Below are 54,511 nucleotides of genomic sequence, written 5' to 3'. Positions count from 1 at the left end.
TGGTCGGTGACTGGAACATCGCGCCCACCGACGACGACGTCTTCGACATCGCCCAGTTCGCGACCAGCACCCACGTGACCCCGCGCGAGCGCGCGGCGTTCAACGGCTTCCTCGACGACGGGTACGTCGACGTCGTACGACCCCACACACCCGAGCCGGACAGCTACACCTACTGGGACTACTACCGGCAGCGCTTCGAGCGCAACCGCGGGATGCGCATCGACTTCGTGCTCGGGTCACCTCCGTTGGCAGCCCGCGTGACCGGCGCTTTCGTCGACCGCGACGAGCGCGCGGGCAAGGGCGCCTCCGACCACGCCCCCGTCGTGGTCGACCTGGTCGACGTGGCCACCGACGGATCGACATGAAGGGCCGCCGGCGACGACGGCAGAAACAGCCCATCACCTACCTGATGGCCGACGGGCCGCGCCGCGAGCCGGAGCCCGAGGAGGCACCACCACCCGAACCCCCCGCCGTCGAGGAGCCCCCGGTGCCGGCGGCGACCGCGCCTGAGGTCACGCCGGAGCGCGAGCTCATCGACGTGCTGGCCGACGCCGCGATCGAGATGCCCTGGCCTGAGGACGCGATCGAGCAGCTCCTGGTCGAGTGGTGCTCCCACGCCGTCGACGCGACGATCTCGGTCGAGATCGTGCCGGCGCCACCGCCCGATGCGAGCTTCGTCTTCGGGGACGGTCGCTACCTGGTCGCCCGTCGTCCCTTCGGGAGCGCCATCTTCAGCAGTCTCGACCACCGCGTACTGACCGCCCTCGCCACCATGGCGACCGCTTCGAAGCACGCCGCACGCCGCGACGAGCACCTGCGCCGACGCGCCCTGACCGACGACCTGACCGGGCTGTGGCAGCACGGGTTCTTCCGCGAGCTCGTCGAGGACGTGATGATCGAGCGTCACTCCGAGTACCTCGGTGTCCTCTTCCTCGACATCGACCGGTTCAAGGAGCTCAACGAGCAGTTCGGCCACCTCGAGGCCGACGAGGTGCTGCGCGAGGTGGGTGCCCGGCTGCGCTACGGCCCGTTCCCCGAAGGGTCGATCGCCGCACGGATGGGCGGCGACGAGTTCGCGGTCGTGCTGCGCAAGGTCGAGGGCCAGGAGCACCTCGACGGGATCGTCGAGGAGCTGACCCGGCTGCTGCGGGCGCCCATCCCGGTCGGCGACCTGATGCTGTCGATCGACGTCAGCATCGGCGCTCAGCTGTCGATCTCGGCCGCCGACGACCCCGAGCTGCTGTTGCGCTCCGCCGAGCGCCGGATGCGCGACAACAAGCGCTCGCGTCCCGGCCAGCGCCCCCCTCGGTGGTACGACGAGAGCACGCTGCTCCGCGAGATGCTGGACGAGGGTCGGGTCCGGGTGGCCTTCCAGCCGATCGTCGACCTGCGCTCCGGAGCGATCCACGGCTACGAGGCCCTGGTCCGCGGGCAGCACCTCGAGGTCGGTCAGGTCTCGCCGTTGCTCCTGGTCGGCTCGGCCTCCAAGCTCCGCATGCTCGACGAGCTCACCGAGGTGGTCCTCGACAGCGCGCTGGCCACGATGCGCGCGGTCGAGCGGCTCGCGAGCGCTCCGGTGGCGTTGAGCATCAACCTGGAGTTCGAGCAGCTCCGCAGCGGCAGCTACCTCCTCGAGACGCTGCCGCAGCGCCTCGAGGGCACCGACGTGCACCTGGTGCTGGAGATCTCCGAGCGACACGTCGCCCGCTGGACGCCGTCGCAGCGCATCCTCGCCACCGAGCTCGCCGACGCCGGCATCGGCTTCGCCGTCGACGACTTCGGGGTCGGCTACTCCGCACTCGGACTGCTGAACAGCTGGCCCTGGGAATGGGTCAAGCTCGATCGCAGCCTGGTCGCGGAGGGCGGCGGTGAGGCGGGCCGGACCCTGCTCGGCCACGTCTCGCACATGCTCGACGACCTGTCCCTGACGCCCGTCGCGGAAGGGATCGAGACCGCCCAGGAGCTCGGGTACGCCCGCTCCATCGGGGTCGGCCTGGGTCAGGGGACCCTGCTCGCACCGCCCGCACCCGCAGCCGACGTCCTCGCCGCGGTCACCGAGCACGGGCTGTGCCTGCCCCACCTCGAGCCGCACCCCGACCACGAGGGCTGACACCCCGCTCGCCGGCCCCGGGTACGTCGGGTCCCCGGCGTTGTCGGTGCCCACCGCCATGCTGACCCCATGGAGATCTCGATCCCGGCCCTGCTGCTCCTCGGGTGCGCCGCCCTGGCGCTCGGCGGCACGATCGGTGGCGCCCTGGGGTATGCCGCCGGCGTCCTTCGCCCGCGCCCCGACTCCCCCGACCAGAGCCGCCTGGCACGCGCCCTGGACCACCGAGTCGCCGAGGAGGCCGTCGTCCGCGAGAGCCTGGAGCGGCTTCACGACCAGATGCGCGACCTGGAGCACACCCGCGTGGCCTGGCAGAGCCAGCTGCACGAGCAGGTCTCCGACATGCGCTTGTCCACCGAGACCCTGCGGCGCGAGACGCAGAGCCTGTCGACGGCTCTGCGTCGGCCGCAGGTCCGTGGACGCTGGGGAGAGCTGCACCTGCGCCGGGCCGTCGAGCTGGCCGGCCTCGTCGAGCGTTGCGACTTCCACGAGCAGGTCCAGCTCGACGACGGAGCCCTGCGCCCCGACCTGGTCGTGCACCTCTCCGGGGGCCGTCAGGTCGTGCTCGACGCCAAGGTCCCGTTGGACGCCTACCTCGACGCCACCGGCACCGACGACGAGGAGGAGCGCGAGCACCACCTCGACCGCCACGCCCGGCAGCTGCGCACGCACGTCGACGCTCTCGGGTCGAAGGCCTACTGGCGCTCGCTGAGCGAGACCCCGGAGTTCGTGGTGCTCTTCGTGCCGGCGGAGTCGTTCCTCTCGGCCGCGCTGGAGGCCGACCCGACCCTGATCGAGCACGCCGCGGCGCGTCAGGTGGTCCTGGCGACGCCGACGACCCTGATCGCCCTGCTCCGCACGGTCGCCCACGGCTGGAGCCACGAGACGCTGACCCTCCAGGCCGCGGAGATCCACCGGCTCGGCCGCGACCTGCACCACCGCCTCGGCACGTTCAGCACTCACCTCGACCAGGTCGGGCGCTCCCTGAACGCCGCGGTCGGCCACTTCAACTCGGCGGTCGGGTCGCTGGAGTCGCGGGTCCTCGTGGGAGCGCGGCGCTTCTCCGACCTCGGCGTCACCGACGACACCCTCGACTCGCCGCGTCCCGTCGAGCTCCGCGCGGTCGACCGGCGCGGCGACACCGACGAGCCACCGAGCGCCCGTACGGTGGTCCGGTGAGCCTGCCCGCCTCCCGCACGGTGTGGGAAGAAGGTCACGAGTCCGGTCGCGAGATGGCCGCGCTCGGAGTGGCGCTCGCCCTCACGGCAGCAGCCCTCGACCTGGTCCTCGGTGGTCAGATCGGTCTGCTCTTCGACCTGGCGTTCGTCCTGCTCTGCCTGGCCCTGGCGCTGGCCGTGCATCCCCGCGACTTCTTCACCGTCGGGGTGCTCCCACCGATCCTGATGCTGGCGACCTTCACCCTCCTGGCGATGACGCGCTCCGAGTCGATCGCCCGTGCCGAGGACGGTCTGGTCCAGGCCATCGTCTCGGGCCTGTCCCACCACAGCCTCGCCCTGGTGATCGGCTACCTGCTCGCCCTGGCCGTGCTCGTCGTTCGGGTCCGGGTCCGAGTCCAGCGCGAGTCGCTCACTCGAAGCGGTCCGGGTCGCCGGCTCCGCGCCTGAGCACCTCCGGCACCCCGGTGGAGAAGTCGACCACGGTCGTCGGCTCCGCGGTGGTCTCCCCGGCCTCCACGACGATGTCCAGGTCGTGGTCGAGCTCCTCCTTGATCTCCCAGCCCACCGTGCGAGGCTCGGTCTCACCCGGCATGATCAGTGAGCTGCTCAACAGCGGCTCGCCGAGCTCCTCGAGGAGCGCGCGCACGAACGGGTGCTCGGGGATCCGCACCCCGACCGTCTTCTTCTTCGGGTGCAGCAGCCGCTTGGGCACCTCGGGCATCGCCGTCAGGATGAACGTGTACGGCCCGGGCGTCGCCGCGCGGATGGCCCGGAACGCGGCGTTGTCCACGTGCACGAGCGACCCGAGCTGGGCGAAGTCCTTGCAGACCAGGGTGAAGTGGTGCCGATCGTCGAGACCACGGATCCGCAGGATCCGGTCACGCCCCTCCCGGTTGCCCACGCGCGAACCCAGCGCGTAGCCGGAGTCGGTCGGATAGGCGATCAGGGCGTCGTCCCGCAGGGCCTCGACGATCTGCTGGACCCGGCGGGGCTGAGGATTCTCTGAATGTACGTCGACGAAGCGTGCAGGCATGGCATGATCTTCGCACTGCACGCTCAACTCCCCCGGATGTGCCCGGCACCACAGTGCCAGGGCGACGTTTGTCGCGCCCGCACTTGCACGGCCGTGCTCGCTCCCTCATGCTGGTACCTCAAGCCACGACACTGGGGGGTGTTCGCGTGCGAACGAGGCCTGCGATCCATCACGCATCACGACGACCGGCCGCGCTGTTCCTGCTGGCGGCGGTGATCGGGGCCCTGCTCGTGCCGGCGCTCGCGACCCCCGCCCGGGCCGACGACATCGACGCAGCCGGCTCGCTGACGACTCGGGCGCAGAGCAGCGTCACGCTGGACGTCCCGGTGCCGATCGGCGCCACGCCCGTCGGCGTGCGCGGTCGACTCGAGGTGGCGCCCGGTGTCACCGGTCGCCTCCAGTTCGCCGTCGGCAACCGGGTGGTGCGCGACGTCGCCGCCACCTCTTCGCCGGCCTTCCTGGTCCCCGTGCGCGCCGGCGACCTCGACGCCAACAACAGCCTCACGATCCGGCTGACCTACACCGAGACGGGTCGCTGCCCCGACCCCGATGCCGGGGCCGACGTGGTCTTCAGCGACCTGCGGCTGCGGTACTCCGGCACGCCGACCGCTCCGGGTTCGTTGGCGGCCTTCTTCCCCGCTGCGTCCTCACGCGTCGACGTCGTCGTGCCCAGCGGCGCCTCCGACGAGTTCCTGGCTGCGGGCCTGACGGCGGTGGCAGCGCTCAGCGCCAAGTACGACGACACCACACCGGTCGCCCTCAACCCGGCCTCCGCGGTGCTGCCGCGCACCGACGTCACCCAGCGCGTGGTGCGCATCGTGCCGGGGTCGGGACCGGTCGCGACGAAGATCGTCAACCGCTTCGGGCTCACGACCCTCATCCTCACCGGCTCGGGCTCCGAGCTGGCCGGCGCGGCCCAGGCCCTCGGCTCCGAGCAGCTCGAGCTCGCCACCGGTGGGACCAGCACCGGGCTGGCCGAGACGCTCAAGGTTCGCGACGCCACGATGCGACAGACCTTGGCCGACCTCGGGTCGTCGACGATCAGGCTCACCGGCCCAGGCACCACCACGCAGTACGTCGGCGTGCGCCAGGACGCCTTCGGCGGTCCGGTGGACTCGCTCGACATCCACGTCACCGGCACCCACACCGCCCTGCCCGAGGGCACCAAGGCCCAGCTCAACACCTACCTCAACGGCTACCTGCTCGACTCCCAGGTGCTGAGCGGCGGACCGGAGCTGACCATCGACGCCACCGCGGACGCCAGCCTGATCAACTCCGACAACGGGCTCGAGTTCACCCTGACCACCGCCCGGTCCGAGACCTGCTCGGGTCCCGAGACCCTGCCGATCGAGGTCTACTTCGACGCGGAGAAGTCGTCGGTCACCGCGACCCGCGGCACCGGGCTGGTCAGCGGCTTCCAGACCTTCCCCCAGGTCCTCGGTGGCGAGCTGCCCGTGGCGCTGCGTCCCGGCGGGCCCGACCGGGTCACCGCGGCGGTCGACGCCGCCTACCTCGTCTCGGCCCTGCAGCGGGCTGCGTCGGCTCCCCTCGACGTCACCCTCGTCGATGCCGACGAGTTCCTCGACAGCAACCTGAGCGGGCTCCTCGTGGGCGCCTCCGAGAGCGACGCCACCGATCTGAAGGCCCCGCTGCGCCTCGACGGCATGCGCCTGGTCGACTACGCCGAGGCCAGCTTCCGGGTCGGCACCGACCAGCCCTACGCCGCCTTCCAGGCGATCAGCGGCAGCGGGCGCGACGTCCTGATGCTCGGCTCGTGGGGCCCCACCGGCGCCGACCTCAGCACCGCGCGCCGCTCGGCCGCGACGTACGTCGCCACGCGCGGCTGGAACCGGCTGACCGACGACCTCCTGGTCTCGGCGGGACAGCGCCGGCCCTTCACCATCAGCTCGAACGCCGTGGTGCCTCAGGAGGAGGTGATCGACGAGCGTCGGCCCTTCATCTGGTGGCTGGTCGGCGGCTTCGTCGTCCTGGCCCTGCTCCTCGGCTACCAGGTGTGGCGGACCAACCGACGTGACCGCGAGGTCCGTCAGCTGGTCGACGCCCAGGTCCGCGCCGACGCTCCGCCCAGGGCGTTCGACGACTACGACGACGAGGGCGACATGGACGACCTGGGCGACGACCGCACCACCTGATGGCCGTCGACCTCGCAGCACCACGCACCTCGGGGTCGGACCACCCCCGGGTCCCCGGACGTGGCGACCGGCCACGAGCAGGCAGGGCCGGGCGGGCGAGTCGCGCGTGGACGGCCTTCGGTGAGGCGCCCCGAGGTCGCCGCGTGCCCGGGAGCCTCACCGTCTTCGTGGTCAGCTGCGTCGTCGGCACCGTCGCGTCGGTCTACACCGTCCGGACCGGGTCCAACCTCGACTACGGCGACGCCATGGCGCACCTCACGATCTCCGGGAGGATCCTGGACAGCAAGGCACCGGGACTCCAGCAGCTCGGCACCGTGTGGCTGCCACTGCCCCACCTCCTGCTGCTCCCGCTCGTGCAGAACCTCTACCTCTTCCGCACCGGGGTGGCCGCGTGCATCCTCGGGACGCTGTGCCTCGGCATCGCCGCGACAGCCCTGTTCCGCACGATGGCGCGCCTCGGCTTCGGGGGTCCTGCCCGGCTCGTCGGGCTGGCCGTCCTGCTGGCGAACCCCAGCCTGCTCTACGCCTTCACCACCGCCCTGACCGAGCCGGTGCTCGTCGCGGCCATCCTGGCGTGCCTGGCCGGCCTGGCCGGCTGGGCGTTCAGCTCCCGCAAGCTCAGCGGTGGCGAGCTCGCGGTCTTCGCCGGGATCCCGGCCGGCGCCGGCGTCCTGACCCGCTACGAGGCCTGGGCCCTGGTGATCAGCGGCAGCATCTTCGTCGCCATCGTCGTCGTACGCCGTGGCGAGACGCTGCGGCGTGCGCTGGTGTGCGTGCTGTCCTTCGCGGCCGTGCCGTTCGCATCGATCTGCTGGTGGCTGGCCTACAACGCGGCCTGGTACGGCAACCCGCTAGAGTTCCTCACCGGCAACTACTCCGCCGCCGCGTTCACCGAGGTGTTCATCCAGCAGGGCCAGCTCACCACCAAGGGCAACCCGGGGCTGTCCTTCGAGATCTTCGGGTGGGCGCTGCTCGAGACGGCCGGGCTCGTGCCCCTCGTCCTGGCCGGTGTCGGCCTGATCGTGACGACGGCGCGGTGGGGCCTGTCCGACCGCGCCCTGCTCATCTGGCTGGCCGGCACGTCGAGCGCGTTCCTGCTCTTCAGCCTCACCTCCGGCCAGCACATCATGGTCAACGACGTCTCGCTCCCCACCGGCGCCTACAACAACCGCTACGTGCTCTCCGCCGTCCCGTGGGTCGCCCTGCTGGTCGCCGCGCTCGTGCACGAGGTGCGCGGGCTCGCCCGCGGGATCGCCGTGTGGCCGACGGTCCTGGCGGTGGCGGCCCTGCTCGTGGGTCAGAACCTCTGGTGGGCGGGCGACCCGGGTGAGCGGATGACCGTCATCGAGGAGGCCCACAGCGGCCGGGTCGCCTTCGCGCCCGTCAAGGAGATGGCCACCTGGTTGCACGCCAACTACGACGGCGGCGGCATCTTGATGGACGAGAGCGCCGACAAGCTCGCCGTCGCCCCGGTCATCGGGGTCCCCATCGGGGAGTACTACAACCGCGCGACCGGCGACCTCTTCGACGACGCCCTGGCCGATCCTCAGGAGTACGCTCGCTGGGTGGTCATGCACCGCGTCCAGGTGACCAACTACGCGACTCGCTCGGCGTTGGACATGGTGACCGAGGAGATGGCCGAGGACCCGCAGTTCGCCACCGACTACCGGCTCGTCTACGCGATCTCCGACCTCGGCGTCTACCGGCGGATCTCCGACCCGGAGGACCCGCCGTTCGTGGAGAAGAGCGGGAGCACGTCGTGAGGGCACCGCTCGAGATCGGCCAGAGCCTGCTGTCGTCCGGGTTGATCACCGAGGACCAGCTCGAGGCCGCCCTGTTGCGCCAACGCGCCGAGGGAGGCCATCTCGGCCACCAGCTGGTGCTCGGTGGGGCGATCGGACGGCGTGAGCTCTTCGACGCCCTGGCCGAGCAGTGGGGAGCCCCCCGCGTCGACCTGATCGCCGAGCCCCCCGACCACGACCTCGTCCAGGCCGTCAGCTATCCCGTTGCCCTGCGAGAGGGCTGGGTGCCCTGGAAGCGCGATGGCGACCAGCTCATCGTCGCCACCACCGTGGCACCGACCCGCGCGGTCGAGGAGCGGGTCCTGGAGCTCTGCGGGCCCGCCGAGCTGAGCTTCCGGGTCACCACGTCCTGGGACCTGTGGCGCGCGATCGAGGCCGCACACCGGCACACGCTGCTCTTCGAGTCGCAGGACCGACTCGCCACCGAGCGGCCACTGTCGTCCGCGTTGGAGGGCCTCACCCGGTGGCAGCGCTGGAGCCCCGTGGTCGCCGTGCTCCTCGTGCTGGTCGGCATCGTCCTGTCCCCACGGACCGGCTTCGTGCTCGTCCTCGCCGGGGCCAACATCGTCTTCTCGGCGGCGATCCTCTTCAAGACGCTCGCTGCCGTGCTCGTGCCGTGGCGACGCGCTCACCAGTCCCGGCTGCGGCACGCCGAGGTGCGTGAGCGGCAACGCCGGGGGCTACCCCCCATCTGGCGTCAGCGACGCGCAGACGCCGACCTGCCGACGTACACGATCCTGATCCCGGTCTACAACGAGGCCAACGTCGTCGCCAAGGTCGTCGAGAACATCGGCTCCCTCGACTACCCCAAGTCCAAGCTCGACGTGATGCTGCTGCTCGAGGCCGACGACGAGGAGACCATCGCGGTCGCTCGGGCGATGAGGCCACCGGAGTACGTCCGGCTCGTCGTCGTACCCCCCGGCAAGCCGCAGACCAAGCCTCGCGCGTGCAACTACGGCCTCGCGCTGGCGCGAGGCGAGTTCGCGGTCATCTTCGACGCCGAGGACCGCCCCGACAGCGACCAGCTGCGTCAGGCCGTCGCGGCCTTCGACCGCGACGACCTCGAGCGCGCGGAGGGACTGAGCACCAAGAACCCGCTCGCCGTCGTCCAGGCCTCGCTCTACTACTACAACGCCGACTACAACGTGCTGACCCGGATGTTCGCGATCGAGTACGCGCACTGGTTCGAGGCGATGCTCCCCGGCATGGACGCGGCGGGCCTGCCGCTCCCCCTGGGCGGCACCTCCAACCACTTCCGTGTCTCCGCACTGCAGTCGATGGGCGCCTGGGACCCCTACAACGTCACCGAGGACGCGGACGCCGGGCTGCGCGCCTCCGTGCAGGGCTTTCGCGTCGCGGTCATCGAGTCGGGCACCGGCGAGGAGGCCTGCTCCCAGACCACTGCCTGGATCCGTCAGCGGACCCGGTGGATCAAGGGCTACCTCGTCACCTCAGCGGTCAACACGCGCCACCCGTTGCGCTTCGCGCGCCAGGTGGGTGTCCGCGGCGTCGTCGGGATGGTCGGCCTGATCATGGCCACGCCCCTGGCGTTCCTCGCCTACCCACTGGCGCTCGGGTTCACCGCGGCCACCTACGTCGGCGTCCAGTTCATCGGCCTCGACCTCCCGGCGTGGGTGGTCGGCACGAGCATCACGACGTTCCTGTTCGGCAATGCGATGATGATCGTCTCCGCAGCGATCGCCGCCACGTGGCGCTACAACTGGCGCATCGGCGCCTTCGCGATCTTCACACCCGTCTACTGGCTGCTGCACAGCGTCGCTGCCTGGAGGGCCCTGTACCAATTGGTCAGGGACCCACACCGGTGGGAGAAGACGCCGCACGGGCTGACGGAGGACTACGAGAGCGATGCACATGTCTGAGACCGACGAGACCACCGCGCCCCGTCGCACGATCGGCTACGTCCTCCCGGTCTACAACGAGGAGGAGAACATCGGCGCCTTCCACGCGGCGCTGATCGAGGCGACGTCGCAGCGCCCCGACTACGACTTCGAGTTCGTCTACGTCGACGACGGCAGCCGGGACGACTCGCTGGCTCGTCTGCTCGAGCTCCGGGCCGAGGACGACCGCGTTACGGTCCTCAGCTTCTCGCGCAACTTCGGTCACCAGATCGCCGTCACCGCCGGGCTCGATGCCAGTGGACAGTCGGCCGCCGTGATCGTGATGGACACCGATCTCCAGGATCCGCCGCGGGTCAGCCTGGAGATGGTCGACCTGTGGGAGGGCGGTGTCGACGTCGTCTTCGCCCAGCGCCGCAGCCGTCGGGACTCGGCGTTCAAGCGCGCCAGCGCCTACGGGTTCTACTGGGTGCTCGACCGGATGGCCTCCATCGAGATCCCGCGCAACGTCGGCGACTTCCGGCTGATGGACGCCAAGGTCGTCCAGGAGGTCTCGCGCTACCGCGAGCACGATCGCTTCCTGCGGGGCATCGTCGCGCACGTCGGCTTCCGGCAGGAGGCGCTCCTCTTCGACCGGGACGAGCGGTTCGCCGGAGAGAGCGGCTACCCGCTGCGCAAGATGATCTCCTTCGCCGCCAGCGGCATCGTCGGATTCTCGACCGCTCCCCTGCGCTGGATCTCGCGCCTGGGCTTCGTGATCTCCGCGCTGTCCATCCTGCTGGCCCTCTACGTCGCGGGCGTGCGGATCTTCTCGCCCGAGCAGTCCGTGCCCGGCTGGGCGTTCCTGGGCGTCGGCATGTTCCTGCTCAGCGGCCTGCAGCTGATCATGATGGGCGTGATCGGGTCCTACCTCGGCCGGGTCTACGTCGAGACCCAGGACCGGCCGCTGTACTCCATCGCGCTCGCTGCCCGAGGCTCCCGGGACGGTGCCTCCTGAGCGGCAGCACGCCGCCGAGCCGCCGTACGACCGTCGGCCGCTTCGCCGCAGTGGGAGTCGTCAACACCCTGCTGGACCTGGGCCTCTTCCTGCTCCTGCACGGCCACCTCGGCATCATCGCGGCCAACTTCGTCTCCACCAGCGCTGGGATGACGTTCAGCTTCGTCGTCAACGGGCTGTTCACCTTCAAGGCGGGACGACTGACCCTGCGCCACGCAGCCCTCTTCCTCGCCACCACGGGCGCGGTGATGTGGCTGCTGCAGCCGTTGGTGATCCACCTCCTGCTGGCGGCCGGGGACAGGGCCGGCCTCGACCCGGACTCGACCCTGGTCCTGCTGGGCGTGAAGGTGGTCTCGATCGGCGTCAGCTTCGTGGCCAACTTCGCCGCCTACCGCTACGTCGTGTGGCCGAGCACCACCCGGACGGCGAGGGCCCGCGCCTGACCGAGGCTCACCCTGGGTCCAGGCTCAGACGCCGGCCTCGTCGCGCTCGTTGTCGCGCTTGTCCTTGGCCAGGCTGGCCACGGCGGTGATCACCAGGGTCAGCACGATCACGCCCAGGCTGACCAGGGAGCTGATCTCGGGCACGGCGGTGATGTGCTCGCCCCCGTTGAGGAACGGCAGCTCGTTCTCGTGCAGCGCGTGCAGGACGAGCTTGACACCGATGAAGGCCAGGATGAAGGAGAGCCCCAGCGACAGGTAGACCAGTCGCTGCAGGAGGCCGCCGAGCAGGAAGTAGAGCTGACGCAGGCCCATCAAGGCGAACACGTTGGCGGTGAAGACCAGGTAGGGCTCCTGGGTGATGCCGAAGATCGCCGGGATCGAGTCGAGCGCGAAGAGGATGTCGGTCGTGCCGAGAGCGATGATCACGATCAGCATCGGCGAGACGAAGCGGATGCCCTCGAGGCGGTACCAGAGCTTGAGCCCCTGGAACTCCTCACCCACGTTGAGCCGACGCCGTGCGAACAGGACGACGGCGTTCTCCTCGGGGTGCTCCTCGTCGTCGTGGTCGCGGTAGCTCTTCACCAGCGTGTAGGCGGTGTAGACGAGGAAGGCGCCGAAGATGTAGAAGACCCAGCTGAAGTTCTCGATCAGCGTGTAGCCGGCGGCGATGAAGACCGCCCGGAAGATCAGCGCCAGGATGATGCCGACCATCAACGCCTCCTGCTGGAGGTGGCGGGGCACGGCGAGGGCGTTCATCAAGATGATGAAGACGAAGAGGTTGTCGATCGAGAGGCTGTATTCGGTCAGCCAGCCCGCGAAGAACTCGACGCCGAAGTTGTGGCCGTCCGCGGATCCGTGGAAGAGGAAGATCCAGCACCCGAAGGCGATCGCCGCACCGACGTAGATCGAGAGCGCCACGGCGCACTCCCTCATCGACGGCTCGTGCGGGTTGCGCGCGATCACCACGACGTCGAAGAGCAGGACGCCCACCGTGACGGCGATCGTGATGGTCCATTCGAGAAGGGAGACGTCCACGGGGTGGGAGTCTGCCACGCGGCCTCGCGCCCGCCGCATCGACGTGGTCGCACCCCGGGCGCGGTCCCAGCCGTCGGTCTCAGTCGCCGCCGTACGGCACGCCGAGTACGGCGAGCGCGGCCTTGCCGCCGTCCAGCGCCGTGAGCACCCAGGAACCCTCGTCGGTCAGCGTGAACGTGTGCTCGCTGTGGGCCGCCCAGGACCCGTCGCTCGTCACCACGGTCCAGTCATCCTCGAGGATGTCGGTCTCGGGGCTGCCGAGCGTCACCATCGGTTCCACGGCCAGGGCCAGGCCCGGGACCAGGCGCGGGCCACGTCCGGCCCTGCCGTAGTTGGGCACGTCCGGCGGCTGGTGCATCTCGGTGCCGATGCTGTGACCGGTGTAGTCCTCGAGGATCCCGTAGGGGCCCTGCGCCCGGACGTGCTGCTCGACGGCGAAGGAGATGTCGCTGACCCGCCCCGCGATCCTGGCAGCCGCGATCCCACGCCACATGGCCTCCTCGGTGACTCGCATCAGCGCTCGTACGTCGTCACCCACCTCGCCCAGGGCGATCGTGGTGGCCGCGTCGCCGTGCCAGCCGTCAACGATGGCGCCGCAGTCGATCGAGACGACGTCGCCCTCGGCCAGCACTCGGGCCCCGGGGACCCCGTGGACCACCTGGTCGTTGACCGAGACGCAGATCGACCCGGCGAACCCGTGGTAGCCCAGGAACGACGGGGTCGCTCCGAGCTGGCGGATGTGGGTCTCCGCCGCCTCGTCGAGCGCCCCGGTGCTCAGGCCCGGGCGCGCGACGTCGCGCAGCATCTCCAGGGTGCGACCGACCACGAGGCCGGCAACGCGCATGCCCGCGATCTGCTCGGGTGTCTTGATCTGGATGCCGCGGTCACGCCATCCCATCAGGCCACCCCATCAAGACTGCGGGAGGTCGTCCAGGGCAGCGAAGATGCGGGCGGTGACCTCGTCGACCTCGCCCATGCCGTCGACCTCGACGAGCACGCCGCGGGAGCGGTAGACGTCGATCAGGGGCTCGGTCTGCTCGGCGTACACCTCTTGGCGGCGTCGGATGACGTCCTCGGTGTCGTCGGTCCGGCCGTCCTTCTCGGCGCGCTGCAGAAGTCGCTGCACGAGCTCCTCGGCGTTGACCGTGAGGACCACCGCTGCGTCGAGCCGGTGCCCGGTGAACGAGATCATCCCGTCCAGCTCGGCGACCTGGGCCGTGGTGCGCGGGTAGCCGTCGAGCAGGAAGCCCGGCTCGGCGTCCGGCTCGTCGATCCGGTTGCGCACCATCTTGTTGGTGACCTCGTCGGGGACGTACTCCCCGGCGTCCATGTACTTCTGCGCCTCCCGGCCCAGGGGCGTGCCCTGACCGACGTTGGCGCGGAAGATGTCACCGGTCGAGATGGCGGGGATACCGAAGTGCTGGGCGACGAACGTCGCCTGGGTGCCCTTACCAGCTCCGGGCGGACCCATCAGAATCAGACGCATATCAGCGCAGGAACCCTTCGTAGTTGCGCTGCTGGAGCTGGCTCTCGATCTGCTTGACCGTGTCCAGGGCGACGCCGACCATGATGAGGATCGAGGTGCCGCCGAAGGGGAAGTTCTGGTTGGCGTCGATGAGAACCAGAGCGATCAGCGGGATCAGGGCGATGAGGCCCAGATAGAGAGCGCCGGGCAGCGTGATGCGGGACAGGACGTAGGACAGGTAGTCCTCGGTCGGCTTGCCCGCCCGGATCCCGGGGATGAAGCCGCCGTACTTCTTCATGTTGTCCGCCACCTCGTTCGGGTTGAACGTGATGGAGACGTAGAAGTAGGTGAAGAAGACGATGAGGCCGAAGTAGACGGCCATGTAGAGCGGGTGGTCGCCCCCGACGAGGTAGCTGTTGAGGAAGTCGATCACCGGGTTGGTGCTGGTCTGGTTGAACTGCACCGCCATCGCCGGGAGGTAGAGCAGCGACGAGGCGAAAATGACCGGGATGATGCCGGCCTGGTTGACCTTCAACGGGATGTACGTCGAGCTGCCGCCGAACATCTTGCGTCCCACCATCCGGCGGGCGTACTGCACCGGGATCCGACGCTGGGACTGCTCGATGAAGATGACCGCGGCCACGATGACCAGGCCGACGGCCAGGACGACGCCGAAGACCCACCAGCCCTGCTGGCGACCGACGGACCACAGGCCCGAGGGGAACGTCGCGACGACCTGGGTGAAGATCAGGATCGACATGCCGTTGCCGACGCCGCGGTCGGTGATCAGCTCGCCGAGCCACATGATCACGGCGGTGCCGGCGGTCATCGTGATGACCATCGTCAGGAACGTCGAGAGGTTGTCGCTGTGCAGCAGGTCCTGCGGGCAGTTCTGTAGCAGGTTCCCCGAGCGGGCCAGGGCGACGATGCCGGTGGCCTGGAGCAGCGCGAGGCCCAGCGTCAGGTAGCGCGTGTACTGGGTGATCTTGGTCTGTCCCGCCTGACCTTCCTTCTTCAGCGCCTCGAGCCGCGGGATGACCACGACGAGCAGCTGCAGGATGATGCTGGCGGTGATGTACGGCATGATCCCCAGCGCGAAGACGGTGAGCTGGAGCAGCGCACCGCCGGAGAACAGGTTGATCAGGTTGTAGACGCCGTCGTTGTTGGCCGCGTCACCCAGACACTCCTGGACGTTGGCGACGTTGACCCCCGGGGCGGGGATCTGGGAACCGGCCCGGAAGATGACGATGATCATCAGGACGAACAGCAGCTTGCGCCGCAGGTCCGGGGTTCGGAAGGCGTTGACGAACGCGCTGAGCACGATTCCTCTTTCTGCAGCTGATGGGGTCCCCGCGCAGGTACGACCCGTCGAGACGGTGACGGGTCGCAGGGACCTGGGAAGCCTAACAGGAGCCTGAGCACGTCACAGGCGCCCCGGACCGACGCTGAGGCATCGCATGCGATGCCGGCCGGTCAAGGGCGCCCGTGGACGTTCAGAGCTCGGTCACGATCAGGTCACGAGACGGTGACGGAACCGCCCGCGGCCTCGATCTTGTCCTTCGCGGAGGCGGAGAAGGCGTCGGCGGTGACCGACACCTTCACGCCGAGGTCGCCCTGGCCGAGAACCTTGACCGGGTGACCCTTGCGGACCGCACCGCGCTCGACGAGCGAGGCGACGTCGACGTCGCCGCCCTCGGGGAAGAGCTCGGTGATCCGGTCCAGGTTGACCACCTGGAACTCGACCTTGAAGGGGTTCTTGAAGCCCTTGAGCTTCGGGAGCCGCATGTGGATGGGCATCTGCCCACCCTCGAAGGCGGCGGGGACCTGGTAGCGGGCCTTGGTGCCCTTGGTACCGCGACCGGCGGTCTTTCCCTTGGATGCCTCACCGCGACCCACGCGGGTCTTGGTGGTCTTGGCGCCCGGCGCGGGGCGCAGCTGGTGGAGCTTGAGCGTCATGTCAGTTGACCTCCTCGACCGTCACGAGGTGACGAACGGTGTGGACCATGCCCCGGATCTCGGGGCGGTCCTCCTTGACGACCACGTCACCGATCCGCTTGAGCCCCAGCGAGCGAACGGTGTCGCGCTGGTTGGGCTTGCACCCGATCGTGGAGCGGTGCTGCTGGATCTTGAGCTGCGCCATCAGGAGGACACCCCCGTGGCGGCCGCAGCGGCCTTCTCGCCCTCGGCCTGGGCTCGCAGGAGCGCCGCCGGGGCGACGTCCTCGACCGGCAGGCCACGACGCGAGGCGACGGCCTCGGGACGCTCGAGCATCCGCAGCGCCTCGACGGTCGCGTGCACGATGTTGATCTGGTTGGACGACCCCAGCGACTTGCTGAGGACGTCATGGATGCCGGCGCACTCCAGGACCGCGCGCACCGGACCACCGGCGATGACACCGGTACCGGGCGAGGCGGGCCGCAGGAACACGACACCGGCTGCCTTCTCACCCTGGACCGGGTGCGGGATGGTGCCCTGGATGCGAGGGACGCGGAAGAATGCCTTCTTCGCCTCCTCGACGCCCTTGGCGATCGCCGCGGGCACCTCCTTGGCCTTGCCGTAGCCGACACCGACCATGCCGTCACCGTCACCGACGACCACCAGGGCGGTGAAGCTGAAGCGACGACCACCCTTGACGACCTTGGCGACACGGTTGATGGCTACGACGCGCTCGAGGTACTGGCTCTTCTCAGCACCCTGTCCGCGACCTCCGTCGCGTCCACGGCCCTGACGATCGCCGCCCCCACGCTGTCCGCGCTGAGCTCCGCTCATGAGTCTCTATCTCCCTAGTTCTCTACTGGCTCAGAACGACAGCCCGCCGGAGCGGGCCCCGTCGGCCAGGGCCGCGATGCGACCGTGGTACTTGTTGCCGGCGCGGTCGAAGACGACCGACTCGACACCCTGGGCCTTGGCGCGCTCGGCGACGAGCTCACCGACGCGCGTGGCCTTGGCGGTCTTGTCGCCGTCGTGGGACCGAAGGTCCGACTCCATCGTGGAGGCCGAGACCAGGGTCTTGCCGACCAGGTCGTCGACGACCTGCACGGTGATGTGCTTGGTGGAGCGCGTGACCACGAGACGGGGGCGCTCGGCGCTGCCGTGGATGCGCTTGCGACCACGCACCTGGCGCTTGAGCCGCGACTGCAGGCGCTTGGACGCGTGCTTCTGCTGCTTGAGCTTGATAGCCATGGACTACTTACCAGCCTTTCCGACCTTGCGGCGGATGTGCTCGCCGGCGTACCGAACGCCCTTGCCCTTGTAGGGCTCGGGCTTGCGCAGCTTGCGGATCTTCGCGGCGGTCTCGCCGACGAGCTGCTTGTCGATGCCGACGACACCGAGCTTGGTGGGGCCCTCGACCGTGAAGGTGATGCCCTCGGGTGCGTCGAAGATGATCGAGTGGCTGTAGCCGAGCTGGAACTCCAGCTGGGTCGGGCCCTTCGACAGGACGCGGTAACCGACGCCCACGATCTCGAGCTTCTTCTCGTAGCCGTCGGTCACGCCGACGACCATGTTGCTGACCAGCGTGCGGGTCAGGCCGTGCAGGGACTTGCTGATGCGCTCGTCGTCGGGACGCTTGACGTCCAGGACGCCCTCGCCCTGCTCGACCACGATCGGCGCGGCGACGGAGTGGCTCAGGGTCCCCTTGGGGCCCTTGACCGTCACCAGCGCGCCGTCGATCGCCACGTCGACACCCGACGGGACCGCAACAGGCAGCTTGCCAATTCGCGACATGTGCTTCTGTCTCCTATCTGGGTCTCGGATTACCAGACGTAGGCGAGGACTTCTCCGCCCACGCCCTTCTGGTTGGCTTGGCGGTCGGTGAGCAGACCCTGGCTGGTCGAGATGATCGCCACCCCGAGTCCGCCGAGGACCTTGGGCAGGCCGGTGTGCTTGGCGTAGACGCGCAGACCGGGCTTGCTGATCCGGCGTACGCCGGCGATCGAGCGCTCGCGGTTGCGGCCGAACTTGAGGGTGATCGTCAGCGTCTGGCCGACGCCCTCGTTGTCGGCGACGTCGAAGGAGGTGATGTACCCCTCCTGCTTCAGGATCTCGGCCACGCCCTGCTTCAGCTTGCTGTAGGGCATCGCGACCTGGTCGTGGTACGCCTGGTTGGCGTTGCGCAGACGCGTGAGCATGTCTGCGATCGGGTCAGTCATCGTCATGAGTCGGGTGTTCTCTCTCTTCTGTGGTTTCCCGCGAACGGGACCTTCAGCGGTTGTGGAAGGTGTCGGTCACCAGGAGGACTTGGTCACGCCGGGCAGCTCGCCCCGGTGAGCCATCTCGCGCAGGCAGATCCGGCAGAGGCCGAACTTGCGGTAGACGGCCTTCGGCCGACCACAGCGCTGGCAACGCGTGTAGCCGCGCACCGCGAACTTGGGCTTGCGTGCCGCCTTGACCTTCAGTGCAGTCTTCGCCATGACTTCCTCAGTTCTCCTTGAACGGGAAGCCGAGCTGCTTGAGCAGCGCGCGACCCTGGTCGTTGGTGGTGGCGGTCGTGACGACCGTGATGTCCATGCCACGCGAACGGTCGATCTTGTCCTGGTCGATCTCGTGGAACATGACCTGCTCGGTGAGACCGAACGTGTAGTTGCCGTTGCCGTCGAACTGGCCCGGGTTGAGCCCACGGAAGTCGCGGATGCGGGGCAGCGCGAGCGACAGCAGCCGGTCGAGGAACTCCCACATGCGGTCACCGCGAAGCGTGACGTGGCAACCGATCGGCATGCCCTCGCGCAGCTTGAACTGCGCGATGGACTTGCGGGCCTTGGTCACGGCCGGCTTCTGGCCGGTGATCGCGGTCAGGTCGCGGATGGCGCCGTCGATCAGCTTGGAGTCGCGCGCAGCCTCGCCGACACCCATGTTGACCACGATCTTGGTCAGACCGGGCACCTGCATGACGTTGGCGATCTCGAACTCGGACTTGAGCGCGGGAAGGATCTCCTCGCGGTAGCGCGTCTTGAGGCGCGGGGTGACCTGCTCGATCACAGCACCCTCAGTGGTCTCGCTCATCAGATCTCCTTCCCGGACTTGCGCGAGATGCGCACGGAGCGCGTCGCGGCGTAGGTGGAGCCGTCGGGGCGACGCTTGGTCACCTCGTCGCGGCGGAAGCCGATGCGGGTGACGCCGTCACCCTCGACCAGCATCACGTTGGACACGTGGATCGGGGCCTCGGTGGTGATGATCCCGCCGGTGGTACCGGCGCGACCGCCCTGGTTGACGACCTTGGTGTGCCGCTTGATCCGGTTGACACCCTCGACGATCACGCGCTGCTCCTCGCGGAGCACCTTGATGACCTTGCCCTCGGCGCCCTTGTCCTTGCCTGCGATCACCTTGACGGTGTCGCCCTTCTTGAGGTTCACGGTGGGAACTTTCTGGGCCTTCTTCTGCTGCCTGTTCTGGGCCATCGTCAGAGCACCTCCGGCGCCAGCGAGATGATCTTCATGAAGCGCTTCTCGCGCAGCTCGCGACCCACGGGGCCGAAGATGCGCGTGCCGCGCGGCTCGCCGTCGGCCTTGAGGATCACTGCGGCGTTCTCGTCGAAACGGATGTAGGAACCGTCCGCGCGACGACGCTCCTTGACGGTGCGGACGATGACGGCCTTGACGACCTCACCCTTCTTCACACCGCCACCGGGGATTGCGTCCTTGACGGTGGCCACGATCGTGTCGCCGATGCCGGCGTAGCGCCGACCCGAGCCCCCGAGAACACGGATGCAGAGGATCTCCTTGGCACCCGTGTTGTCGGCGACCTTGAGCCGCGACTCCTGCTGAATCATTACTTCTCCTTGTCACCACGGTTCTCGCGCCGGGCGCGAGCCTGTGAGAACCCAGTCATCTTGTCCGGCCGGGGCCGGGCTGTCTTGAACTACTTGGCCTTCTCGAGGACCTGCACGACGCGCCAGCGCTTGGTGGCCGACAGCGGGCGGGTCTCCATGATCAGGACCCGGTCGCCGATGCCGCACTCGTTGGGCTCGTCGTGGGCCTTGAGCTTGCTGGTGCGCCGCATGACCTTGCCGTAGAGCGCGTGCTTGACGCGGTCCTCGACCTCGACCACGACGGTCTTGTCCATCTTGTCGCTGACGACCAGGCCCTCGCGGGTCTTGCGCGCGTTGCGCTCGATCGTTGTGTTGGTCTCACTCATGCGCTCGCCTCATCGGTGCCATCAGTATCGGTGCCCGGCTCGCTGCGGATGCCGAGCTCGCGCTCACGCACCACGGTGTAGATCCGGGCGATGTCCTTCTTGACCGTGCGGAGCCGGCCGTGGCTCTCCAGCTGGCCGGTGGCCGCCTGGAAACGGAGGTTGAACAACTCCTCCTTGGCCTCGCGCAGCTTCGACTCGAGGTCGACTGCGTTGAGCTCGTCGAGCTCGTGAGCCTTGGTGTCCTGACTCATCAGAACTCACCAGCCTCTCGGGAGATGAAGCGGCACTTCATGGGGAGCTTGTGCATGGCGCGGCGCATGGCCTCACGGGCCACCTCTTCCTCCACACCTGCCAGCTCGAACATGACGCGACCGGGCTTGACGTTGGCGACCCACCACTCGGGCGAGCCCTTGCCGGAGCCCATCCGGGTCTCGGCGGGCTTCTTGGTCAGCGGGCGGTCCGGGTAGATGTTGATCCAGACCTTGCCGCCACGCTTGATGTGACGGGTCATGGCGATACGGGCCGACTCGATCTGTCGGTTGGTCACGTAGTGACCCTCGATCGCCTGGATGCCGTAGTCACCGAAGGCAAGCGACGTACCGCCCTTGGCAGCGCCGCGGCGCTTGGGGTGGTGCTGCTTGCGGTGCTTGACGCGACGGGGCATCAACATGGCTCAGCCCTCCGTTCCGGGAGTCTCGGCGGCGGCCGGAGCCGCAGCAGCGGCCGGCGCCTCGGTGGCGGGCGCGTCGCGGTCCGAGCGGGACGGGCGCGAGCCACGGCTCGGGCGGTCGCCTCCACGCTGCGGGCGGTTGCTGCCACCGCGACCGGGGACACCGGCGCGGGCGGCGGCCTGGGCCTGACGCTCGGCACGGCTGCCGGCGACCTCGCCCTTGTAGATCCAGACCTTCACGCCGATGCGGCCGAAGGTGGTCTTGGCCTCGTAGAAGCCGTAGTCGATGTCGGCGCGCAGCGTGTGCAGCGGGACGCGACCTTCGCGGTAGAACTCGGTACGCGACATCTCGGCGCCGTTGAGTCGACCGGAGCACTGGATCCGGATGCCCTTGGCACCCGAGCGCATCGTGGTCTGCATCGCCTTGCGCATCGCGCGACGGAACTGCACACGACCGGCGAGCTGCTCGGCCACGCCCTGGGCGACCAGCTGGGCGTCCATCTCGGGGCTCTTGACCTCGAGGATGTTCAGCTGGACCTGCTTGCCGGTGAGCTTCTCCAGCTCGCCACGGATCCGGTCCGCCTCGGCGCCACGGCGACCGATGACGATGCCCGGACGGGCGGTGTGGATGTCGACGCGGACCCGCTCGCGGGTGCGCTCGATCTCGACCTTGGAGATGCCGGCCCGCTCCATGCCCTTGGAGAGCAGCTTGCGGATCGCGACGTCCTCGCCGACGTAGGACTTGTAGAGCTTGTCGGCGTACCAGCGCGACTTGTGGTCGGTGCTGATGCCGAGGCGGAACCCGTTCGGGTTGATCTTCTGGCCCATCAGGCACCCTTTCCGTTCTTCTTGGCCGAGGCGACCACGTCGGCGGGCTGGACCACCAAGGTGATGTGGCTCGTGCGCTTGTTGATCCGGGTCGCCCGACCCTGGGCGCGCGGACGCCACCGCTTCATCGTGGGGCCCTCGTCGACCATCGCGACCGAGACGACCAGGTCACTGGTGTCCAGGCCCTCGGTGGTCTCGGCGTTGGCGATGGCGCTCTCGAGCACCTTGTAGACCGTCTCCGAGGCAGCCTGCGGGGCGAACTGCAGGAGCGACAGGGCGTCGTCGGTGGGCAGACCGCGCACCATGTCGACGACCCGGCGGGCCTTCATCGGGGTGATCCGGACGAACTTGGCGCTGGCGAAGGCGCCCGGGGCGTCGCCCAGGAGCGTCTCGCGCCGGGCGCTGGTGCGTCGGCGTTCGGTGGTCGACATCAGCGACGACGTCCTTTCCGGTCTTCCTTGACGTGCCCGCGGTAGGTGCGGGTCGGGGCGAACTCGCCCAGCTTGTGGCCGACCATGGAGTCGGTCACGAAGACCGGGACGTGCTTGCGCCCGTCGTGGACCGCGATGGTGTGACCGATCATCGAGGGGATGATCATCGACCGGCGCGACCACGTCTTGATGACGTTGTGGGAGCCCTTGTCGTTCTCGGCGTCCACCTTCTTCTCGAGGTGGCCGTCGACGAACGGGCCCTTCTTCAGACTGCGAGGCATCTCAATAGCTCCCTGTTACCGCTTGTTCTTGCCGGTCTTGCGACGGCGAATGATCTGGGCGTCGCTGGCCTTGCGCTTGCGCGTGCGGCCCTCGGGCTTGCCCCACGGGGACACCGGGTGACGACCACCCGAGGTCTTGCCCTCGCCACCACCGTGCGGGTGGTCGACGGGGTTCATCACGACACCGCGCACGGTCGGGCGCTTGCCCTTCCAGCGCATCCGGCCGGCCTTGCCCCAGTTGATGTTCGACTGCTCGGCGTTGCCGACCTCACCGACGGTGGCGCGGCAGCGCACGTCGACGAAGCGCATCTCGCCCGAGGGCATGCGCAGCGTGGCGCGCGAGCCCTCGCGGGCGACGAGCTGGGCGCTCATGCCGGCGGAGCGGGCGATCTTGGCGCCGCCGCCGGGACGCAGCTCCACGGCGTGGATCGTCGTACCGACCGGGATGTTGCGCAGCGGCAGGTTGTTGCCGGTCTTGATGTCGGCGGTGGGACCGGACTCGATGCGCGTGCCCTGCGTCAGGTCGCGCGGCGCGAGGATGTAGCGCTTCTCGCCGTCGACGTAGTGCAGCAGCGCGATGCGCGCGGTGCGGTTGGGGTCGTACTCGATGTGGGCGACCTTCGCCGGGACGCCGTCCTTGTCGTAGCGACGGAAGTCGATGATGCGGTAGGCGCGCTTGTGGCCGCCTCCCTGGTGCCGCGTGGTGATGCGGCCCTGGTTGTTGCGGCCGCCCTTCTTGGGCAGCGGGCGCGTCAGCGACTTCTCCGGAGTGGTCCGGGTGATCTCGACGAAGTCGGCCACCGAGGAGCCACGACGGCCCGGGGTGGTCGGCTTGTACTTGCGGATAGCCATGATTATCTCGTCCTAGTCAGGCGCCCGGTCAGGAGACCGGACCTCCGAAGATGTCGATGCGGTGGCCCTCGGCGAGGCTGACGATGGCGCGCTTGGTGTCCTTGCGCTTGCCCAGGCCGTTGCGCGTACGGCGCGTCTTGCCCTGGCGGTTCATCGTGTTCACCGAGGTGACCCGGACGCTGAAGATCTTCTCGACAGCGATCTTGATCTCGGTCTTGTTCGCGTCCGGGTGCACCAGGAAGGTGTACTTGTTGGCGTCGAGGAGGCCGTAGCTCTTCTCCGACACCACCGGCGCGATCAGGACGTCGCGGTAGTCCTTGTGCAGCGTGCTCACTGGGCAGCCTCCTCGGTCACAGCAGCGGAGCCGGCCTTGGTCGCCCACGCGATGAACGCGTCGTAGGCGCCCTGGGTGAAGACGAGGTCGTCGCAGGCCAGCACGTCGTAGGTGTTGAGCTGGTCGACCGCCACGATGTGCACCTCGGCGGCGTTGCGCAGCGAGAGCCAGGTCAGCGAGTCGCTGCGCTCGAGCACGACCAGGAACTTGGTGCGCGAGGAGAGACCCGTGAGGGCCGCGAGGGCACTCTTGGTCGAGGGCTTCTCGCCGGAGACGAGCGAGTCCACGACGTGGATGCGCTCGTTGCGCGCCCGGTCGGACAGGGCGCCACGCAGAGCGGCAGCCTTCATCTTCTTGGGCGTGCGCTGGTCGTAGTCGCGCGGCTTGGGGCCGTGGACGACGCCACCGCCGGCGAACTGCGGCGCGCGGGTCGAGCCCTGACGGGCGCGACCGGTGCCCTTCTGCTTGTAGGGCTTGCGGCCACCGCCGCGGACCTCGCCACGACGCTTGGTCGAGGCACTGCCCTGGCGGGCCGCGGCCTGCTGGGCCACGACGACCTGGTGGATCAGCGGGATGTTGACCTTGGCGTCGAAGATCTCGGCCGGGAGGTCGACCTTCACGGTGTTGGTGCTCATCTGGCTCAGACCTCCTGGGTGAGCTTGGCGGCCGAGCGCAGGACGATGAGTCCACCCTTGGGGCCGGGGACGGCACCCTTGAGCAGGATCAGGCCCTTCTCGACGTCGACGGCGTGCACGGTGACGTTCTGGGTGGTGATCGTGTCGCTACCCATCCGGCCGGCCATGCGGGTGCCCTTGAAGACGCGACCCGGGGTGGCGCAGGCGCCGATGGAGCCGGGCTTGCGGTGGTTGCGGTGGGCACCGTGCGAGGCACCGACACCGTGGAAGCCGTGCAGCTTCATGACACCGGCGTACCCCTTGCCCTTGCTGGTGCCCGTGACGTCGATGACGTCGCCGGCGGCGAAGGTGTCGACCGGGAGCTCCTGGCCGACGGTGTACTCGGAGGCGTTGGCGGTCCGGATCTCGGCGAGGTGACGACGCGGGGTCGAGCCTGCCTTGGCGAAGTGACCGGCGGCCGGCTTGTTGACCTTGCGGCCCTCGATCTCGCCGAAGCCCACCTGGATGGCGTTGTAGCCGTCGGTGGTGGGCTGGCGGACCTGGGTGACCACGTTGGTGCTCGCGGCGATCACGGTCACGGGGACGACGAGGTTGTTCTCGTCCCACAGCTGGGTCATGCCGAGCTTGGTGCCCAGCAGGCCCTTCACGTTTCTCTCGAAAGTCATTGTCAGAACCTCAGAGCTTGATCTCGATGTCGACGCCGGCCGGCAGGTCGAGGCGCATGAGCGAGTCGACCGTCTTCGGCGTGGGGTCGATGATGTCGATGAGGCGCTTGTGCGTGCGCATCTCGAAGTGCTCGCGCGAGTCCTTGTACTTGTGGGGCGAGCGGATGACGCAGTACACGTTCTTCTCGGTCGGCAGCGGCACCGGGCCGGCGACCTTCGCACCCGTACGGGTGACGGTGTCCACGATCTTGCGCGCCGAGGTGTCGATCACCTCGTGGTCATAGGCCTTGAGCCTGATGCGGATCTTCTGTCCCGCCATAGGTCTCTCTCGTCCTTACTCGTTAGAACTCGTCGGTACGTCGGTACCGCGTGCGTGTCCGGTGCGTCCTCGGGTTTGAGTCGGCTCCGCCTGCTGCCCGCCACTCCCACCCCCGCGGTCGGGCGTGTCGCGCAGGTTTCTCGCGACGTACCCACGTCCGATCGTTCCGGACGAGGTCATGCGGGTTGTTGAGTGGCGCCCGACGGTTCGTCAGGCTGATCGGGTCTCCGGTGCGGTGCGACTCAGATCAGGACCTGGTGCACCGCGTCAGACTGCTCGCGCGCCGTAGGGCGCCGAACGGGGAGACACGATTCAGAAGTCAAGATTTGCCGCACCCCGGCAACCCAGCCGGGGCAACCCGGATATCTTGGCAGAGATCCCGCCCGCGATCAAAATCGGGGTCTAGTGTCTGCGCATGCAGATCGACGTGCCCGCCGAGAAGGACCCCATCATGTACGTCTGGGGCGAGATGGTGCCCGGGATCGGTCCCGCTGCGGCCACCTTCGCACAGAGCGTCTACGACCACGGGACGCTGGGGTTGCGCGAGTTCGAGGCTGCCCGGCTGCGGATCGCCCAGATCAACGGGTGCGTCTTCTGCCAGGACTGGCGCACCGAGCGTGACGGGGTCACCGTCGAGGACGACTTCGCCGACTCCGTCACCGAGTGGCGACTCACGCGCGCCTTCGACGAGCGCACCCGGCTGGCCGCGGAGTACGCCGAGCGCTACGCCCTGGACCACCACGGTCTCGACTCCTCCTTCTGGCAGCGGATGAAGGAGCACTACACCGATCGCGAGATCGTCGAGCTCTCGATGTGCCTGGGATCGTGGATCGCCTTCGGACGGCTCAACCGGGTCCTCGGCCTGGACACCGCGTGCGTGCTGCCCAGCCATCTGTCGAGTCGCTGAGGTCCCGCCTGAGAGGATGACGGTCCCCGCCAGCGGAGCACCCAGGGAGCAACGATCGTCATGCCGGAGAACCCCGAGCAGCACCCCTCGTGGGGCGCCTACCCAGCGCCCGGCTCGCCGCCGCCGGGCCCTCCCCCGCCCCCCGGCGCGGCTGGCGGCTACCCGGCGTACCCCCCCTCCAGCAGCGCACCGCCGCCACCCGACCCGCGCTGGGTGGCTCCCGGCATGCTCGGCGCCGCGCACAAGCCGGGCGCGATGGCGTTGCGCCCCCTGGCGCTGGGCGACATCTACGACGCGGCGTTCCGCATCATCCGCTTCAACCCCAAGGCCACCGTCGGCTCGGCCGTGCTGGTCGCCGCCGTCGCGATGGCCTTCCCCCTGCTGCTGACCGCCATCCTCACCTTCACCACCGGGCTGACCTACGACGCCGCCGCGTCCTCGACCACCGGCGAGGTGGAGGACGTCGCCGGCCTCATCGCCTCCTTCGGGGCGCTGGCGCTCGGAGGAGTCCTGCAGGCCATCGGGCTGATCTTCGTGACGGGGATGGTCGCGCACGTGGCCCACGCCGCGGCGATCGGCCGCAAGCTGAGCCTGGGACAGGCCTGGGCCGCGACGGCCGGCAAGCGATGGCGGCTCGTCGGCCTCTCGGTGCTGCTCGGCCTGCTCACCACGGTCGGCATCACCCTCTACGTCGTGCTCTGGATCGTCGTGGCCGTGGCCGCTCCCCCGGTGCTCGTCGTCGTGTGGGGGCTGCTCACCGTGCCGGCCTTCGTCGCCGGCCTGTGGTGGTTCTGGATCCGGGTCTACTACCTGCCCGTGCCCGCGCTCATGCTCGAGGAGGTCGGGGTCACCGGCGCGATCGCCCGCGGCTACCGGCTGACGGCCAAGCAGTTCTGGCGCACGTTCGGCATCGCGCTGCTGACCGTGGTCGTGGTCAACATCGCGGGCAGCATCTTGTCCTTCCCGATCAGCTTCGTCGGCCAGCTCGGGGTGCTGGCGGTCGACGAGAGCAACGCCCTGCTCCTGCTCATCGCCAGCCAGGGACTGGCCACCGTGGTCTCCACGGCGTTCGTGGCGCCGTTCACCGCGGCGGTGGCGTCGCTGCAGTACCTCGACCAGCGGATCCGCAAGGAGGCCTACGACGTCGACCTGATGCGTCAGGCCGGGGTGCTCGAGTAGTGGTGCCGTGCGTGCCCCGAGTCCTCGGGGAGCTCTCGGACCCGCCCCTGACACCCAGTCCCGACGACGCCCGCGGAGCACTGCGCCGCGAGCTGGTCGACCCGCAGTACTACGACCAGGACGTCGTCCAGCGGATCCTCGACTGGATCCAGCGACGCATCGACGGCACCGTCGCCTCCGCGTCAGCGGTCCCGGCCCTGGCCTGGCTGGCCGCGACCCTCATCGCCGTCGCCCTGGGCGCCGCCCTGATCCTGCTGCTCTCCCGCGCCCGGACCACGGCACGCCGGCGCTCGGAGCACGGGGCCGTGCTCTCCGAGGCGGGAGAGAGCGCCGCGCAGATCCGGACACGTGCCGAGGCTGCGCTGGCCGACGGCCGCTTCGGGGACGCCGTGCTCGACGGCTTCCGGGCCATGGCGGTGCAGCAGGTCGAGCGCGGCCGCCTCGACAACGCCCCGGGCAGCACCGCCCGCGAGGTCGCCGACACCCTCGTCCAGCAGTACCCGGAGCGACGCGACTCGCTCGCGGAGGGCGCGCGCCTCTTCGACGCCGTGATGTACGGCGACCGGCCGGCCACCCGCGCCGAGGCCGAGACCGTGCTCGGCATCGACGTCCTCCTGCGGAGTCGACGATGACGACTCTCCCCACGCCCGCGACGGCGACGGCGCCACCGGAGACCGGACCGGTCACCGGCTGGCGTCGGCACCGCTCCACCCTGCTCATCGTCGGGGCCCTGTTCGCGGCGCTGGCCCTCGTCGTCCTCACCCAGGGCCCGGTCACCCGGGCCGCCGACCTCGACCCCGACAACCCCGGGCCCGACGGCGCCCAGGCCGTCGCGGGGGTGCTCGACGACCAGGGCGTCGACGTCGAGGTCGTCCGCTCGGCCTCCGCCCTCGAGACCACCGCGCTCGACGCGGACTCGCTGGTGGTCGTCACCTCCTCCTCCGACCTCGGCACCAGCACCACGAGCGCGCTGCTCGACCAGGTCACCGGCGCCGACGCCGCGCTGGTCGTGGTGGACCCGGGGGCGCGTCTGCTGGACGCACTCGACGTCGACGGCGGCCCGACCCGCGTCGACGTCGGCGACGGGGTGCCCGGATCCTGCGACGACCCGACCTACGACGACCTCGTGCTCGTCGTCGACAGCGCCGACGCGCTGCCCCTGGACGGCTGCTTCTCCGACGCCCTCGCCGCCCAGGGCACCATCGGTGGAGACCTCACCCTCCTCGGCGCCGGTGAGCTGCTGAGCAACGACCAGGTCCTGCGCGGCGACAACGCCGCGATCGCGCTGCGGCTGCTGGGCGGGCGCGAGCGACTGGTCTGGTACGTCGCGTCGCCGGACGACCTGGTCGCCGACGACGGAGTCGGCATCACGTCCCTGCTGCCCGACTGGATCTTCCCGGGCCTGGCGATCCTCCTGCTCAGCACGGTGCTGCTCGTGCTCTGGCGCGGACGGCGGCTCGGCCCGCTCGCCAGCGAACCCCTTCCGGTCGTCGTCAAGGCCATCGAGACCACCCGCAGCCGGGGTGGTCTCTACCGGAGGTCCGGCGACCTCGCCCACGCCGCCGACGCCCTGCGCGCCGCGACCCGGTCCCGGACCGGCGATCGGCTGCGTCTCGGCGCCCACGCCGGCGACGCCGTTGTCGTCGGCGCTGTCGCGCGTCACGTCGGGCGACCCGAGTCCGAGGTCGCCGCCCTGATCGGAGCCGAGGCGCACGTGCCGGCCTCCGATCGAGACCTGATAGTCCTGGCCAACGACCTGGCCGCTCTCGAGGAAGAGGTACGACGCTCATGACCGTCACCCCCGGCCAGCCCGCTGGTCCCCCACCACCGCCACCCCCGCCCCCGAGTGGTGGCACCGGCGACCCCCGGGAGCGTCTCGTGGCCGTGCGTCAGGAGGTGGCCAAGGCCGTCGTCGGCCAGGACGCTGCGGTCTCGGGGCTGCTCGTGGCCCTGCTGTGCGGCGGGCACGTGCTGATGGAGGGCGTCCCCGGCACCGCGAAGACGCTGCTCGTGCGGACCCTCGCGGCGTCCCTCTCGGTCGAGACCCGTCGCGTGCAGTTCACCCCGGACCTGATGCCCGGTGACATCACGGGGTCGATGGTCATCGACTCGCACGGGTCGGGGCAGGGCGAGCTCAGCTTCCGCGAGGGTCCGGTCTTCACCAACCTGCTCCTGGCCGACGAGATCAACCGCACCCCTCCCAAGACGCAGTCGGCGTTGTTGGAGGCGATGGAGGAGGGCCAGGTCTCGGCCGACGGCGTCACCCGGCCACTGCCGACACCCTTCCTGGTGGCCGCGACCCAGAACCCGGTCGAGTTCGACGGCACCTACCCCCTGCCGGAGGCGCAGCTGGACCGGTTCCTGCTCAAGGTCGTGCTCCCGATCCCCGAGCGCGACGCGGAGCTGGAGATCCTCACCCGGCACGCCGGCGGCTTCGATCCCCGCGACGTGGCGGGCGCCGGCGTACGACCCGTGGCCGACGCCGACGACATCGCCGCCGGACGGCGCGCGGTGGCCGGCGTCCAGGTCTCCAGCGAGGTCGCCGCCTACATCGTCGACATCGCCCGGGCCACGCGCGTCTCGCCCTCTCTGTCGCTGGGGGTCAGCCCCCGGGGCGCCACGGCGCTGCTGCGCGCGGCCCGCGCCTGGGCATGGCTCGGTGGACGCGACTTCGTCACTCCCGACGACGTCAAGGCCCTGGCCCACGCCACCCTGGTCCACCGACTCGGGCTGCGGCCCGAGGCCGAGCTCGAGGGCGTCGACGTCGCGCAGGTGCTCGCCTCCGCCGTCAGCTCGGTGCCGGTCCCCCGTTGACGGCGCACTGACCACGAGCTGACGACGAGGACCTGATGGCGCTCACCGGACGCGTACCGCTGCTCGGCCTGCTCGGCCTCGTGGCCGTGGTGCTGCGACCGCTCGCGAGCACGGTGTGGCTGTGGCTGCTCCTCGTCGCGATCCTGGTCACGGTCGACGTGCTGCTGGCCCCGCGCCCGCGCGACCTGGACGTCGTACGGCGCCCGACGGGGTCGGTGCGCACGGGCGAGGCGACCGAGTCCGTGCTCGTGGTCGGAAACGCCCGTCGACGCCGGGTGCGCGGCGTGCTGCGCGACGCCTGGCAGCCCAGCGCCGGGGCCACCGACAACCGGCACCCGCTCCGCCTCGCCGGCCACGACCGGGCGCTCCTCGCGACCCCGCTCCGACCCGGCCGGCGAGGCGACCTGCGCGCGCTCGGCGTGACGATCCGACTGCTCGGACCGCTCGGCCTCGCAGCACGCCAGCGCACGGTCGATGTCGGTGGCACGGTGCGCTCGCTGCCGCCGTTCGCCTCCCGCAAGCACCTGCCCTCGCGCCTCGCCCGCCTGCGCGACCTCGACGGGCGCGCCGCGGTCCGGGTCCGTGGCCAGGGCACCGAGTTCGACTCGCTGCGGGAGTACGTGCGCGGCGACGACGTGCGCTCCATCGACTGGCGCGCCTCCTCGCGCACCTCCACCGTGGTGGTGCGCACCTGGCAGCCGGAGCGGGACCGCCGCGTGGTGCTCGTCCTCGACACCTCGCGCACCTCGGCCGGTCGCGTGGACGACGTCCCCCGGCTCGACTCGGCCATGGACGCGGCGCTGCTCCTCGCCGCTCTCGCCTCCCGAGCCGGCGACCGGATCGACTTCGTCGCCGGCGACCGTCGGGTCCGGGCCCGGCTGCGCTCCAGCGGCGCCCGCGACCTGACCGGCCGACTCCAGGACGTGATGGCCGAGATCGACCCGGTCATCGCCGAGGCCGACTGGACCGCTCTCGTCGGCGCCGTCCAGGGTCTCGGCCGGCAACGCGCCCTGGTCGTGCTGCTCACGCCGGTCGAGCCGGCGTCCATCGAGGAGGGCCTGCTGGCGGTGCTCCCCACCCTGACCCGCCACCACCGCGTGGTGATCGCCTCGGTCAGGGACCCCGAGCTGGAGCGGATGGCGGCGCAACGCGGAACGATCGCCGAGGCCTACGACGCCGCCGCGGCGGAGCGCGAGCTGCGACGTCGTACCCGCACGGCCGAGGTGCTCGGCCGACTCGGTGTCAGCGTGATCGACGCCGACGCCGAGCGCCTGCCACCCGCTCTGGCCGACCACTACCTCGCGCTCAAGGCCCGAGGCCTGCTCTGAGCCCCTGCGCCGGTCGGAGCGTCCGCCCTACGGTGGGCGCATGTACCTGGAGAACCTCGTCTTCGACGCCGTCGACCCGCAGCGACTCGGCCGCTTCTGGGAGGCCGTCGTGGGCGGCGAGCGGCTGACCGACGAGCCGGAGGGGTTCGAGACCCGGCTCGCCATCACGGACGAAGCGGCGCTCGACCTGTGCTTCCAACGCGTTGCCACGGCCTCGCCCGAGCCGGCCGGGCCCGTGCGGTTCCACCTGGACCTGCAGGGCGGGGCCCGGCAGGCCGAGGTGGTCGAGCGTCTGGTCGCACTCGGGGCGCGCCACGTCGACATCGGGCAGCACGAGGGCACCGGAGTGCCGTGGGTGGTGCTCGCCGACCCGGAGGACAACGCCTTCTGCGTGATGGAGGAGCGGGCGCCGTACGCCGTCTCGGGTCCCGTCGCGGCGCTGCCGCTCGCCTCGGCCTCTCCCGACCGGGACGCCGAGCTCTGGTCGTGGCTGAGCGGGTGGCGCGAGGTCGTGGGCCCGGCGCCCCGATGCCTGCGGCACCCGTCGGGGCGCGGGCCGCTGCTCGAGCTGCTCCCGGAGGCGGCGCCCAAGGGGCCCGCCAAGAACCGTCTCCACCTCGACATCCGCCTGGAGGTCGGCGACGACTCCGACCTCGTCTCGGCCGGGATCGCGGAGCGAGGCGGTCGCGAGATCAACCAGCCGGAGTGGGGGGAGCTGCCCTGGCGCCTCTACCAGGACCCGTCCGGCAACGATTTCTGTGTGCTCCCCGCTCGCGCCGGCTGACGATCAGGCCTGGGTGGCGACGGAGTCCTCGAGCAGGTCCGCCGACAGGTCACCGGTGTGCCCACGCTGCACGGCGCGCCGCCCGAGGACGAAGACGTAGGCGAAGAAGACCGCCTCGGCGAGGACCCCGATCCCGACACGCGCCCAGGTCGGCAAGGACGACGGCGTCACGAAGCCTTCGATCGCACCGCTGATCGCCAGCACCACGACGAGTCCCAGCGCGACCGTGACCGCGGTGCGGCCCTCGCGGGCCAACGAACGGCTGCGAGTGCGCCCACCCGGCTCGACCCACGACCAGAACAGCCGGATCCCCACTCCCCCGGCGACGAAGACCGCGGTCAGCTCGAGGAGTCCGTGCGGCAGGATCAGGCCCCAGAAGAGCTCGCCGCGGTCGTTGCGGATCATCACCGAGCCGATGATCGCGAGGTTGAGGATGTTGTTGAACAGCACCGCGACGACCGGGAGACCCAGGATGCCCAGCGCGATCGCCTGCGCGCTCACCCAGGCGTTGTTGATCCACACCTGGGCGGCGAAGTGGCTGGCGGCGTACTCGCTGTAGTAGCCCTCGAAGTCGTTGTTGACCAGCTGGTCGACCTCGTCGGGCGAGAGCAGACTCTGCTCGACCGTCGGATGGCCGAGCAGCCAGAGCATGATCACCCCGGTGACCACGACGTTGGCTGCCAGGCAGCCCAGCCACCACCAGCGCAGTCGGTAGAGCGCGGCGGGGAGGCGCTCGGTGAAGAAGGTCAGCACGCCGCGCCACGAGGTCACGCGCGTGCCGACCAGCCGGATCCGGGCGCGAGCCAGCAGGGAGGACAGGTGGGCGATCAGTGCGCCGTCCGGCGCGGACGTCCGGATCACCGAGAGGTGCGTGGCGACCTGCTGGTACCGCTCGACCAGCTCGTCACTCTCGGCGCCCGTCAGCTTGCCGCGGCCGGTGAGCTCGTCCAGGCGGGCCCAGTCGTGGCCGTGCGTCAGCACGTACGCGTCGAGGTCCACCCGTGCAGCCTAGGCTGTGCGGGTGGCCGGCCAGGAGTTCGCGATGCTCACCAGCGACGACCTCGTCACCGGCGAGGCGGTCGCGTTGGACCTGCCCCCTGCCGGGCTGGCGATCCGCATCGCCTCCGGGTTGATCGACCTCGTCGTCGCCCTGGTCCTGCTCGTCGTGCTGGCCCTGGTCTTCGGGATCGCCGCCACCAACGTCGGCGGCGCGATCGCGACCATCGCGGTGATCTCGGTGACCGTCCTGGTGTTCGTCGCCTTCCCCACCACCATCGAGACCCTCACCCGCGGTCGCTCCCTCGGCAAGCTGGCCACCGGTCTGCGCACGGTGCGCGACGACGCGGGACCGATCTCCTTCCAGCATGCGCTCATCCGCGCGCTCATCGGCTTCGTCGAGATCTACCTCTTCTCCGGGGTCCCGGCGTTCTTCTCGATGCTGCTCAGCGATCGGGGCAAGCGCCTGGCGGACCACGCGGCCGGGACGTACGTCGTGCGCTCGCGCGTGGGGCTGACGCTGGCGGCACCGACCCCGATGCCTCCGCACCTCGCCTCGTGGGCGGCCGGTGCCGACGTGGCCTCGCTGCCGACAGGGCTGGCCCTCGGCGTGCGCCAGTTCCTCGGGCGGGCCCGCGACCTCGACCCCGCCACCCGGCAGGCGGTCGGCGCTCGCCTGGCCGAGCAGGTCTCGGCGTACGTCGCGCCCGCCCCGCCGACCGGCACCCCGCCGTACGACGTCCTGGCCGCCGTGGTGGCGACGCGTCGCGAGCGCGACCTCGAGCGGCTGCGTCGCGAGCAATCCTCTCGACGACGCCTCACGGCGCGGGACTGACCCGCGCCACCGCTGGACCTACGAGGAGCCGCGCACGTAGCGCAGGTCGATCGGCTCACGGCCGGCCGCGAGGCCGCGACGCTCGAAGCGCGTGACCGGTCGCTCGTCCCAGCGCTCCACGCGCCCGCCGCTCACCGTCGGCTCCGCGTCGAGGACCTCGACCATCACGTCGGCGTACTCGGCCCAGTCGGTGGCCAGCCGCCACACGCCGCCCGGCTGCAGCAGACCCGCCAGCAGCGCGGCGTTGGTGGGGGTGACGAGGCGACGCTTGTGGTGACGAGCCTTGTGCCAGGGGTCGGGGAAGAACGTCCAGAGCTCCGCCAGGCTCTGCGCGGGCAGCAGGTGCTCGGCCGTCCAGACCGCGTCCACCGAGCACAGTCGGACGTTGTCGAGGCCCGCCTCCGCCAAGCGGTGCAGCGTCTCGGCGACACCGGGTCGCCACACCTCGAGCGCCAGGATGTTGTAGTCCGGGCGCGCCGCGGCCAGGGCCGCGGTCGCCTCGCCGACGCCGGAGCCGATCTCGACGATCAGCGGGGCCTCCCGGGCGAACGCGCCGGCGAACCGGAACCCCTCGGCGTCGACCGCCTCGTCCGGGATCACCCACGCGTCGTGGTGGGCCTCCCAGGCCCGGGCCTGGCGCGGCGTGAACCTGCTGCCACGGCGGGAGTAGGTCAGGACCTCGCGCAGCCGCCGGCCGTCCTCGGTCACCTTCTGGTGGGGCCGCGCCGGGGCGGAGTCGTTCGCGTGGCTCACGGGGCCGTGGACATGATCCCGACGGCGAGCACCAGGACGAGGAAGAAGATGACCAGCCCGACGACGAGCAGGATCGTGAAGATGATGCCGAGGATCCAGCCGATCGTGACCTGCTGCAGGCCGCCGATGCGGCCCTGCGACGCCTCGATCTCCTTCTTGGCCTTGGACCCGAGGTACCACGCGACCGGGGAGACGACGCTGAAGAAGACGCCGACGATCCCGAGCACCAGCACGGTGGTGGCCTGGGGGTGGTCGGGCACCGGCTGGTAGCCGCCGTACGCCGGGGCGCCGTACGGGTGGGGCTGCTGCGGGTCCTGGGGGTTCTGGTTGCTCACGAGGCTCATCCTGCCATCGCTGACCGGGGTCCGAACACAGCACGAGACCCCGCACCCATCCGGGTGCGGGGTCTCGCGAGGTGAATCAGTCGATCACTTGGTGATCTTGGTGACCCGACCGGCGCCGACGGTGCGGCCACCCTCACGGATCGCGAACCGCAGGCCCTCGTCCATGGCGATGGGCTGGATGAGCTCGACCGACATCTCGGTGTTGTCACCCGGCATGACCATCTCGGTGCCCTCGGGGAGGGTCACGACGCCGGTCACGTCCGTCGTACGGAAGTAGAACTGCGGGCGGTAGTTGTTGAAGAACGGCGTGTGACGGCCGCCCTCGTCCTTCGAGAGGATGTAGACGGACGCCTCGAAGTTGGTGTGCGGGGTCGTCGTGCCCGGCTTGATGACGACCATGCCGCGCTCGATGTCCTCGCGCTTGGTGCCTCGGAGCAGCAGCCCGACGTTCTCGCCGGCCTGACCCTCGTCGAGCAGCTTGCGGAACATCTCGACACCGGTGACGGTCGACTTCTGGGCAACGTCGCGGATGCCGATGATCTCGACCTCCTCGTTGACCTTGACGATGCCCCGCTCGATGCGGCCGGTGATGACCGTGCCGCGACCGGTGATCGTGAAGACGTCCTCGACGGGCATGAGGAACGGCTTGTCGGTCTCACGCTCGGGGGTCGGGATGCCCTCGTCGACGGCCGCCATGAGCTCCATGATCGACTCGCCCCACTTCTCGTCGCCCTGGAGCGCCGGGAAGGCAGCAACGCGCACGACCGGGATGTCGTCGCCCGGGAACTCGTACTCGCTGAGGAGCTCGCGCACCTCCATCTCGACGAGCTCGATGAGCTCCTCGTCGTCGACCATGTCGCACTTGTTCAGCGCGACGACGATCGCGGGGACGCCGACCTGGCGGGCCAGGAGCACGTGCTCCTTGGTCTGCGGCATCGGGCCGTCGGTGGCGGCGACCACCAGGATGGCGCCGTCCATCTGCGCCGCACCGGTGATCATGTTCTTGATGTAGTCGGCGTGACCGGGGCAGTCGACGTGCGCGTAGTGGCGGCCCTCGGTCTGGTACTCGACGTGAGCGATCGAGATCGTGATGCCGCGCTGACGCTCCTCGGGAGCCTTGTCGATCTCGTCGAACGCCGAAGCGGCGTTGAGGTCGGGGTGCTTGTCGTGCAACACCTTGGTGATCGCCGCGGTCAAGGTCGTCTTGCCGTGGTCGATGTGACCGATCGTGCCGATGTTGACGTGCGGCTTGGTCCGCTCGAACTTCGCCTTAGCCACTGGGGCTCCTCCTGGTTGGGTTGGTACTTGACTCGTACGGGTGGGATGGTGCGCCGAGGGTCCTCGGCGAGTTGAACCGGGTGGGTTACTCGCCCCGGACCTTCTTGATGATCTCGTCGGCGACGTTCGTGGGAACCTCGGCGTACGAGTCGAACTCCATCGAGTACGAAGCCTGGCCGGAGGTCTTGGACCTCAGGTCGCCAACGTACCCGAACATCTCTGACAACGGCACGAGGGCGTTGACGACCATGTCGCCGTGACGCTCCTCCTGTGCCTGGATCTGGCCCCGTCGGCTGTTGATGTCGCCGATGACCGTGCCGAGGAAGCTGTCCGGCGTGGTCACCTCCACCGCGAACATCGGCTCGAGCAGGACCGGCTTCGCCATGCGGGCGGCCTCCTTGAAGGCCTGGTTGCCGGCGATCTTGAAGGCCAGCTCGGAGGAGTCGACGTCGTGGTAGGCGCCGTCCTCGAGCGTGAACTTCACGTCGACCATCGGGTAGCCGGCGAGGACACCGAACTCCATGGCCTCCTGGCCACCCTGGTCGACCGAGGGGATGTACTCCTTGGGCACGCGGCCACCGGAGACGGCGTTGACGAACTCGTAGCCGGCGCCGACGCCGGTCTCGGGGTCGGTGTTGGGACCGAGGTTGATGACGACCTTGGCGAACTGACCCGAGCCACCGGTCTGCTTCTTGTGCGTGTAGGAGTGCTTGAGGACCTCCTTGCGCAGCGTCTCGCGGTAGGCCACCTGCGGCTTGCCGACGGTCGCCTCGACGCGGAACTCGCGCTTCATCCGGTCGACGAGGATCTCCAGGTGGAGCTCGCCCATGCCGGCGATGATCGTCTGACCGGTCTCCTCGTCGGCCTTGACCGTGAACGTCGGGTCCTCGTCGGAGAGCCGCTGGATGGCGGTTCCGAGCTTCTCCTGGTCGCTCTTGGTCTTCGGCTCGATGGCGACCTCGATCACCGGGGCCGGGAAGGTCATCGACTCCAGGATCACCTGGTTGTTGGGGTCGGACAGCGTGTGGCCCGTCTTGGTGTCCTTCAGACCCATGACGGCCACGATCTGGCCGGCGCCGACCGAGGCGATCTCCTCACGCTTGTTGGCGTGCATCTGGTAGACCTTGCCGATCCGCTCCTTGCGGCCGTTGACCGAGTTGACCACGGTCGAGCCGGCCTCGAGCTTGCCCGAGTAGACCCGGACGTAGATCAGCTTGCCGAGGTGCGGGTCGGTGGCGATCTTGTAGGCCAGGCCGGAGAAGGGCTCGTCGTCGGAAGGCCGGCGACGGATCTCCTCCTCCTCGTCCTTGACCGAGTGGCCGACGATCGCGTCGACGTCGAGGGGCGAGGGGAGGTACTTGACGACGGCGTCGAGCAGGGGCTGGACGCCCTTGTTCTTGAAGGCCGTGCCGCACAGGACCGGGTTGAGCTTGTCGGCCAGGGTGGCGCGACGGATCGCCGCCTCCAGCTCCTCGACGGTGAACTCGCCCTCGTCGAGGAACTTCTCCATGATCTGGTCGTCGGCGTCGCTGAGCGTCTCGAGCAGCTTCTCGCGGTACTCGGCGGCCTTCTCGGCGAGCTCGGCCGGGATCTCCTCGACCTCGTAGTCCTCACCGATGGCGGTCTCGCCGCGCCACACGAGGGCGCGCATCCCGACGAGGTCGACGACCCCGAGGAAGTCGCTCTCGGCGCCGATCGGCAGCTGCAGGACCAGCGGCGTGGAGTTGAGGCGGTCGACCATCATGTCGACGCAGCGGAAGAAGTCGGCACCGGTGCGGTCGAGCTTGTTGACGAAGCACATCCGGGGCACGGAGTACTTGTTGGCCTGGCGCCAGACCGTCATGGTCTGCGGCTCGACGCCGGCGACACCGTCGAAGACGGCGACGGCACCGTCGAGGACGCGCAGCGAGCGCTCGACCTCGGCGGTGAAGTCGACGTGCCCGGGGGTGTCGATGATGTTGATCTGGTGGTCCTTCCACCAGCAGGTCGTCGCGGCCGACGTGATCGTGATGCCGCGCTCCTGCTCCTGCTCCATCCAGTCCATGGTCGCAGCGCCGTCGTGGACCTCACCGATCTTGTAGCTGATCCCGGTGTAGAAGAGGATCCGCTCGGTGGTGGTGGTCTTGCCGGCGTCGATGTGGGCCATGATCCCGATGTTGCGAACGACGTTCAGGTCGGTGGTGATGTTGACAGCCACGTGAGTCAGCGTTCCTTAGGGGTCTGAGATGGGGCGATGAGAGCGGAGAAGGCCTGGGCCACGGCGGCGGGCGACCACGAGTGGTGACCACCAGCAGCCGCAACCAAGGGAATCACCAGCGGTAGTGCGCGAAGGCCTTGTTGGACTCGGCCATCTTGTGCGTGTCCTCGCGCTTCTTCACCGCGGCGCCGAGGCCGTTGGAGGCGTCGAGGATCTCGTTCATCAGGCGCTCGTGCATGGTCTTCTCGCGGCGCTCGGCGGCGTAGCCGACCAGCCAGCGCAGGGCCAGCGTCGTGCCGCGGGTGCCCTTGACCTCGATCGGGACCTGGTAGGTCGCGCCACCGACGCGGCGGGACTTGACCTCGATGGCCGGCTTGACGTTCTCCAGGGCGCGCTTGAGCGTCACGACGGGGTCGGTGGCGTTCTTCTCGCGGCAACCCTCGAGGGCGGTGTAGACGATGCGCTGGGCAACCTGCTTCTTGCCGTCCTGGAGCACCTTGGAGACCAGCTGGGAGACCAGCTGCGAGCCGTAGACGGGGTCGATGTCGATCGGCCGCTTGGGGGCCGGACCCTTGCGGGGCATTAGCTCTTCTCCTTCTTGGCGCCGTAGCGGCTGCGGGCCTGCTTGCGGTTCTTGACACCCTGGGTGTCGAGCGAGCCGCGAATGATCTTGTAGCGGACACCGGGGAGGTCCTTCACCCGGCCGCCGCGCACGAGCACGATCGAGTGCTCCTGAAGGTTGTGACCGACACCCGGGATGTAAGCGGTGACCTCGACGCCACTCGACAGGCGCACGCGGGCGACCTTGCGGAGAGCGGAGTTCGGCTTCTTCGGGGTGGTGGTGTAGACGCGGGTGCACACACCGCGTCGCTGGGGCGAACCCTTGAGGGCAGGCGTCTTGTTCTTCGACACCTTGTCCTGACGGCCCTTGCGGACCAACTGCTGAATGGTGGGCACCTGGTGGTTCCCTTTCGTGGTGACTCTCAGTGTCCGACGATCTGCCGGGCACGCATGTAGCGATCGATCTCTGTGCCTGCGAGAGGCGGGCCCGGTTGCGGGCACGCGTCAGTGCCTGGATCGACCAGGCACGAGGACCGAGGCTACCGGCCGCTCGACACAGGAGCAAAATCCTGCGAGCGCGCCGCCGCACGGGCCCTGCGACCCTCCCACACGACGACGTGGTGGTGGCCCGTGCGGAGGTAGACGGCCGAGGCCACCAGGACGCCGGCCACGGTCATCGCACCGCCGGCGATGAGGGTCCACCGGGCCCCGAAGACCTCCCCGACCCAGCCGATGATCGGCGCTCCCAACGGAGTACCGCCCATGAAGACCATCAGGTAGAGCGCCATCACCCGGCCGCGCATGCCGGCGTCGGTGTTCATCTGCATGAAGGTGTTGGCGCCGGTCATCATCGTGAGTGCAGCCAGGCCCAGGACCGGGCACAGCAGCGCGAAGGTGAGGTACGACGGAGCCAGCCCGGACACGATCTCGAGCACCCCGAAGACGAGGGCGGCGCCGACCACCAGGCGGTGGCGCACGCGGACCCGACCGGCAGCCAGCAGGGAGCCGGCCAGTGAGCCGAATGCCATGAAGGTGCCGAGCAGGCCGTACTCGGTCGGACCCTTGTCGAAGACCTCGGTGGCCATCAGCGCCGAGGTCATCTGGAAGTTGAGTCCGAAGGTCCCCGCGGAGAACACGACCGCGAGGATGAGCAGCAGGTCGGGACGGCTGCGGACGTAGGAGATCCCGGCGACGACCTGGCCCGGCCCCCGGGCCACCAGCGCCGGGGAGTGCAGCCGCGAGCCGTCCAGGCGCGCCAGGGCGAGGATCGGTGCGGCGTAGGTGAGCCCGTTGGCCAGGATCACCCACCCGGTCGCCACCACTCCCCCGCCGAGCAGGGCGATCGAGAGGCCGGCGACGGCAGGCCCCACGATGCGGGCGACGTTGAACCCGGCCGAGTTGAGTCCCACGGCATTGCTGAGGTCGTCCGGGTCGACCATCTCGGAGACGAAGGACTGGCGGGCGGGCGCGTCGAAGGCCGACGCCGCACCCAGCACGAACGCCAGCACGTAGACGTGCCACACCTGAACGGTGCCGGTCACGGCGAGCAACCCGAGGACCAGCGCCGGCGCGGCCATCCCGACGTTGGTCAGCTGCAGGAGCCGGCGCTTGGGGATCCGGTCGGCGATCACGCCCGCGAACGGCGAGAGGAGCAGGATCGGCAGGAACTGCAGCCCGGTCGTGATGCCGATCGCTGCGGCGCTGTTGGCGGTGAGGAGCAGCACCAACCAGTCCTGGGCGACCCGCTGCATCCAGGTGCCGACGTTGGACACCAGGTTGCCGCCGGCGTACAGGCGGTAGTTGGGGTTGTGCAGGGACCGGAACGTAGGACTCAACTCGTGCTCAGCTTCTCCAGGATCGGGGCCGCCGCTCGCAGGACGGCTCGTTCGTCGGGGGTCAGGTCGCGCAGTCGCAGGGCCAGCCACTCGTCGCGGCGCCGGCGGTCGGCGAGGAGCGTCGCGCGGCCGCGCTCGGTGAGACTGAGGAGGACCTGGCGGCGGTCGGTGTCGTGCGCGCGGCGTACGACGTACCCGCCGTCGTGCAGGCAGGCGACGGTGCGCGTCATGCTCGGCGGCTGGACCCGCTCGCGCGCCGCCAGCTCGCCGGGCGTGAGGTCGCCGTTGCGGTAGAGCGCGCCCAGCACGGCCATCGCGTTCATGCTCAGCTCGTTGTCGGGGTGCCGCTCTCCGGCCAGTCGGCGGCGCAACCGCATCACGGACAGCCGGAGCTCGGAGGCGAGTCCGGCGTCGGTGCGGGCGGCGCGTTCCACGGTAGGCATGTCGTTAGCGTAACTCATTACTCTTGCTAAGGATTCCGTCGCCTGCGTCACACCGCGGCCCCACGGGCTAGCCTGAGCGGCGTGGACTTCCGTGACGAGCAGCCGATGGAGCACGAGTTCCGCAACAAGACCTACGTGATCGCCGACGTGGAACCCCTCGACGTCGACGGGGTGCGCACCGTGGAGGTGGGCACCGGGATCTTCTTCCTCGCCTTCCTGGCCCTGCTCCCCTTCTACGGACGGCTGCGCGACGACGGCAACACCTGGTTGCTGTGGGCGTGCCTGGCCGGCGTCGGCCTCGGCCTTCTCGGCCTGGAGTACTGCCGCCGGCGCAGGCGCTACCGGCTCTCCCACCAGCACGCCGACGCGCACCCGGGCACCGACGCGTGAGCGAGCGGACCGACCTCCCCCCGCCCACCCGGTGGGCGCAGGCCGGTGAGCGCAACGTCGGCTACGGCAGGAAGTTCGCCGCGCTGGTGGCCGAAGGAGCCGACGTCGACGGCGAGGCCCGGCTGGCCGACGTGCTGGTCCGTCGCGGCGCGGCCATCCTCGACGTGGGGTCCGGCATGGGCCGCGTCGCCGCAGCGCTGTCCGCGCGGGGCCACCACGTGATCGCCGTGGAGCCGGACGCCGACCTCGCCGCCCAGTCGCGCACGACCTACCCCGACCTTCCCGTCGTCGAGGCCGACGCATTCGCGCTGACGCCCGACCTGCTCGCTGCGGCAGGCAGGCCCGCTGCCTACGACCTGGTCGTGTGCGTCGGCAACGTGCTGGTGCTGCTCGCCGAGGACACCGAGCGCGCCGTGCTGACCCGGCTCGCCGCGTTGCTGGCCCCCGGCGGCCGGATCCTGGCGGGCTTCCACGTCGCGGGTGGGGGCCCCGACTTCGCTCGTCACTACCCGCCGACGGAGTTCGTGGCCGACGCCGAGGCCTGCGGTCTGCGCGTCGACCTGCACGCCGGCTCCTACGAGCTCCACCCGCCCGGCGACGAGTACGCCGTGTGGGTCCTGTCGGCGAGCTGACCGGTCAGCTCAGAAGGCGTCGAGCGTGAGCGTGTCGACCACGTGGTCGGGCAGCGGGATCGGCTCGTGTTTCTTGGCCAGGCGCACCTCGGAGTGGGCGCCGCAGCCGTGACCGAAGGCGACGATGCGGCCGTCGTCGTTGGCGTCGCCGTTGGCGCAGACCCCGAAGGTCTCGGCGAGCGGGCCGGCGATGCGCATGAGGAAGCCACAGGTCGAGCACGGGTCGGGCGAGCCCTGCGCGAGCGCGGAGTCGGGGCCGCCGTCGCCGTCGTACCACCGCTCCGCGGCGGCATCGCGGCCCTCGGGCGAGAGAGTGCGGACCCGGCCGAGGCCGAGGTCCTTGGCGACCTCGCGGATCTGGGCCTTGTCGTCAGCGTCGAGCGGGTCGTCGCCGAAGGCGTAGGTGGGGACCAGGCGCGGGTCGTCGTCGGCGACCGGCAGCAGGTCGCCGGGCGACATGTCGCCCGGCTGCAGCCGCTCGCGGTAGGGCACCCACTCCGGGGCCACGATGGCCTCGTCGGCGGGCAGCAGGACGACCTCGTCCACGGTGACACGCTTCTGGCGTGAGGCCCGCGCCAGGGTGACCGACCAGCGCCACCCCACGTAGCCGCGCAGGGTGCAGGCGAAGAAGTGGGTGACGACGCGCTCGCCGTCGACCTGCACGCCGACGTGGTCTCCGACCGGGTCGGGTCCGACCTCCTCGAGCAGGGCGTCGCGGGCGAGGTCGACGGCACTCGCCGCGACGGCGTCGAGGCGCTGCGCCGCGGGCTCCTGGGGAGCCGAGGGCTCTGGCTCGGAGAGTGCTGAGTCCGAGCGCTCCGGGGACACGGTGTTCACGTCGCACAGCATGGCTCATCCAGCAGCCCGTGTCAGGTCCGGGGCGGGTCTGACGACTGATGACGGTGGTACGGGGCAAGATGGACCCCATGTCGTCCGGCCGTTCCGATCACCACCCCTCGCCGGGGGCCGGCGGCCAGCACGACCCGCCGTACGACCCACCCGAGGGCCCGCCGTACGACGACCACGACAGCCACCTCGACTCCGCGCACCACCCGAGCTCCGGAGAACGCGCCCGCGCCGTGGGGCAGGGGCTGGGCACCGGCGCGAAGGCCACCGCACGAGGAGTCAGGGCCACGGCCGTGGTCACCGGGCGGGTGACCGGCAAGGTGGGCCGCGCCGCGGTCCGCAACGCCCAACGCGCCGCCAACGCCCAAGGGGCCGAGGACTCCGGGCTCAACCGCCTGATCTACCTCCACGCCGCCAATGCCGCCGGCGACGCGGCCGTCGCGATCTCCTTGGCGACCACGGTCTTCTTCGCCGGGGCCACGAGCGACGCTCGCGGCCAGGTCGCGCTCTTCCTCGGGCTGACGATGCTGCCGTTCGCGATCGTGGCGCCGCTCATCGGGCCGTTCCTCGACAAGTTCAGCCACGGGCGTCGGTGGGCGATCGGCGCCACCTTCGCGATCCGCGGCTTCCTCTGCTGGGTCCTGGCCGGCGCGGTGGCCGCCGACTCCGCCCTTCTCTACCCCGCCGCCCTCGGGGTCCTGGTGTCCTCCAAGGCGTACGGCGTGACCCGAGCGGCAGCGATCCCGCGCCTGCTGCCGGAGAACTTCACCCTCGTCAAGGCCAACGGGCGGGTCTCCCTCGCGGGGGTCGTCGGCGGGGCGTTGGCCGCTCCGCTGGCCGGTGGCACCGCCTACCTGGGAGCCGAGTGGTCGCTGCGCCTGGCCTTCCTGATCTTCGTGGCAGGCACGATCGCGGCGATCCTCCTGCCCTCGAAGGTCGACTCCAGCGAGGGCGAGCAGCCCGTCACCCTGCGCCCCGACCTCACCGGAGGCGCGCGCCGCGGCACCAACATCCCCCCGGCAGTGGCGTTCGCGCTGCGCGCCAACTGTGGGCCACGCTGGCTGTCGGGCTTCCTCACGATGTACATGGCCTTCCTGCTGCGCGACCAACCTCTCCCGGGCTGGGAGGGCAAGGAGGCGCTCCTGCTCGGCATCGTGATCGGCGGCGCCGGGGCCGGCAACACGATCGGGATCCTGCTCGCCTCGGTGCTGAAGAAGATCAACCCCGCGGTGACGGTGGTGCTCGCCCTGGTCGCCGACGCCGCCATGGTCGGCCTCGGGGCCCTGTTCTACGGAGTGCTCGCCCTCGCCGGGCTCGGCCTCGTGGCCGGGCTGGCCCAGTCGTTGGCGAAGGTCTCCCTCGACTCGACGATCCAGAGCGGGGTGCCGGTCTCGGTGCAGGCGAGCGCCTTCGCGCGCAGCGACACCACACTGCAGCTCGCCTGGGTCGTCGGCGGCTTCATCGGGATCGCTCTGCCCCAGTCCGCCCGCCTGGGCCTGGGTGTCGGCTTCGTGGTGCTGCTGGCCTGGACCCTGTTCGTCCTCTCGTCGCGCCCCCGGCGCACCCGACCGCGACCGCGCAACCGCAGGCATCCCTCGGCGCCGCGACCGCAGCAGCCGACGGCCCCCGCGGCCCCTACGGCTGCCTACCCGCCGCCGACCGCACCACCCGGTGGACCGGCCGCGCCTCCGCCGCCGCCCCGGACGTCGTACCCGCCGCCGGGCTGAGCCCCGACGGGCGGCGGGAAGGCTAGAGCTCGAGCTCGTCGGCCAGCGCGCGCAGCACCTTGGCCGCGGGCTTCGCCGTGCGCGCCTCGGGGTAGCGGCCGTGGCGGTAGGACTCCCCCACCGTGTCGAGGAGCCGGATCAGGTCCTCCACGATCGGAGTCATCTCCTCCGGCTTCTTGCGCCGGGCCTGGGACTGGTTGCGCGAGACCGAGGCCGGCGACTCCAGCACCCGGACCTGCAGCGCCTGGTCGCCGCGGCGGCCCTGCGCGATGCCGTACTCGACCCTGGTCCCGGGCTTGATCGTGGCGCTCCCCTCGGGGAGCGCGTCGGCGTGCACGTAGACGTCGGCGCCGCCCTCCTGGGAGAGGAAACCGAAGCCCTTCTCGGCGTCGAACCACTTCACCTTGCCACTCGGCACTTCTCTTGCCTCTCAGGTCACTTCAGTCGGGGGCGTCACCAGGAGGTGGACGCTGCGCCAAGCCTATCGGCCGTGCCCGTCGAGCCACGACGGGAATTCCCGCAGGTCCTCCAAGACCACGTGGGTGCCCGCGGCCACGAGGTCCGCGCGGGGGCAGCCGCCGCTGAGGACGGAGACCGAGACGACTCCGGCGGCGAGCGCACCCTCGACGTCGTGCACGTGGTCGCCGACGTAGGCCGACGCCCCCTCGCGCCGCAGCGCGGCGGCCTTGCCGGCGCCCCACACCCATCCCTCGAGCACGTCGACCTCCAGGCCGAGGTGATCGAGGTGGAGCTGGGCGTTGGGCGCGTACTTGCCGGTCACCACGACCACGCGCCCCGCGCGCTCGTGGACCGCAGCGAGGGCCTCGCGCGCACCCGGCAGGAGGGGCACGGGCTCGATCGCGTGGTCGGGGTAGAGCGCGCGGAAGCGGTCCCCGGCGGACGCGACGTCCTCGGCCGGCAGGTGCGGCGCCAGCATCATCTCGAGCGGCGGACCCAACGCCGCGGTCATCTCCTCGACGGGAAAGTCGACCCGCAGCTCGTTGCCGAGGGTCCGCAGCACCTGACGGAAGCCGGGAGCGGTGTCGATGAGGGTCATGTCGAGGTCGAACCCGACCGTGAGCGGCGGCGTGGGCGGGGACACGAGCAGAGGATAGGGGTCGCCCTCGACGAAGATTCACCCGTACGGGTGCAGCCCTGGGACTGGTGCGACACAATGGACGACTCCGGCAACCCCACCACGCCCCCGGAAGGAGCCGCATGCCCGTCCCCCTGAGCCACCGCACCCGCATCGCTGCGCTCCGAGCCGGCGCCACCGCGCTCACCTCGGCCCTGGCCCTGACTGCCGGGCTCCTCGCCATGGCTCCCGCCCCCGCGTCCGCCGGCTCCGCCGACGACCTCTACCTCGTGACGTTGCAGGGCGCCGGGACCGCCGGGTCCAGCGGGTTCCTTCCACGATCCCTGCGCGCGACACGGATGGTGGCCGAGCAGGACGCGACGCTGTCGTCGGTCGACGCCCCGCTGCCGCTCTACCGCTGGACGACGGCGCTGAACGGGTACGCCGTACGGCTGACGAGCGAGCAGGTCGCGTCCCTGCGCGCCGCGCCGTCGGTCGTCTCCGTCGAGCGCAACGAGGTCCGCCCCCTGGCCGGGCTCGCCGGTGACGCCGGTGACGCCGCCCTGCTGGCCGCCGAGAAGCTCGACCGCGACCGCCCGCCCACGGGTGGCGCCGGCACGGTCATCGGCATGATCGACACGGGGATCGCGCCGGAGAGCCCGCTCTTCGCCCAGGTCCGTCACCAGCGCGGGGCCTCCGACTTCGCGGGCTCGTGCCCCGAGGGGCAGGCCTGGGCGTCGTCGGAGTGCAACGGCAAGCTGGTCGGCGCCCGTTGGTACGTCCGGGGCTTCGGGACCGACCACCTGCGCGCGACCAGCTCGCTCTCACCGCGCGACACCGACGGGCACGGCACCCAGATGGCCTCGATCGCCGCCGGAAACGCCGAGGTCCCGGTCCAGGTCGGCGGTGAGCGACTCGGCACGCTCGGCGGGCTCGCCCCCGAGGCGCAGCTGGCCGTCTACAAGGCCTGCTGGGGTGCCCCCGACCCGGCGGACGACGGCTGCGCGAGCGCCGACCTGGTCACCGCCATCGACGACGCCACCCGTGACGGCGTGGACGTCCTGAGCCTCTCGGTCGGCGGACCGGCCGAGATCGACACCGTCGAGCGCGCACTGCTCGGCGCAGCCGAGGCGGGCGTCGTGGTGACCGCCGCGGCCGGCAACGGTGGCGAGGGCTCCCTGGCCGCACATCCCAGTCCTTGGGTGACCACCGTCGGCGGCACCACCGGCGACCTGCGCGAGGGCCGGGTCGTCGTCCCGGCGTCCCTGCGCACCAAGCGCGTCGCGGACCTGTCCGGTGCGATGCTGTCGCGCCGGACCGTCGGCCCGGCGCCGGTCGTGCGCGGCGTCGACGCCGCCGCCGATGCGGAGCCCCGCAGGGATGCTCGGGTGTGTGCGCCCGGCAGCCTCGATGCGGCGACGGTGGCCGGCGCCATCGTCGTGTGCGAGCGCGGCCAGGTCGGCCGCGTCGACAAGTCCCGAGCCGTGTCACTGGCCGACGGGGTCGGCATGGTGCTGGTCAACCAGGCCCGCGGCTCGGTCGACCTGGACGTCCACAGCGTGCCGACCGTTCACCTGGACGTGCAGGCCGGCGCGCGCCTGGCGCGCTGGATCAAGCGCAACCCCGACGAGCGGATCTCCCTGCGCTCCCTGGGCCACGAGAAGGCGCGCGACCGCATCGCCTCCCTCTCCCCGAGTGGCGACCTGGGCGCGGGCGTGCTCAAGCCCGACGTGCTCGCCACCGCCTCCGGCGTGCTCGGTGCGGTCCCGAGCACCAACGGCTCGGACGCCTGGGACTTCGTCACGGGCACCTCCGCCGCGACGGCCTACACCGCCGGCGTCGCCGCCAGCCTGCTCAGCCGGGACCGCACCGCGGCGCAGGTGCGCTCGGCGCTGGCCACCACGGCCGCCCCGGTGGACCGTTCCGAGATCCTGCGCAGCGGTGCGGGGCGACTGCGCCCCGACCGGGTCGACTCCCCCGGACTCGGCTACCTCGTCGAGACCGGCGACTACCGCGACTGGCTGGAAGGCGACGCGACGTCGCTGAACACCCCCTCCGCGCTGATCACCAACGAGGCAACGCCCCTGACACGCACGGTCACCAACGTGGGCAAGCGTCGCCTGTACTTCTCCTCCTCGGCCCGCGGCTTCCGCTCCGGGGTCTCGGTGACGCCTGCCGCGCTGCGGCTCGGACCGGGCGAGAGCGCGACCTACACCGTCACGGTTGAGCGTCGCAGCCCCCAGCTCGACGACGGGTACGTCGTGTGGCGCGGCGCCAACGGCACGGTGGCCCGGATCCCCGTGGTCATCGGACGCTGAACGCGCCCTGCCCGCCGAAGGCGAGGTCGGCGAAGCGCCGGCCCATCACGCGGTGGGTCTCCGGGTCCGGGTGCAGCCGGTCGGGCAGCGGCAGCGCGGCGGAGTCAGGCTCGCCGTACAGCTCTCGTCCGTCGAGGTAGGCCAGGTGCGGGTCGGCGGCGCTCCTCGCGTCGACGACGCCGGCCAGCACCTCCCGGACGACCTGCAGGGTCAGCTTGCCCAGTGCCACCTCCGCGGGGTCGCCGACGGCCCGAAAGGCCAGCCGGCCGTCGGCCATCGACTCCGGGTCGAAGGCCGACGGACCCGGCGTGTCCTCGTGCATCGGACACAGCACCGGCGAGACCACCAGGAGCGGAGTGGTGGGGTGGCCGTCACGGATGGTGTCGAGGAAGCCATGGACGCCGGCACCGAGGGCGCGACGGCGCATCACGTCGGTGTTGACCAGGTTGATGCCGAGCTTGAGGCTGATCAGGTCCGCCGGGGTGTCCCGGATGACGCGCGCCACCGCCGGGTCCAGCAGGGCGCTGCCGCCGAAGCCGAGGTTGACCAGGTCCACCCCGGCCGACGTGGCGGCGACGACCGGCCAGGTGCCGGTGGGCTCGGTGGCGTTCGAGCCGTGGCTGATCGAGCTGCCGTGGTGCAGCCAGGTGCGCCGGGTCCTGGGCGCCGCCGGGTCGACGCGAGCGTCCGCGTGCAGCGCGACCAGCTCGGTGGTCTCGTCGTGGGGCAGCCAGATCACCACGCCCTTCTCACCGGGCGGCAGGTCGGCGAAGACGATCCTGCCCGGCTCGCCCGCGCGCGTCTCGGAGGTCCCGGCGATCAGGTCGATGACGATCTCGTCGCCTGCCTCGATGCTGCCGGAGCTGTGCGGCCTCTCGTCGACCACCATCTCGTAGACACCGTCCGGGCGCGGCGGCGCACCGGGGTAGGTGCGCTTGGTGGGCACCGCCTCGAGCTCGACGTGAGTGGCGGTGGTGCGGAACGCGAGCCGCACCCCGGACGGCTGGGACTCGGCCATCAGCAGCTGGGGATCAGCCAGCTGGTGGCGGGCCCAGGTGGGCAGACGGTGCGGTCGGGCACCGCGGTCGGTGAGCTCGATCTCGAGTGCGCCGCGCAGGTGGTCGGCGGTGATCCGGGTGCTGATCAGGTCGGTCATGCGTCGCTCCAGTTGGTGAGGATGAGGTCGAGAGACGCGAGGATCGCGGTCCAGGACTCCTGGGACGGTGGTCGGCTGTGGGCGAATCCGCCCGCGAGCTCGAGGCTGACGAAGCCGTGGAACGTGCTCCCCAGTAGTCGTACGGCGTGCACCTGGTGCGCCTCGTCGAGGTCGTAGCCGCGCAGCACCGCTCGGGAGAGGGCCGCGTGACGGGGACCGGCGCTCGCCGCAGCGCTCTGTGCGTCCATCGGGAAGCGCGAGGCGTCGTAGCGACCGGGATGCTCGGCGGCGTACCCCCGGTAGACCTCCCCCAGCGCCACCAGGGCCTCGAGGCCGGCTCTCCCGGCGAGGTCCCGGTCGGCTCGGTCGGCCATCTCCTCGAGAGCGAGCATCGTGATCCGGAGGCGCAGGTCGTCGTTGCCCCGCACGTGCGCATAGAGGCTGGCCGTCTTGATCCCGAGACGTCTGGCCAACGTGGTCACCGAGACCTGGGCGAAGCCGATCTCGTCGGCCAGCTCGGCGCCCTGGCGCACGACGCTGGTGGTGGTCAGGCCGAGCCGGGGCATGCCGCCACCATGACATTTCCTAAGCGCCTTAGGCAAATACCGACTACTTCTAGTTACCGGCGTGGGTCCGATCCACTGCCCGCCGTCGACGCGTGGCCCGAGAAGGAGCTTGGAGGAGGTGAGCCGCCTGGGCCCGTGCGGTGGGAGCGGTCAGCGGTCGATCCCCAAGGAGCGCCGCAGCACCTCGGCGCCCTCGACAGCGACGTCGCCGCTCTGGGAGACGCAGGTGTCGGGGGTGACGGCCACGCGATGCTCGTCCACCGCGACGGGGCCGTTGCGGGTGCCCTGGACGATGGGTCGCCGACCGCTGTCGACGTACCCGGCCTTGCGGCTGACAGCGGCCGACGCGTGGTCGATGCCGCCGCGGACCAGCTCGACGAGCTCGGGCAGGTCGTCGTCGCGCAGGACCCGGAGAGCGACCCGGCCGCAGGAGATCTGCAGCGCGAACGGGGGGGAAGACCTCGTCGAGGGTGATCACGCTCAGCCTCCGGCCGAGAGCCCCAGCTCGGCGGTGCTCTTCTCGCGCATCTCGACCTTGCGGATCTTGCCGGTCACCGTCATCGGGAAGTCGTCGACGAGCATCACGTAGCGCGGGATCTTGTAGTGCGCGAGCTTGCCGGTCGCGAACACCTTCACGGCAGCGGCGTCCAGCGGCTCGCTGCCGGGCCGCAGCTTGATCCAGGCGCACAGCTCCTCGCCGTACCGCTCGTCGGGCACGCCGACCACCTGGACGTCCTCGACATCGGGGTGGGTGTAGAGGAACTCCTCGATCTCGCGGGGATAGACGTTCTCACCGCCGCGGATGACCATGTCCTTGATCCGGCCGACGATCGTGCAGTAGCCGTCCTCGCGCATCACCGCGAGGTCCCCGGTGTGCATCCAGCCGTCGGCGTCGATCGCCTCGGCCGTCTTCTCCCTGCTCTGCGGATCGTCGAGCGGCCAGTAGCCGAGCATCACCGAGTAGCCGCGCGTGCAGAACTCGCCGGTCTCGCCGCGCTCGACCGTGGCTCCGGTGACCGGGTCGACGACCTTGATCTCGACGTGCGGGTGGACGCGGCCGATCGTGGCGGTACGGCGCTCCAGGTCGTCGTCGGCGCGGGTCTGGCAGGAGACCGGTGACGTCTCGGTCATGCCGTAGGCGATCGAGACTCCTTCCATGTGCATGTCGTCCACGCACCGGCGCATCACCTCCACGGGGCAGATCGAGCCGGCCATGATGCCGCTGCGCAGGCTCGTCAGGTCGTAGTCGGCGAACCCGGGCGCGCTGTGCATCGCGATGAACATCGTCGGGACGCCGTACAGCACCGTGCAACGCTCGTCCTGCACGGCCTGCAGGGTGACCGCGGGGTCGAAGCCGGGGGCCGGGATCACCATCGTGGCCCCGTGGGTGGTGCAGCCCAGGTTGCCCATCACCATCCCGAAGCAGTGGTAGAACGGCACCGGGATGCACATCCGGTCCTCGGCGGTCAGCTCGATGGTCTCGGTCGTGAAGTAGCCGTTGTTGAGGATGTTGACGTGGCTGAGCGTGGCGCCCTTGGGGTAGCCGGTCGTGCCGGAGGTGTACTGGATGTTGATCGGGTCGTACGGCGACAGCCCGGCCGCCCGATCGGTCACGGCGTCCTCCGCGACCCCGGCTCCGCCCTCGAGCAGCTCGGCCCAGTCGCCGGTGTCGACGTACAGCGCCCGCTCCAGAGCGGGACAGTCGTCGCGGACCTCGTCGACCATCGCCCGGTAGTCGCTGGTCTTGAACGCACTCGCCGCGAGGATGACGCGCATCCCGCTCTGGTTGACCGCGTAGGCGAGCTCGTGGGTGCGGTAGGCGGGGTTGACGTTGACCAGGACGATCCCGACACGGGCGGTGGCGAGCTGCACGATGGTCCACTCGGCACAGTTCGGAGCCCACATCCCGACCCGGTCCCCTACCTCGAGGCCCAGCGCGAGCAGGCCGCGCGCCACGGCGTCGACGTCGCGGCTGAGCTCCGACCACGACCAGCGCCGTCCGGAGGCCACCTCGACGAGCGCCTCACGATCCGGGTGGGCAGCGACGGTGCGGGCGAGGTTCCTCCCGATCGTCTCTGCCAGCAGGGGCTGGTCGGTCTCGCCACGAGCGTAGGACTCCATGACCCGAAACTACGCCTGCTCGGCGGGACGTCCTAGAACGAGTCCTGGAGGTCCTCGGGCTCGTCCTCCTGCCCGCGTCCGGCGTCCCCGCCGGCCCGGACCAGCTGCAGGGTGCCGACCACCATGCAGATCGCCCCGATGTAGACGCCGAACACGTCATCGGTCCACAGGGCCAGCCCGACGAAGGCGAAGGCCACCCAGTAGAGCCCGGGGATCCCGCGCAGCAGCTCGCTCACCCCACTGAACCTAGCCGGTCCCCCCGAGGCCCTCGGGGGTGTCGCGTACATTCGCCTGCGTGCCTGACGACAGCTCTGGTCCTTCCGTGGACGGTTCGCGGAACGACGACCCCGACGCAGGCAGCAGCGATCGCCCCGCGGGACGCGGGTTCTTCACCGGCTTCGGGCGCCGGTCGCAGGACGGTTCGGACCGGCCTGCCGACGAGCCGAAGCGACGGACGCCCCTGTGGCTGGAGACCGGGATCCTGCTCGTCGTGGCGCTCGGGATGGCGCTGATCATCAAGACGTTCCTGGTGCAGGCCTTCTACATCCCCTCGGCCTCCATGGAGCCCGGCCTGGTCGAGAACGACCGGATCCTCGTCCAGAAGGTCTCCTACTGGTTCGGCCGCGAGCCCTCGCGCGGCGAGGTCGTCGTCTTCGAGGACCCCGGCGGGTGGCTCACCGGACCCGAGCCCGGACCCCAGACTGTGCTCGCGAAGGGCCTGGCCAAGATCGGGCTCTACCCGACCGGCGGCCACCTGGTGAAGCGCGTGATCGGCACGCCCGGCGACACGATCGCCTGCTGCGACGCCGAGGGCAAGCTCGAGATCAACGGCGTGGCCATCGAGGAGGACGAGTTCATCCGTCCCCAGAACAAGTGCGACGGCCCGATGCCCAACGGGTGCGACTCCGACTGGTCGGTCACCGTCCCGGAGGACCGGTTGTTCGTGATGGGGGACAACCGGGCGGCGTCCGCCGACTCCTCCGACCGCCTGTGCGGGCCCAGCCAGCAGAAGTGTGACCCCGACCGGGCATTCGTCCCGATCGAGCTCGTCGTCGGCAAGGTCTTCACCCTGGTCTGGCCCCCGAGCCACGCCCGGTTCATCGGTCGACCCGACGTCTTCGAGTCGGTCCCGGACGCCGGCTGATCCTCACGTCACCGGTGGGTGGCGAGCTGGGTCAGCGACCCTCGGCGCGCTCGACCAGCCGCGCCATCGCCTGAGGCGCTTCTGCGGTGACCATCGGGCCGATCCCGTCGGCACCGGGGCCGGTGATCGTGGTGGACACGCTCACCTCGCACCCGCCGGCAGCGAGGTCGACGACGACGTGGTCGATCCGGATGACCAGCTCACCCATCGTCAGCTGGTCGAGGTAGCGGGCTTCCGGCTCGACGACCTCCAGGCTGACCGGCACCTCGAAGGGACCGGCCAGGGTCATCGTGCCCGTCGTACCGACCACGAAGTCACCGTCGAGGCTGACCGCCTCGACCGACGGGTCCCAGTCGGGCCACGTCGTGGTGTCGCTCCACAGGGCCCAGACCGCGGCGGCCGGCGCCGTCGAGGTCACCGTCCCGGAGTGCTCGAAGGTCTCGCTCAAGTCTGCTCCTCGGACTCGCGGCTCACCGTCATCGTGCGATCACCGAAGCGGACGGTGTCGCCGTCGACCAGGGTCGCGGGTCGACCGGCCGTGAGCGAGCGCGACACGCCCTGGCGCACGAGCACCGACCCGTTGGTCGATCCGCGATCCATCACCACGAGGGCCCCGTCGGGCACGACCTGGAACTGCGCGTGCGTCTTGGACACCGACATGTCGGAGGAACGCAGCGGTACGACGTGCGTGACCGGCTCGTCGCCGCGGGGCTCGGGGCGACGTCCCACGAGCGCCAGACCTTCGACCACGAACTCCTCGCCGGTGTCGAACGCGACCCGCCAGCGACCCGGGGACGGGGCTGCCTCCGGCTGAGCGGTCGGGTGCCCCCGTGCGGCGCGCCGCGAGGTCGGGGCGTCGTCGCGCGGTGTCCACGGCGCGGAGCCGGGCCCCTCGGGAGACCCGCTGGGGGGTCCACTGGGCGGGCTACCGAGGGAGCCGTCGACGGGTCCGGGCGGACGCGCCACCGCCGGCGTCGCCGGGCGGACCGGCGTCGGCGTGGTCATGGGAGCACTGCTCGGACGCGAGGCCGGCGGCGGGGTGCGCGGACCAGGCGGCGGACCGGGC

At 70.4% G+C, this 54,511-nt stretch carries 66 protein-coding genes (1 of these 66 cut by a window edge); 22 read left to right on the top strand and 44 right to left on the bottom strand.

Annotation, left to right across the window (positions count from 1 at the left end; genetic code table 11):
• The 4 genes from Q1K33_RS10650 to Q1K33_RS10635 all read left to right on the top strand — a co-directional run.
• Positions 1-365 carry the 3' portion of an exodeoxyribonuclease III gene (locus Q1K33_RS10650; protein ID WP_300403689.1) on the top strand. Its footprint begins 436 nt before the window's first position, so 365 of the gene's 801 nt are visible here — the last part of the coding sequence; the start codon falls outside the window, past its left edge; it ends in the stop codon at positions 363-365.
• Complete coding sequence (locus Q1K33_RS10645) at positions 362-2,110, top strand: bifunctional diguanylate cyclase/phosphodiesterase (protein ID WP_300403687.1); 1,749 nt, start codon at positions 362-364, stop codon at positions 2,108-2,110. Before Q1K33_RS10650 ends, Q1K33_RS10645 begins: the two co-directional genes overlap by 4 nt.
• A 69-nt stretch (positions 2,111-2,179) precedes the next feature.
• A complete protein-coding gene (locus tag Q1K33_RS10640; protein WP_300403685.1) occupies positions 2,180-3,286 on the top strand; it encodes a DNA recombination protein RmuC in 1,107 nt (368 codons plus the stop codon).
• Positions 3,283-3,732: a DUF6542 domain-containing protein gene (locus Q1K33_RS10635; protein ID WP_300403683.1), complete on the top strand. Its 450-nt coding sequence runs from the start codon at positions 3,283-3,285 to the stop codon at positions 3,730-3,732. Before Q1K33_RS10640 ends, Q1K33_RS10635 begins: the two co-directional genes overlap by 4 nt.
• Here the strand turns inward: Q1K33_RS10635 and Q1K33_RS10630 are convergent.
• A complete protein-coding gene (locus tag Q1K33_RS10630) occupies positions 3,695-4,318 on the bottom strand; it encodes an L-threonylcarbamoyladenylate synthase (protein ID WP_300403681.1) in 624 nt (207 codons plus the stop codon). The genes Q1K33_RS10635 and Q1K33_RS10630 overlap by 38 nt on opposite strands.
• Positions 4,319-4,464: 146 nt before the next feature.
• On the opposite strand from Q1K33_RS10630, the gene Q1K33_RS10625 reads away from it, so the two are divergent.
• From Q1K33_RS10625 to Q1K33_RS10605, 5 genes are all read left to right on the top strand, one after another.
• A complete protein-coding gene (locus tag Q1K33_RS10625; protein ID WP_300403679.1) occupies positions 4,465-6,471 on the top strand; it encodes a cellulose biosynthesis cyclic di-GMP-binding regulatory protein BcsB in 2,007 nt (668 codons plus the stop codon).
• A 143-nt stretch (positions 6,472-6,614) separates the two neighbouring features.
• Positions 6,615-8,234: a hypothetical protein gene (locus Q1K33_RS10620; RefSeq protein WP_300403677.1), complete on the top strand. Its 1,620-nt coding sequence runs from the start codon at positions 6,615-6,617 to the stop codon at positions 8,232-8,234.
• Positions 8,231-10,153, top strand: coding sequence for a glycosyltransferase (locus Q1K33_RS10615; RefSeq protein WP_300403675.1), 1,923 nt, complete (start codon positions 8,231-8,233; stop codon positions 10,151-10,153). The genes Q1K33_RS10620 and Q1K33_RS10615 overlap by 4 nt, the downstream gene beginning before the upstream one ends.
• Complete coding sequence (locus tag Q1K33_RS10610; RefSeq protein ID WP_300403673.1) at positions 10,146-11,126, top strand: glycosyltransferase family 2 protein; 981 nt, start codon at positions 10,146-10,148, stop codon at positions 11,124-11,126. Before Q1K33_RS10615 ends, Q1K33_RS10610 begins: the two co-directional genes overlap by 8 nt.
• Before the next feature lie 50 nt (positions 11,127-11,176).
• A complete protein-coding gene (locus Q1K33_RS10605) occupies positions 11,177-11,569 on the top strand; it encodes a GtrA family protein (protein WP_300403671.1) in 393 nt (130 codons plus the stop codon).
• Positions 11,570-11,593: 24 nt separating this feature from the next.
• On the opposite strand, the gene Q1K33_RS10600 is transcribed toward Q1K33_RS10605, so the two are convergent.
• From Q1K33_RS10600 to rpsJ, 25 genes are all read right to left on the bottom strand, one after another.
• Positions 11,594-12,604, bottom strand: a complete 1,011-nt coding sequence (locus Q1K33_RS10600; protein ID WP_300403669.1) for a TerC family protein — start codon at positions 12,602-12,604, stop codon at positions 11,594-11,596.
• A 79-nt stretch (positions 12,605-12,683) separates the two neighbouring features.
• Positions 12,684-13,502 (bottom strand): type I methionyl aminopeptidase, encoded by an 819-nt coding sequence (gene map, locus Q1K33_RS10595; RefSeq protein ID WP_300403667.1) that lies wholly within the window; start codon positions 13,500-13,502, stop codon positions 12,684-12,686.
• A 12-nt stretch (positions 13,503-13,514) separates the two neighbouring features.
• On the bottom strand, positions 13,515-14,090 hold the full coding sequence (locus Q1K33_RS10590) for an adenylate kinase (RefSeq protein WP_300403665.1): 576 nt from the start codon (positions 14,088-14,090) through the stop codon (positions 13,515-13,517).
• 1 nt (position 14,091) lies between these two features.
• Positions 14,092-15,390 carry a preprotein translocase subunit SecY gene (gene secY, locus Q1K33_RS10585; RefSeq protein ID WP_300403663.1) on the bottom strand — a complete coding sequence of 433 codons (1,299 nt, stop codon included), beginning with the start codon at positions 15,388-15,390 and terminating at the stop codon, positions 14,092-14,094.
• Between the two features lie 194 nt (positions 15,391-15,584).
• A complete protein-coding gene (gene rplO, locus Q1K33_RS10580) occupies positions 15,585-16,025 on the bottom strand; it encodes a 50S ribosomal protein L15 (RefSeq protein WP_300403661.1) in 441 nt (146 codons plus the stop codon).
• A 1-nt stretch (position 16,026) separates the two neighbouring features.
• Entirely contained in the window at positions 16,027-16,209 is a 183-nt protein-coding gene (rpmD, locus tag Q1K33_RS10575; protein ID WP_300403659.1) for a 50S ribosomal protein L30, read from the bottom strand.
• A complete protein-coding gene (gene rpsE, locus Q1K33_RS10570) occupies positions 16,209-16,838 on the bottom strand; it encodes a 30S ribosomal protein S5 (protein ID WP_300403657.1) in 630 nt (209 codons plus the stop codon). The genes rpmD and rpsE overlap by 1 nt, the downstream gene beginning before the upstream one ends.
• Before the next feature lie 30 nt (positions 16,839-16,868).
• Positions 16,869-17,252: a 50S ribosomal protein L18 gene (rplR, locus tag Q1K33_RS10565; protein WP_300403655.1), complete on the bottom strand. Its 384-nt coding sequence runs from the start codon at positions 17,250-17,252 to the stop codon at positions 16,869-16,871.
• 3 nt (positions 17,253-17,255) lie between these two features.
• A complete protein-coding gene (rplF, locus tag Q1K33_RS10560; RefSeq protein WP_300403653.1) occupies positions 17,256-17,795 on the bottom strand; it encodes a 50S ribosomal protein L6 in 540 nt (179 codons plus the stop codon).
• A 29-nt stretch (positions 17,796-17,824) separates the two neighbouring features.
• Positions 17,825-18,226, bottom strand: a complete 402-nt coding sequence (rpsH, locus tag Q1K33_RS10555; RefSeq protein WP_300403651.1) for a 30S ribosomal protein S8 — start codon at positions 18,224-18,226, stop codon at positions 17,825-17,827.
• A 69-nt stretch (positions 18,227-18,295) separates the two neighbouring features.
• Positions 18,296-18,481 (bottom strand): type Z 30S ribosomal protein S14, encoded by a 186-nt coding sequence (locus Q1K33_RS10550; RefSeq protein WP_011757321.1) that lies wholly within the window; start codon positions 18,479-18,481, stop codon positions 18,296-18,298.
• Positions 18,482-18,488: 7 nt separating this feature from the next.
• On the bottom strand, positions 18,489-19,070 hold the full coding sequence (gene rplE / locus Q1K33_RS10545; RefSeq protein WP_300403648.1) for a 50S ribosomal protein L5: 582 nt from the start codon (positions 19,068-19,070) through the stop codon (positions 18,489-18,491).
• Positions 19,070-19,465, bottom strand: coding sequence for a 50S ribosomal protein L24 (gene rplX, locus Q1K33_RS10540; RefSeq protein WP_300403646.1), 396 nt, complete (start codon positions 19,463-19,465; stop codon positions 19,070-19,072). Before rplX ends, rplE begins: the two co-directional genes overlap by 1 nt.
• A gap of 2 nt (positions 19,466-19,467) precedes the next feature.
• Complete coding sequence (gene rplN, locus Q1K33_RS10535) at positions 19,468-19,836, bottom strand: 50S ribosomal protein L14 (RefSeq protein ID WP_300403644.1); 369 nt, start codon at positions 19,834-19,836, stop codon at positions 19,468-19,470.
• A gap of 89 nt (positions 19,837-19,925) precedes the next feature.
• Positions 19,926-20,201, bottom strand: a complete 276-nt coding sequence (rpsQ, locus tag Q1K33_RS10530) for a 30S ribosomal protein S17 (RefSeq protein WP_300403642.1) — start codon at positions 20,199-20,201, stop codon at positions 19,926-19,928.
• On the bottom strand, positions 20,198-20,452 hold the full coding sequence (gene rpmC / locus Q1K33_RS10525; RefSeq protein WP_300403640.1) for a 50S ribosomal protein L29: 255 nt from the start codon (positions 20,450-20,452) through the stop codon (positions 20,198-20,200). Before rpmC ends, rpsQ begins: the two co-directional genes overlap by 4 nt.
• Positions 20,452-20,871, bottom strand: a complete 420-nt coding sequence (rplP, locus tag Q1K33_RS10520; RefSeq protein WP_300403637.1) for a 50S ribosomal protein L16 — start codon at positions 20,869-20,871, stop codon at positions 20,452-20,454. Before rplP ends, rpmC begins: the two co-directional genes overlap by 1 nt.
• 3 nt (positions 20,872-20,874) lie before the next feature.
• Positions 20,875-21,699: a 30S ribosomal protein S3 gene (gene rpsC / locus Q1K33_RS10515; RefSeq protein ID WP_300403635.1), complete on the bottom strand. Its 825-nt coding sequence runs from the start codon at positions 21,697-21,699 to the stop codon at positions 20,875-20,877.
• Complete coding sequence (gene rplV, locus Q1K33_RS10510) at positions 21,699-22,130, bottom strand: 50S ribosomal protein L22 (RefSeq protein WP_300403633.1); 432 nt, start codon at positions 22,128-22,130, stop codon at positions 21,699-21,701. Before rplV ends, rpsC begins: the two co-directional genes overlap by 1 nt.
• Entirely contained in the window at positions 22,130-22,411 is a 282-nt protein-coding gene (gene rpsS / locus Q1K33_RS10505; RefSeq protein WP_300403631.1) for a 30S ribosomal protein S19, read from the bottom strand. The genes rplV and rpsS overlap by 1 nt, the downstream gene beginning before the upstream one ends.
• Positions 22,412-22,426: 15 nt before the next feature.
• Complete coding sequence (rplB, locus tag Q1K33_RS10500; RefSeq protein WP_300403629.1) at positions 22,427-23,263, bottom strand: 50S ribosomal protein L2; 837 nt, start codon at positions 23,261-23,263, stop codon at positions 22,427-22,429.
• Positions 23,264-23,291: 28 nt separating this feature from the next.
• Positions 23,292-23,597 carry a 50S ribosomal protein L23 gene (rplW, locus tag Q1K33_RS10495; RefSeq protein ID WP_300403627.1) on the bottom strand — a complete coding sequence of 102 codons (306 nt, stop codon included), beginning with the start codon at positions 23,595-23,597 and terminating at the stop codon, positions 23,292-23,294.
• Positions 23,594-24,232 carry a 50S ribosomal protein L4 gene (gene rplD, locus Q1K33_RS10490; protein ID WP_300403625.1) on the bottom strand — a complete coding sequence of 213 codons (639 nt, stop codon included), beginning with the start codon at positions 24,230-24,232 and terminating at the stop codon, positions 23,594-23,596. The genes rplW and rplD overlap by 4 nt, the downstream gene beginning before the upstream one ends.
• Positions 24,233-24,237: 5 nt before the next feature.
• Positions 24,238-24,897, bottom strand: coding sequence for a 50S ribosomal protein L3 (gene rplC, locus Q1K33_RS10485; RefSeq protein ID WP_300403624.1), 660 nt, complete (start codon positions 24,895-24,897; stop codon positions 24,238-24,240).
• A gap of 10 nt (positions 24,898-24,907) precedes the next feature.
• A complete protein-coding gene (rpsJ, locus tag Q1K33_RS10480) occupies positions 24,908-25,216 on the bottom strand; it encodes a 30S ribosomal protein S10 (protein ID WP_008360994.1) in 309 nt (102 codons plus the stop codon).
• Positions 25,217-25,631: 415 nt separating this feature from the next.
• Between rpsJ and Q1K33_RS10475 the strand changes: the two genes are divergently transcribed.
• From Q1K33_RS10475 to Q1K33_RS10445, 7 genes are read left to right on the top strand one after another with little or no spacing between them, the layout of a single operon-like run.
• Positions 25,632-26,123 carry a carboxymuconolactone decarboxylase family protein gene (locus Q1K33_RS10475; protein WP_300403621.1) on the top strand — a complete coding sequence of 164 codons (492 nt, stop codon included), beginning with the start codon at positions 25,632-25,634 and terminating at the stop codon, positions 26,121-26,123.
• Between the two features lie 60 nt (positions 26,124-26,183).
• Complete coding sequence (locus Q1K33_RS10470; protein WP_300403619.1) at positions 26,184-27,302, top strand: hypothetical protein; 1,119 nt, start codon at positions 26,184-26,186, stop codon at positions 27,300-27,302.
• Between the two features lie 11 nt (positions 27,303-27,313).
• A complete protein-coding gene (locus Q1K33_RS10465; protein WP_300403617.1) occupies positions 27,314-27,934 on the top strand; it encodes a DUF4129 domain-containing protein in 621 nt (206 codons plus the stop codon).
• A complete protein-coding gene (locus Q1K33_RS10460; RefSeq protein WP_300403615.1) occupies positions 27,931-29,094 on the top strand; it encodes a DUF4350 domain-containing protein in 1,164 nt (387 codons plus the stop codon). Before Q1K33_RS10465 ends, Q1K33_RS10460 begins: the two co-directional genes overlap by 4 nt.
• Positions 29,091-30,116, top strand: coding sequence for a MoxR family ATPase (locus tag Q1K33_RS10455; RefSeq protein ID WP_300403613.1), 1,026 nt, complete (start codon positions 29,091-29,093; stop codon positions 30,114-30,116). The genes Q1K33_RS10460 and Q1K33_RS10455 overlap by 4 nt, the downstream gene beginning before the upstream one ends.
• Before the next feature lie 35 nt (positions 30,117-30,151).
• The gene (locus Q1K33_RS10450; RefSeq protein WP_300403611.1) at positions 30,152-31,444 is read left to right on the top strand and encodes a DUF58 domain-containing protein; all 1,293 of its coding nucleotides are present in this window, start codon (positions 30,152-30,154) and stop codon (positions 31,442-31,444) included.
• A 40-nt stretch (positions 31,445-31,484) separates the two neighbouring features.
• Positions 31,485-32,228: a VOC family protein gene (locus Q1K33_RS10445; protein WP_300403609.1), complete on the top strand. Its 744-nt coding sequence runs from the start codon at positions 31,485-31,487 to the stop codon at positions 32,226-32,228.
• A gap of 3 nt (positions 32,229-32,231) precedes the next feature.
• On the opposite strand, the gene Q1K33_RS10440 is transcribed toward Q1K33_RS10445, so the two are convergent.
• Positions 32,232-33,227: a stage II sporulation protein M gene (locus tag Q1K33_RS10440; RefSeq protein WP_300403607.1), complete on the bottom strand. Its 996-nt coding sequence runs from the start codon at positions 33,225-33,227 to the stop codon at positions 32,232-32,234.
• 22 nt (positions 33,228-33,249) lie between these two features.
• On the opposite strand from Q1K33_RS10440, the gene Q1K33_RS10435 reads away from it, so the two are divergent.
• The gene (locus Q1K33_RS10435; RefSeq protein ID WP_300403605.1) at positions 33,250-34,059 is read left to right on the top strand and encodes an RDD family protein; all 810 of its coding nucleotides are present in this window, start codon (positions 33,250-33,252) and stop codon (positions 34,057-34,059) included.
• Between the two features lie 18 nt (positions 34,060-34,077).
• Here Q1K33_RS10435 and trmB read toward each other — a convergent pair whose 3' ends face one another.
• The 8 genes from trmB to Q1K33_RS10395 all read right to left on the bottom strand — a co-directional run bounded on the left by trmB (position 34,078) and on the right by Q1K33_RS10395 (position 41,470).
• Positions 34,078-34,812 (bottom strand): tRNA (guanosine(46)-N7)-methyltransferase TrmB, encoded by a 735-nt coding sequence (trmB, locus tag Q1K33_RS10430; RefSeq protein ID WP_300403603.1) that lies wholly within the window; start codon positions 34,810-34,812, stop codon positions 34,078-34,080.
• Complete coding sequence (locus Q1K33_RS10425; RefSeq protein WP_300403601.1) at positions 34,809-35,147, bottom strand: DUF4190 domain-containing protein; 339 nt, start codon at positions 35,145-35,147, stop codon at positions 34,809-34,811. The genes trmB and Q1K33_RS10425 overlap by 4 nt, the downstream gene beginning before the upstream one ends.
• A 93-nt stretch (positions 35,148-35,240) precedes the next feature.
• Positions 35,241-36,434 (bottom strand): elongation factor Tu, encoded by a 1,194-nt coding sequence (tuf, locus tag Q1K33_RS10420; protein ID WP_300403599.1) that lies wholly within the window; start codon positions 36,432-36,434, stop codon positions 35,241-35,243.
• A gap of 85 nt (positions 36,435-36,519) precedes the next feature.
• Positions 36,520-38,631 (bottom strand): elongation factor G, encoded by a 2,112-nt coding sequence (gene fusA, locus Q1K33_RS10415; RefSeq protein ID WP_300403597.1) that lies wholly within the window; start codon positions 38,629-38,631, stop codon positions 36,520-36,522.
• 112 nt (positions 38,632-38,743) lie between these two features.
• Complete coding sequence (rpsG, locus tag Q1K33_RS10410; protein WP_300403595.1) at positions 38,744-39,214, bottom strand: 30S ribosomal protein S7; 471 nt, start codon at positions 39,212-39,214, stop codon at positions 38,744-38,746.
• The gene (rpsL, locus tag Q1K33_RS10405; protein WP_056681807.1) at positions 39,214-39,588 is read right to left on the bottom strand and encodes a 30S ribosomal protein S12; all 375 of its coding nucleotides are present in this window, start codon (positions 39,586-39,588) and stop codon (positions 39,214-39,216) included. Before rpsL ends, rpsG begins: the two co-directional genes overlap by 1 nt.
• Before the next feature lie 143 nt (positions 39,589-39,731).
• On the bottom strand, positions 39,732-41,027 hold the full coding sequence (locus Q1K33_RS10400) for an MFS transporter (RefSeq protein ID WP_300403590.1): 1,296 nt from the start codon (positions 41,025-41,027) through the stop codon (positions 39,732-39,734).
• Complete coding sequence (locus Q1K33_RS10395) at positions 41,024-41,470, bottom strand: MarR family transcriptional regulator (protein ID WP_300403588.1); 447 nt, start codon at positions 41,468-41,470, stop codon at positions 41,024-41,026. The genes Q1K33_RS10400 and Q1K33_RS10395 overlap by 4 nt, the downstream gene beginning before the upstream one ends.
• A gap of 81 nt (positions 41,471-41,551) precedes the next feature.
• Between Q1K33_RS10395 and Q1K33_RS10390 the strand changes: the two genes are divergently transcribed.
• A complete protein-coding gene (locus Q1K33_RS10390) occupies positions 41,552-41,860 on the top strand; it encodes a hypothetical protein (RefSeq protein WP_300403586.1) in 309 nt (102 codons plus the stop codon).
• The gene (locus tag Q1K33_RS10385; RefSeq protein ID WP_300403584.1) at positions 41,857-42,492 is read left to right on the top strand and encodes a class I SAM-dependent methyltransferase; all 636 of its coding nucleotides are present in this window, start codon (positions 41,857-41,859) and stop codon (positions 42,490-42,492) included. The genes Q1K33_RS10390 and Q1K33_RS10385 overlap by 4 nt, the downstream gene beginning before the upstream one ends.
• Before the next feature lie 9 nt (positions 42,493-42,501).
• On the opposite strand, the gene Q1K33_RS10380 is transcribed toward Q1K33_RS10385, so the two are convergent.
• Entirely contained in the window at positions 42,502-43,200 is a 699-nt protein-coding gene (locus Q1K33_RS10380) for a DUF3027 domain-containing protein (protein WP_300403694.1), read from the bottom strand.
• A gap of 218 nt (positions 43,201-43,418) precedes the next feature.
• Between Q1K33_RS10380 and Q1K33_RS10375 the strand changes: the two genes are divergently transcribed.
• The gene (locus tag Q1K33_RS10375) at positions 43,419-45,065 is read left to right on the top strand and encodes an MFS transporter (protein ID WP_300403582.1); all 1,647 of its coding nucleotides are present in this window, start codon (positions 43,419-43,421) and stop codon (positions 45,063-45,065) included.
• A 22-nt stretch (positions 45,066-45,087) separates the two neighbouring features.
• On the opposite strand, the gene Q1K33_RS10370 is transcribed toward Q1K33_RS10375, so the two are convergent.
• Together Q1K33_RS10370 and Q1K33_RS10365 are read right to left on the bottom strand one after the other, a co-directional pair.
• Entirely contained in the window at positions 45,088-45,483 is a 396-nt protein-coding gene (locus tag Q1K33_RS10370) for a cold shock domain-containing protein (protein WP_300403580.1), read from the bottom strand.
• Between the two features lie 63 nt (positions 45,484-45,546).
• Positions 45,547-46,167, bottom strand: a complete 621-nt coding sequence (locus tag Q1K33_RS10365) for an HAD family hydrolase (protein WP_300403578.1) — start codon at positions 46,165-46,167, stop codon at positions 45,547-45,549.
• Between the two features lie 116 nt (positions 46,168-46,283).
• On the opposite strand from Q1K33_RS10365, the gene Q1K33_RS10360 reads away from it, so the two are divergent.
• A complete protein-coding gene (locus tag Q1K33_RS10360) occupies positions 46,284-48,458 on the top strand; it encodes a S8 family serine peptidase (protein ID WP_300403576.1) in 2,175 nt (724 codons plus the stop codon).
• Here the strand turns inward: Q1K33_RS10360 and Q1K33_RS10355 are convergent.
• The 4 genes from Q1K33_RS10355 to Q1K33_RS10340 all read right to left on the bottom strand — a co-directional run bounded on the left by Q1K33_RS10355 (position 48,445) and on the right by Q1K33_RS10340 (position 52,537).
• Positions 48,445-49,614 (bottom strand): SGNH/GDSL hydrolase family protein, encoded by a 1,170-nt coding sequence (locus Q1K33_RS10355; protein WP_300403574.1) that lies wholly within the window; start codon positions 49,612-49,614, stop codon positions 48,445-48,447. The two genes, Q1K33_RS10360 and Q1K33_RS10355, sit on opposite strands and share 14 nt — an antisense overlap.
• Positions 49,611-50,180 carry a TetR-like C-terminal domain-containing protein gene (locus Q1K33_RS10350; protein ID WP_300403572.1) on the bottom strand — a complete coding sequence of 190 codons (570 nt, stop codon included), beginning with the start codon at positions 50,178-50,180 and terminating at the stop codon, positions 49,611-49,613. The genes Q1K33_RS10355 and Q1K33_RS10350 overlap by 4 nt, the downstream gene beginning before the upstream one ends.
• A gap of 480 nt (positions 50,181-50,660) precedes the next feature.
• A complete protein-coding gene (locus Q1K33_RS10345; RefSeq protein ID WP_300403570.1) occupies positions 50,661-52,301 on the bottom strand; it encodes an AMP-binding protein in 1,641 nt (546 codons plus the stop codon).
• A 32-nt stretch (positions 52,302-52,333) separates the two neighbouring features.
• Positions 52,334-52,537 (bottom strand): hypothetical protein, encoded by a 204-nt coding sequence (locus Q1K33_RS10340; RefSeq protein WP_300403568.1) that lies wholly within the window; start codon positions 52,535-52,537, stop codon positions 52,334-52,336.
• 86 nt (positions 52,538-52,623) lie between these two features.
• Between Q1K33_RS10340 and lepB the strand changes: the two genes are divergently transcribed.
• Positions 52,624-53,445, top strand: coding sequence for a signal peptidase I (lepB, locus tag Q1K33_RS10335; protein ID WP_300403566.1), 822 nt, complete (start codon positions 52,624-52,626; stop codon positions 53,443-53,445).
• Positions 53,446-53,476: 31 nt separating this feature from the next.
• Here lepB and Q1K33_RS10330 read toward each other — a convergent pair whose 3' ends face one another.
• Entirely contained in the window at positions 53,477-53,893 is a 417-nt protein-coding gene (locus Q1K33_RS10330; RefSeq protein WP_300403564.1) for an SRPBCC family protein, read from the bottom strand.
• Entirely contained in the window at positions 53,890-54,450 is a 561-nt protein-coding gene (locus Q1K33_RS10325) for an FHA domain-containing protein (protein WP_300403562.1), read from the bottom strand. Before Q1K33_RS10325 ends, Q1K33_RS10330 begins: the two co-directional genes overlap by 4 nt.
• Between the last annotated feature and the right edge of the window lie 61 nt (positions 54,451-54,511).

The organism is Nocardioides sp. (assembly GCF_029937575.1).
GTDB lineage: Bacteria > Actinomycetota > Actinomycetes > Propionibacteriales > Nocardioidaceae > Nocardioides.
This window is presented reverse-complemented; position numbering and strand designations above follow the sequence as displayed.

Coding starts and splice junctions, on each gene's coding strand:
- Q1K33_RS10645 (WP_300403687.1), top strand. CDS start 362: ATGAAGGGCCGCCGGCGACGACGGCAGAAACAGCCCATCACCTACCTG.
- Q1K33_RS10640 (WP_300403685.1), top strand. CDS start 2,180: ATGGAGATCTCGATCCCGGCCCTGCTGCTCCTCGGGTGCGCCGCCCTG.
- Q1K33_RS10630 (WP_300403681.1), bottom strand. CDS start 4,318: ATGCCTGCACGCTTCGTCGACGTACATTCAGAGAATCCTCAGCCCCGC.
- Q1K33_RS10610 (WP_300403673.1), top strand. CDS start 10,146: ATGTCTGAGACCGACGAGACCACCGCGCCCCGTCGCACGATCGGCTAC.
- map (WP_300403667.1), bottom strand. CDS start 13,502: ATGGGATGGCGTGACCGCGGCATCCAGATCAAGACACCCGAGCAGATC.
- Q1K33_RS10590 (WP_300403665.1), bottom strand. CDS start 14,090: ATGCGTCTGATTCTGATGGGTCCGCCCGGAGCTGGTAAGGGCACCCAG.
- rplO (WP_300403661.1), bottom strand. CDS start 16,025: ATGACGCTCAAGCTCCACCAGCTGCGCCCCGCGCCGGGCGCCAAGACC.
- rpmD (WP_300403659.1), bottom strand. CDS start 16,209: ATGGCGCAGCTCAAGATCCAGCAGCACCGCTCCACGATCGGGTGCAAG.
- rpsE (WP_300403657.1), bottom strand. CDS start 16,838: ATGAGCGGAGCTCAGCGCGGACAGCGTGGGGGCGGCGATCGTCAGGGC.
- rplR (WP_300403655.1), bottom strand. CDS start 17,252: ATGGCTATCAAGCTCAAGCAGCAGAAGCACGCGTCCAAGCGCCTGCAG.
- rplF (WP_300403653.1), bottom strand. CDS start 17,795: ATGTCGCGAATTGGCAAGCTGCCTGTTGCGGTCCCGTCGGGTGTCGAC.
- rpsH (WP_300403651.1), bottom strand. CDS start 18,226: ATGACGATGACTGACCCGATCGCAGACATGCTCACGCGTCTGCGCAAC.
- Q1K33_RS10550 (WP_011757321.1), bottom strand. CDS start 18,481: ATGGCGAAGACTGCACTGAAGGTCAAGGCGGCACGCAAGCCCAAGTTC.
- rplE (WP_300403648.1), bottom strand. CDS start 19,070: ATGAGCGAGACCACTGAGGGTGCTGTGATCGAGCAGGTCACCCCGCGC.
- rplX (WP_300403646.1), bottom strand. CDS start 19,465: ATGGCCCAGAACAGGCAGCAGAAGAAGGCCCAGAAAGTTCCCACCGTG.
- rplN (WP_300403644.1), bottom strand. CDS start 19,836: ATGATTCAGCAGGAGTCGCGGCTCAAGGTCGCCGACAACACGGGTGCC.
- rpsQ (WP_300403642.1), bottom strand. CDS start 20,201: ATGAGTGAGACCAACACAACGATCGAGCGCAACGCGCGCAAGACCCGC.
- rpmC (WP_300403640.1), bottom strand. CDS start 20,452: ATGAGTCAGGACACCAAGGCTCACGAGCTCGACGAGCTCAACGCAGTC.
- rplP (WP_300403637.1), bottom strand. CDS start 20,871: ATGTTGATGCCCCGTCGCGTCAAGCACCGCAAGCAGCACCACCCCAAG.
- rpsC (WP_300403635.1), bottom strand. CDS start 21,699: ATGGGCCAGAAGATCAACCCGAACGGGTTCCGCCTCGGCATCAGCACC.
- rplV (WP_300403633.1), bottom strand. CDS start 22,130: ATGTCGACCACCGAACGCCGACGCACCAGCGCCCGGCGCGAGACGCTC.
- rpsS (WP_300403631.1), bottom strand. CDS start 22,411: ATGCCTCGCAGTCTGAAGAAGGGCCCGTTCGTCGACGGCCACCTCGAG.
- rplB (WP_300403629.1), bottom strand. CDS start 23,263: ATGGCTATCCGCAAGTACAAGCCGACCACCCCGGGCCGTCGTGGCTCC.
- rplD (WP_300403625.1), bottom strand. CDS start 24,232: ATGAGCACCAACACCGTGAAGGTCGACCTCCCGGCCGAGATCTTCGAC.
- rplC (WP_300403624.1), bottom strand. CDS start 24,897: ATGACTTTCGAGAGAAACGTGAAGGGCCTGCTGGGCACCAAGCTCGGC.
- rpsJ (WP_008360994.1), bottom strand. CDS start 25,216: ATGGCGGGACAGAAGATCCGCATCAGGCTCAAGGCCTATGACCACGAG.
- Q1K33_RS10475 (WP_300403621.1), top strand. CDS start 25,632: ATGCAGATCGACGTGCCCGCCGAGAAGGACCCCATCATGTACGTCTGG.
- Q1K33_RS10470 (WP_300403619.1), top strand. CDS start 26,184: ATGCCGGAGAACCCCGAGCAGCACCCCTCGTGGGGCGCCTACCCAGCG.
- Q1K33_RS10460 (WP_300403615.1), top strand. CDS start 27,931: ATGACGACTCTCCCCACGCCCGCGACGGCGACGGCGCCACCGGAGACC.
- Q1K33_RS10455 (WP_300403613.1), top strand. CDS start 29,091: ATGACCGTCACCCCCGGCCAGCCCGCTGGTCCCCCACCACCGCCACCC.
- Q1K33_RS10450 (WP_300403611.1), top strand. CDS start 30,152: ATGGCGCTCACCGGACGCGTACCGCTGCTCGGCCTGCTCGGCCTCGTG.
- Q1K33_RS10445 (WP_300403609.1), top strand. CDS start 31,485: ATGTACCTGGAGAACCTCGTCTTCGACGCCGTCGACCCGCAGCGACTC.
- rpsG (WP_300403595.1), bottom strand. CDS start 39,214: ATGCCCCGCAAGGGTCCGGCCCCCAAGCGGCCGATCGACATCGACCCC.
- Q1K33_RS10395 (WP_300403588.1), bottom strand. CDS start 41,470: ATGCCTACCGTGGAACGCGCCGCCCGCACCGACGCCGGACTCGCCTCC.
- Q1K33_RS10375 (WP_300403582.1), top strand. CDS start 43,419: ATGTCGTCCGGCCGTTCCGATCACCACCCCTCGCCGGGGGCCGGCGGC.
- Q1K33_RS10360 (WP_300403576.1), top strand. CDS start 46,284: ATGCCCGTCCCCCTGAGCCACCGCACCCGCATCGCTGCGCTCCGAGCC.
- Q1K33_RS10355 (WP_300403574.1), bottom strand. CDS start 49,614: ATGACCGACCTGATCAGCACCCGGATCACCGCCGACCACCTGCGCGGC.
- Q1K33_RS10350 (WP_300403572.1), bottom strand. CDS start 50,180: ATGCCCCGGCTCGGCCTGACCACCACCAGCGTCGTGCGCCAGGGCGCC.
- Q1K33_RS10345 (WP_300403570.1), bottom strand. CDS start 52,301: ATGGAGTCCTACGCTCGTGGCGAGACCGACCAGCCCCTGCTGGCAGAG.
- Q1K33_RS10325 (WP_300403562.1), bottom strand. CDS start 54,450: ATGACCACGCCGACGCCGGTCCGCCCGGCGACGCCGGCGGTGGCGCGT.